Source organism: Flavobacterium sp. CECT 9288 (assembly GCF_918731615.1).
Lineage (GTDB): Bacteria > Bacteroidota > Bacteroidia > Flavobacteriales > Flavobacteriaceae > Flavobacterium.
In genome coordinates this window covers 3546957-3604627 of sequence record NZ_OU957226.1, presented here as the reverse complement: position 1 = coordinate 3604627, position 57671 = coordinate 3546957, and the positions used below count along the sequence as shown (strand labels likewise).

The following is a 57671-nucleotide window of genomic DNA, read 5'->3' as shown; positions in this document are numbered from 1 at the left end:
AGACCAATGTGTTTAATTTTCCCTTGTTTTATAAATCCGTCGAGGGTTTCTAGCACAGCTTGAATGTTATCTTCCCAAGCATCTTCTTGTGATTTAAAACCACGTTGCCCAAAAAAATTGGTTTTTCTCTCTGGCCAGTGCAATTGGTACAGATCTATATAATCGGTTTGTAATCTAGTAAGACTTGCCTCTAAGGCATGGGTTAAACTTGCAGGTGAAAAATCTAAGTTCTCTCGCATGTAACCAAAATTGACATTAGGACCTACTATTTTAGATGCCAAAATTACCTCGTCTCTCTTTCCCGTTTTTTTGAACCAAGAGCCAATAATTTTCTCGGTACTTCCATAAGTTTCCTCGCGTGCTGGAACAGAGTACATCTCGGCTGTATCAAAGAAATTAATACCGTTTTCATGTGCATAATCCATTTGGGCGTGACCCTCAGCCTCAGTATTTTGTTGACCAAAAGTCATTGTTCCCAGACATATTTTACTGACTTTTACATCAGAATTGGGTAAAGTAGTGTATTTCATAAAGTCATAACGTTATAAAGTCAAAAGTCATAAAGTCAGTTATTTAAATTGACGACTTTATGACTTTTGACTGTAGAAAAATTAATTAATCTCATTCAACATATCTGCAATAGCATCTAATCTTGGCGTTAAGATAATTTCGATTCTACGGTTTTTAGCTTTGCCCTCAGCAGTGGAATTACTTCCAAGAGGTGAAAACTCACCTCTTCCCGCCGCAGTTAAATTTTGTTTGTTGATTTTTTTATTCTCGCTCAAAATACCCACAATTGCTGTAGCTCTTTTTGTAGACAAATCCCAGTTATCTGCAATAGGGCCAGATGCTGTAAAGGCATCATCATCTGTGTGACCTTCAATCAGCACGGAAATATCTGGATTATCTCCCAGTACTTTTCCTAATTCAACAACTGCTTTTTTACCCTCAGATCCTACTGCCCAACTCCCAGAGTTAAAAAGAAGTTTATTCTCCATAGATACATATACTTTTCCGTTTTTTTGTTGAACAGTAAGACCCTTTCCTTCAAAACTATTCAAGGCCTTAGACAAAGTTTCTTTTAGTTTTTTCATGCTTGCTTCCTTAGCAGCAATCAAATCTTCAAGTTCTTTAAGTCTTTGTGCACTTTTACTCAAACGCTCTTGCTCTAGTGCTAGTGCTCTCCCTTTTTCATCTAGTTGATCCAGCAAATCCCTATTTTTCTTCATGTTGCTTTGTAGCGCATCACCACTATTTTTCTCTAGAGCGGTATAGGAATCTTGAAGCACTTTATACTTGTTTTTACTTGCTTCTAAATCTGCTGCTGCTTTGGCAAGAGCAACTGTAGATTTATCAAGATCAGCTTTTAAGGCGTCTCGGTCTATTTCAAGTTGGTTTTTAGCTTGCGATAACGCTGCGTTTTCATCAGCTAAAGTTCTATTTTCTTTTTTAAGATCTGTAAATTTACTTTCTAGATCATTGTATATTTTCTTGGAAACACAAGATGTTGATAATGCGAGTACCAACAATCCGATTGAAATTTTTTTTATCATTTATTTTAGTATTTATGTTGATTCAATTGTTTATTAGACCGAAATCATTAAGCTTTGAGTATTCTTGTAGCCCCGATAGCAGTAAAAATCCTTGTTGTTTTTCTTTAAAAACAATAAGAATACTTCATTCAACTTTTATTTACATCGGAGTTCAGTGAATTACATTTATAGCGAATAGCATGAACTAGCTTATGATCCTACTATTCTATTTCGACCAAAATAGGGCAATGATCTGAGTGAACAGCATCGGCTAAAATTACAGCTCTTTTTAATTTATGTTTTAAATTTTCACTTACAAGATTGTAATCAATCCTCCATCCTTTATTATTTCCTCTTGCTCCAGCACGGTAACTCCACCATGAATATTGATGCGGTTCACTGTTAAAATGTCTAAAACTATCTACAAATCCTGATTTCATAAACTGATCAAGCCAAGCTCTTTCTTGAGGAAGAAATCCAGAAACATTTTTATTCCGCACAGGATCGTGAATATCTATTGCTTCATGGCAGATGTTGTAATCTCCGCAAATAATAAGGTTTGGAATCTCTTTTTTGAGTTCGTTGATGTAGTTTTGAAAATCATCCATAAACATAAATTTATGATCCAATCTATCCATATTTGTTCCAGAAGGCAAGTACAAACTCATAATAGACACTGAATCAAAATCAGCTCGAAGATTACGTCCTTCAAAATCCATATGCTCAATTCCAGTACCATAAAAAACCGAATTAGGTTTTGTTTTAGACAAAATGGCTACACCACTGTACCCTTTTTTTGTAGCTGGATAATAATATTGATACGGATAACCTGCTTGCGTAATGGCATCAACTGGAATTTGATCTTCAGTAGCTTTAATTTCTTGTAGGCAAATAACATCAGGATTTGCGTGCTGTAACCATTCTAGAAAACCTTTTGTAATGGCTGCTCTTATACCATTTACATTGTATGAAATAATTCTCATCAGGAAAAAAAATTGAAATTAACATTTAAAATCATCAGGCTTAATTTAGAACCATAATACCCAATTTTATGTATCAGTTTTAAAATCTTGTTTAAAAATATACGTTTCAAATGTAACAAAAAAGTAGAAGTTTGATGTAGAAAAATAGAGAAAATGGAGTTTTTTGCTATCTTTGTTTCTTGCACTAAAATAAAGAAAAAAAATACATGGGTCTAGTTACCGCAAAAGAAGTTGCAAAAGCTATTAATGCAGACAAGTACGGCGTTTTGGGTACGTTTTCTGGCTGGATATTAATGAAGGTGCTAAAAATCTCTACCTTGAATAAAGTATACAATAGAAACAAACACCTAGAAGATGTCGCTTTTTTGAATGGAGTTCTTGATGATTTAAAAATAAAATTCGAAATCCCAGAAGAAGACTTAAAAAGATTACCAAAAGAAGGCGCTTATATAACCATCTCAAACCACCCACTTGGCGGAATTGACGGGGTTTTGTTATTAAAATTAATGCTAGAACGCGAGCCAAATTTTAAAATTATCGCTAATTTTTTATTGCACCGCATAACTCCGTTAAAAAAATACATCATGCCTGTAAATCCTTTTGAAAATCATAAGGATGTAAAATCAAGTGTGGTAGGTATTAAAGAGACACTCCGTCATTTAAGTGATGGCAAACCATTAGGTATGTTTCCTGCAGGTGAAGTCTCTACTTATAAAGATGGTAAGTTAATGGTAGACAAACCTTGGGAAGAGGGCGCTATTAAAGTCATTAGAAAAGCACAAGTTCCAGTTATCCCTATCTATTTTCATGCTAAAAACAGTAGGTTGTTTTATTTACTTTCTAAGATTAGTGGGACTTTTAGAACCGCAAAATTACCCTCTGAAGTTTTTAGTCAAAAACGTAGAGTAATCAAAGTTCGTATAGGCAAACCAATCTCTGTAAATGAGCAAAATGAACATACTACTCTTGAGGAATACTCTGAGTTTTTAAGGAAGAAAACCTATATGCTGGCTAATCCTTTTGAAAAGGAAAGCCCATTTTTACCTACTCCTACCTTAAAAATTCCTAAAAGTCCAAAAACGATTGTCACGGCTGCAAGCCAAGACAAAATGATCAAGGAAGTAGAAGGATTGCGTACAACAGATTGCCGCTTACTGCAAAGCAAAAACTACGAAGTGTTTTTTGCAAGAGCTTCAAAAATTCCAAATATTCTTCATGAAATAGGTCGTCTTCGCGAAATTACTTTTAGAGAAGTAGGTGAAGGTACCAATGAATCTATAGATCTTGACAAGCACGATCAATATTACCACCACTTATTTTTATGGGATAACGAAGCTAACAAAATTGCAGGTGCATACCGCATGGGATTAGGAGCCGAAATTTACCCTAAATATGGTATAAATGGTTTTTACCTCAACGATTTATTTAGATTTGAACCTGAATTATATGATATGATGCACAAATCCATAGAAATGGGTCGCGCGTTTATCATTAAGGAATACCAACAAAAACCAATGCCACTTTTCTTGCTTTGGAAAGGAATTATGCACACTACATTACGTTATCCAGAGCATAAATTTTTATTGGGCGGGGTAAGTATCAGCAATCAATTTTCTGATTTTTCAAAATCACTGATGATTGAGTTTATGAAATCAAATTATTATGATCCTTATATTGCTCAATATATTCATCCTAAAAAAGCATATAAAGTCAAACTTAAAGATGCCGACAAAGATTTCATTTTCAACGAGACTGAAGCTGATTTGAATAAATTTGACAAAATAATTGACGAATTGGAACCTGGCAGTTTGCGCTTACCTGTTTTGATTAAAAAATACATCAAACAAAACGCCAAAGTTGTGGCCTTTAATGTAGATCCACTATTTAATAACGCGGTAGATGGCCTCATGTACATAAGAATAGCTGACATTCCCGAAAGCACTATGAAACCGGTAATGGAAGAATTTCAGGCCGAACTAGAACGAAAATTAGCCGAAAAAGAAGATTAATATCAGTAGCATTATATAAATCCCGTCTCGTCCTAAAAAGATAAGACGGGATTTTTATGTTTTAAAACCATGCCTTCTTACCTACTTGATACGTTTGATAAAACTCTTCATCTGATTTTGTCAAATAAATAATCCCTTCAATAAGTCCTAATAAAGTCGTTACGGTTCCACAGGTAAACAAACTAATCAATAACCAAATAATCCCTTCGGTGGTGTAACCCAAAAAAAACTTATGAATTGCTAAAGGTCCTAAAAGAATAGCGAGCAACCCTGCTGGAAGTTTCTTATTGTCTTGTCGGTTATGTTGTGGTTGATTCCAAGATTCGTATTTTTGATTTTCCATCGTTAGTTAATATTAGTTAATTAAGTAGTTTATATATTCTCATTTATAAAAAGGCAGCGTCAATTGGCTCCCAAAGTTCAATTTTATTTCCTTCGCAATCCAGTATCCAAGCAAATTTTCCGTACTCATAAGTCTGCATATCACCCACAATTGTTACACCTTCTTGTATTAATTTTTTCAATAATACCTCTAAATCAAGCACTCTAAAGTTTTGCATGAACTCTTTTTTGCTTGGTTCAAAATAAGTAGTATCTGCAGCAAAAGGCGACCATTGGGTAGAACAATCCGCGCCGTTCTTATCTTTCCACCAAAAAGTAGCTCCGTATTGATCTGTTTTTAAACCCAAATGCTTTTCGTACCAAGCCGTTAAACCTTTAGGGGCATTGGACTTAAAAAAGAAACCTCCAATTCCAGTTACGAGCTCTTCTGGCTCGATATCTTTGGCTTGACCAAAATACTTTGCTTTTATTTTATCTACAATAACTTGTGCTAATCGTTCCTTACTTTCCACAGTCCAACCCGCAATATGAGGCGTTAAAATTACATTTTTAGCTTGCAGTAAATATTGAAACGCTTCGGGAGTATTTTTGTCACTGAAAAGAGTTTCAAAAGAAAGTTTTTCATATTCCAAAACATCAAGACCCGCACCAAGAATTTTTCCTGCTTGTAAAGCTGCTACCAAATCTTGGGTGACTAGATTGTTCCCGCGTGAGGTGTTGATAATCCAAAATGGCTTTGCAAAGTTATTGATAAAGGATGCGTCGATCATTTTATCAGTTTCTGGAGTCCAAGGAACGTGTAAGCTCAGCACATCAACTTCTTGCTGAAATGTATCGAGTGTTACTTGTTTCGCATTGGCATCGCCTACGTTTTCTAGAATGTCGTAGCAAAGTACTTTTACATCAAAACCTCGAAGTTTTTTGGCAAAAGATTTTCCCATATTTCCGTAGCCAATAATACCTACTGTTTTGCCATCTAGCTCATGACCTCTATTACTTTCTCTATTCCACTGTCCTGCTCTAATTTCTTGATCCGCTTGATTCAAGTTATTGAACAATGACAGAATCATTCCTAACGAATGCTCTGCTACTGCATTCCTATTACCTTCGGGTGCGGCTATAAGCGCAATGCCCTTTTGCGTAGCATAATCACAATCAATACTTTCTAATCCAGCACCCACACGTGCTATAAACTGTAAATTTGTTGCCTTGTCTAAAAATATTTTGTCAATCTTAAAACGACTTCTAATCACGATTCCGTGATAATCCTCAATTTTAGATTCAATTTCCTCTTTTGAAGAAACATAATCACTGTGATTATGAAAACCAGCAGCTTGAAGTTGATCCCAGAGTACAGGATGATTGCTGTCTATGTGAAGGATATTGATAGCCATATGTTCTAAATTTTGATTACTCAAATAAACAAAAAAAATACGGTTTATGGAGTAAACGAATGCCATAAGCCTTTAAAATTGTAAATTTGTACTTTGTATTATCCGCTCTCCAACAAAGCAAACTCAAAATAAATAATGAAAGTAACTAAAACATTTAAAGCCTTTTTTGAAAGTGAAAAAGCAGGAGGTATCTTATTACTTTTTGTGACTTTACTATCCATTGCATTGGCTAACTCAGCAGTACAAAACAATTATATTGCATTTTGGGAAACTGAAATTGCACACCATTCTATTACCCACTGGATTAATGATGGTTTAATGACTATTTTCTTTTTATTGATAGGTTTAGAATTAGAACGAGAAATATATCAAGGAGAATTATCGAGTATTAAAGATGCGGCTTTACCCATTTTTGGGGCTTTGGGAGGAATGCTGGTACCGGCAGGGATTTTTTTATTGCTAAACTTTGGTACCATTACACAAAACGGAGCTGGAATTCCTATGGCTACAGACATTGCGTTTGCAATAGGAATTTTATCGCTTTTAGGCAAAAGAGTTCCTACTTCATTAAAAATTTTCTTAACCGCATTGGCAGTCATTGATGATTTAGGAGCTATAATAGTCATTGCTGTATTTTACACGGAAAGTATTGACTACATCAATCTAGGAATTGCATTTGCCATTATGGGGATTTTGTTCATTTTTAACAGACGCAACGTGCACCAACTCTATCCATACTTGATAGGAGGAGCAGCCATGTGGTACTTCATGCTAAATTCAGGAGTACATGCTACCATAACAGGAGTATTATTGGCCTTTGTGATCCCGTTTGGAGATGGAAGCAAAAAAACTTCTTCTTACCGTTTGCAACACTTTTTGCATTATCCGGTAGCGTTTTTTATCCTACCATTGTTTGCTATTGCCAATACAGGAATTGCAATTAGTGCTAACTGGCAAGAAGGTTTAAATCATGCCAACACGATAGGAATCATTTTAGGACTTGTTATAGGAAAGCCTTTGGGAATATGGTTATTCTCCTTTCTAGCGGTAAGTGTAGGTATTTGTACACTGCCCAAGGATTTAAAATGGAGTAGTATTCTGGGCGCAGGAATGCTTGGCGGCATAGGATTTACCATGTCTATCTTTATCACATTATTGGCTTTTAAAAACGATGGTGAAGAAGTAATTACTTACTCTAAAATTGCCATTTTAATAGCCTCTTTTATTGCAGGAACAATTGGGTTTTTATGGCTCAAGTTCAACCTCAAACCGCTTAAACTAAAAAAACAAAATAAGATGCTTTAAATTTCCTCAAAATACAAAACCTCATTTTTTGAATAAATGAGGTTTTTTTTGGAGTATTAAAAACATTTTTTAGAAAAAGATAAGCTAAAACTATTGCCAAAATTATACTGTGTAAACAAAAATAGTATTGCTACAAAAATGATAATTTGAGGTAAAAAAAATCTATCCAAAACAAAAAATTGATAGCATAAAAAAGCTCCAAAAGCCACTTGAATTCCTATCATAAGACCCAATCCTAATTGATACGTAACTCTTGCATTGATAGTAAAGGTTTGTATTTCGCCTGCTTTCACAGTAATTTCTTGAGCTTGTTGTGTTTTGCCGTCATTTATTAGCAAACTATATTTTCCCGGCGCAAGCATTACCTCTTTACGGTTATTTTTATAGTGCATTTCACAGTCTAACTCATTTGCAATTTGTACATTGTAGTGATAAGACTTATTGTAAATATCACCATTTTTTGACATTCTGATTATTAGAGTACATGCATTCATAATCAAGTGTTTTTTTTAGTTACAGTTGATACTTTTATCCTTTAATTTGTTTCAAAGAAGTTTTAATACCGCGAATTAAGGACGAACTAAAACCGTGCATCTCCATTTCATTCAACCCAGCAATGGTACAGCCTTTAGGCGTGGTAACTCTATCTATTAATTGTTCCGGATGTATTTTTTCTTCCAAAAGCATTTGCGCTGCACCTTTTACAGTTTGTGCCGATATTGCGAGGGCAGTTTGCCAATCAAAACCTATTTCGATTCCGGCTTGCATTGAGGCGCGAATGTAGCGCAGGGCAAAAGCTGTACCGCTAGCTGCTAGAACTGTTGCTGCATCCATTAATTTCTCGTCAATAATAGGAGCTGTACCCAAACTTTCAAATAGAGCAACCACCTCTTGGGCCTGTTCTTTATGGGCTTCGTGAAATGCAATACAAGTAGCCGATGCGCCAAACTGTGCCGCAATATTAGGCATGATACGCACTGCATAGTTATTGGCGCCAATTTTAGATTGTAAGTTCTCAATAGACAATCCACTTACTGCGGATGCAATTATTTTATTGGAGATTTGTGGTAGAATTTCGGCCAAAACGGTATCTACCTGATAGGGTTTGATGGTGAGTATAATTACGTCAGCTTCTTGAATTTCGAGAATATTATTCGTTGTTACCGTTGCTCCTAATTTTTCGAGATAAAGTATACTTGAAATGTTTCGTCGCGTAATGGTAACCTGATGGTGTGTAGCAAATTTAGCCAAACCGAGCGCGATAGAAACGCCTAGGTTTCCTCCGCCAATAATGTGTACTTTCATGCGTTGTAGTTTTTTGCTTTTTCAATTTTGTAGTTGATATAAAATCAATAAAGCTTGTAGTTAGTTTTAGTTTAGTTTGCTCAAAAATAGCTAAAACAGCAACACAAACCACAAACTACATAAATGAAAAAGCCAAAAATGAAATCATTTTGAACCAAACTAGTGGCATAAATAGATTTCATTTTGGGCTGAGTGTTCTATTCGAATCTATTTTAAGAGGCTAAAACCCTAAAATCAATCGTGCTATAGAAAAGTAAATTAGAATACCACAAATGTCGTTGCTAGTGGTAATGAAAGGTCCAGTAGCTAAAGCAGGATCTATCCCGAATTTGTCCAGCAACAATGGTATAGCAGTACCTATTAATGATGCAATAATGATTACTGCAATCAAAGCGGTAGTGACAATAATCCCGATAATCATCTCTACATTCAGTAAAAAATGACTTCCTACAAATAAAATACTGGCTAGTATCACACCGTTTAACAAACTTAAAGAAACCTCTTTGATGAGTCGGTTAAAAACGGAACCGCTTAAAGTATTGTTAGCCAAACCTTGTACAATAATTGCCGAAGATTGCACCCCCACATTTCCTGCCATGGCCGCAATAAGTGGGGTAAAAAAGAATAAGTTTCCGTGTTGTAGCATGGCACCTTCAAAAAGTCCCAATACTTTTACAGAAACAAAACCACCTAATAATGCCAGAACCAACCAAGGCAAACGCGCCTTTGTGTGTTCAAATATACTATCATCGGCTTCTACGTCTTGTGAGATACCCGCTGCTAACTGGTAATCCTCGTCTGCTTCGTCCTTAATTACATCTACAATGTCATCAATGGTAATTCTACCTACTAACCTTCCTAATTCGTCCACAACAGGAATGGCTTCTAAATCGTACTTTTGCATGATACGAGCTACCTCAACATCCTCTGTATCTACTTTTACCGAGTTTAATTTTCGGATATAAACATCATTAATAGGTGTTCTTGACGAAGTAGTTAACAAATCCTTAAGTGACAAACGCCCTTTTAAACGATCTTCATCATCTACCACGTAAATGGAGTGTACTCTGGAGATATTTTCGGCCTGAATACGCATTTCTTTCACGCACGTAAGTACATTCCAGTTTTCATTGACTTTAACCAACTCCTTGTGCATGATTCCACCAGCGGTGTCCTCGTCATAGCGCAATAAGTCAACAATATCTTTGGCATGCTCCACATCCTGAAGCTCTGAAATTACTTCGGCTTTTAAGTCTTGCGAAAGCTCTGCAATAATATCCGCAGCATCATTGGTTTCTAGTTCATCTAATTCCTCCGCAATTTCCTTTGGCGAAAGCCTGCTTAATATGTTTTCACGCAAATCATCTTCTAATTCCAGAAGAATTTCGGCGGTTTTTTCACTGTCTAAAACTTTAAAAATGTAAGTAGCCTCGTTAAAGTCCAGCTCGTCTAGAATTTCGGCAATATCAGCATGGTGCATGTCATTCAATAATACTTCCAGTTGCTGGTCGTTCTTGTTTTGAATGAGTTGCTCTAATTCTTGTATTAGTACTTTGCTGATTTTAAACTCCATCGGCTTCTATTTTTTGAGTAAGGGAAATAAATTGTGCTACATCTAATTGTTCTGGACGAAGGTTGAAAATTTCATCCTCACGTAAAGCATCTGATAAATTTAAGGTCTTTAAGCTGTTACGTAACGTTTTTCGCCTTTGCTGAAAAGCGGTTTTAACTACTGTGAAAAATAATTTTTCGCCGCAAGGCAAACTATAATCTTTTTTACGGCGTAACCTTAAAACCCCTGATTTTACTTTGGGTGGCGGATTAAAAACATTTTCGTCTACGGTAAACAAATACTCCGCATCATAAAAAGCTTGTACCAGTACCGAGAGAATTCCATACGCCTTTGTTCCTTTCTTTTCACAAATACGTTCTGCTACTTCTTTTTGAAACATACCTGCAAACTCGGGTATTTGTTCTTTGTATTCTAATGTTCTAAAAACAATTTGTGTTGAAATATTATACGGGAAGTTCCCAATTATAGCAAACTGCTTCCCTTCAAAAATTTCATTGATGTTGTATTTCAAGAAATCTTTAGAGATAATTTTATCTTTCAATTTTGGATAATTAGCATCCAAATACGTGACTGATTCAGTATCAATTTCAATAACGTAAGTGTTTACAGGTTTATCCAATAAATATTTTGTCAAAACTCCCATTCCCGGACCTATTTCTAAGACATCATCATACCCTTCTAGGTTTAGCGTGTCAGCAATATCCTTAGCTATACTTTCATCTTTTAGAAAGTGTTGTCCTAAGTGTTTTTTGGCGGTTACTTTTTCCATTTTTTTGCTGAACTTATTTCAGTATGTATTTGTTTTGCCACTTAGGCATAAAGTTTATATTGTATTTGCGATCCATTTTTAGTCTGGATACTAGTTGTTTATAAGATTACGCTACTTATTTATAATCTCCAATCAACTCAAGTTCAGTTCTAAAAGCTAGCATTTTATCTCCAAATAATCGTGCTCCTTCTTCACGAAAACTAGGTGCATGTTCTTGATAATACCGCTGCAAGGTCTCCTTACTTTCTGTTTCATATTGTACAGAGTAGGTTACTCCTCCCATTTCTTCTTCAACCAATACGCGAACCAATCGGGCTGATGAAAACAATCCAGTTGCCAAGATTTCAGGAATGTGTTTGTGTTGCATCCAGATCATCCATTGATCGTGTACGCTTTCATGTATGTTTGTAGTGACGTTGTATATAATCATAAACTGACCCTGACCCTAAAAAAAGGGAAAACCTACCAGGGATAGTAGGGTTAAAAAAATTAATATTCTAAAACAACGGTTGCCATCATATAAAGCCTAGTTTTGTAACCATCATTTACTGTATTACAGTGTCTCCTCTTAACATGCGATATTCTTTGCGGGCCGGTACAAAATGGATACTGTCTTGATGGTTAAAAATTATTTTCTCATACAGCGGTTTAGCAATTTCAGGTTGTTGTAGTTTTTTATTGTTTATTTCGGCCGCATAAAATAAGGCTTCGTCAATGTAAATGCTTTCTTTATGTGTTTCTATTATTTTTTGGTATTGGCTTAAAGCCAAAACAAAATCGGATTTTTTTTCATAAATTTTACCCAATCTCAACAAAGTAACCGCTTCAATTTCATTAGCTTGCTCACCTGCCTTTTTTTGTAACAGTGATTGAAATTGAACAATGGCTTCCTCATCTCTATTTTGATACAAGAGGTAATCTCCTTTTGCAAATTGTTTTAAGGCTGTTTGAGTTGAATCAGCAACCTTATTGTCATTTATCAGCAAGTAATACTCTAAGGCATCATTTGCAATCAACTGTGCATTAGCTGCTTTTAACTCTTTAAATTGTTTCAAGGCCCATTCAAAATCAGTTTTAAAATAGCTCGTTTTGGCTGCTTTCAAACTGGCTTCATGAGCTACAACATCATTTTTTAAATCCAATTCAATTTGAGAATAGTACAATAATGCTTGGTTGAATTTTTCTTCATAAAGTAAGATGTCGGCCAATTCCATTTTTGTTTGTGCTATTTCATATTCATTAAGTTGCATTTCAAGGGCAGACTTAATAATTTTTTTAGCCTCTTCTGGTTTTTTTAAATTGAATGCTGTGAAATGAGCTTGAATAAGCTGCAAAGATAGCGTAAAAGGACTTATTCCAAATTGTTTTAGCAAATCCTCTAGTGCCAGATTGATTGCTGGGAAATCAGTAGCTGTTGCTTTTTCAATTTTCATTCGAATTAAGAACGTATTGGCTTGGACCAATAACTCCTTGTCCTGTGAGTTTTGCAACACAAAATTTAGAATCTCAATAGCGGCATCGGTTTTGTCCTCTTGAATAGCTTGTTGTCCTAGACTTACAATATTAGCAAGCGTTTCGGGATTGCGTTTGTAAATGGCTTTTTCTTGTATAAATGCCTTATCAAATTCTTTTTGCTGTACATAAAACCAACTTAAAAAACGATTCCAGAAAATATCTTGTGTTTTTTGAGTTCTTACTATCAGGGCTTTGCGTAAAATATCATTGAAATTAGCATCTCCTTCATCAACCATAAAGCGTACTAATTGGTTTTCAATCCTAATGGAGTTTTCTGGATTTGCATAGGCTTCGTCTAGAAAAGTAGCCACCATGAGCTCCATATTTGCCATTTGACCGTAGAGCAATCCTATTTGGTAATTGAAATTATAATTTTCATTTGTTCCAGAGACCGTTTTATATGCTTTCAATGCATATTCAAGAAGTACTTTACGTTCAAAAGCATTTGCAACTCCATATACATCATTTGGGTTTTTCTTTATGGATTCCAAAGCTCTTTCGTAGTATGGTGTTGCCTTAGTTTCGTTTTTTTGCAACTGATAATTATAGCCAAGTTCTACTAAAATTGTTGGCTGCTGGTACTTATCATACCTAAGTTGAAGTGCATTTTGAGCGTTTTCGAACTGCTGCAATTGTTGCAAACAATCTATTGACCTTAAAAAATAAAGTGAATTTTGAGGGGTCTCTTTTAAAAGTTCTTCATAACTGATTTTTGCTTTTTCAAAATCGCCTTTGTCATAATAATACTGTGCTAATTGCTCGTTTTGGGCAAAAGCAAATAGCGAGAATGACAAAGTGATATATAGAAAGAGCTTTTTCATTATCAATATTCGTATTTTAGTTGCAGTCACAGTTTTCAGTCACAGCATTGTCAACTGTGACTGATAACCGCAAACTAATTAATTTATAATATCAAATCCGCAGTAAGGACGCAATACCTCTGGAATTACAATTCCCTCAGGAGTTTGGTAATTTTCTAATATTCCAGCCATAACTCTTGGCAAGGCCAGCGCACTTCCGTTTAAGGTGTGTGCCAATTGGTTTTTTCCGTCCTTGTCCTTGAAACGCAATTTCAAACGATTCGATTGAAAAGTCTCAAAATTAGAAACCGAACTAATCTCTAACCAACGGTCTTGTGCCGTAGAAAAAACTTCAAAATCATACGTCAATGCTGAAGTGAAACCCATATCGCCTCCGCAAAGACGTAATACACGGTACGGTAATTTCAAATCTCTCAAGATATCTTTGACATGTTCTACCATTCCATCAAGTGCTTCGTATGACTTATCAGGATGCTCTACACGTACAATTTCGACTTTGTCAAACTGGTGCAAACGGTTTAATCCGCGTACATGTGCACCATAAGAACCTGCTTCACGACGGAAACATGGCGTATAAGCCGTAGTCAATACTGGCAATTCATTTTCGTTGAGGATTACATCACGAAACAAATTAGTAACAGGAACCTCAGCCGTTGGAATCAAGTACAAATCATCGGTTTTGTCATGGTACATTTGCCCTTCTTTGTCTGGCAATTGACCAGTTCCATAAGCAGATGCTTCATTGACCATGTGCGGAACCTGAACTTCATTATAACCTGCTGCCGTATTTTTATCTAAGAAATAATTGATCAAGGCACGTTGTAAACGAGCGCCTTTACCTTTATACACTGGAAATCCTGCTCCAGTGATTTTTACTCCCAATTCAAAATCAATGATGTCGTATTTTTTTACCAAATCCCAATGTGGTTGTGCCCCTTCATGCAAAACTGGAACGGCACCTTCTTCAAAAACGTTTAAGTTTTCCTCTGGTGTTTTCCCCTCAGGAACAATATCAGCTGGAAGATTAGGCAGTGTGTATAATTTTTCTAAAAGTTCAGCGGCTAGTGCCTCAGCGGTTTCGGCTAGCGCTTTGCTTTTCTCTTTGTTTAAAACTGTTTTTTCTTTAAGAATTGCGGCTTTTGCTTTCTCACCCGCTTTCATCAATTCGCCAATATCTTTGGATAATTTATTAGATTCAGATAAAATAGTGTCAAGCTCTACCTGCGCAGCGCGACGTTTTTCATCTAGTTGTACCACTTCTTCAACAACACTCTTGGCATCCAAATTTCTTTTGGCCAAAGCATTGATTACTTTTTCTTGATTCTCTCTAATAAATGCAATTTGTAACATAGCTTGATTTTTTTGCGCTAACTTATATGATTATGGAAGCAAATTTAAGGAAATGTTTGGTAAGATTGGGACAAAGTTTTTTAGGAAAATTTATTTCACGAAGATTCAATAAAGAGCCACAAAGATTCTCGAAGTTTTTTATCGAAATCTTTGCGTTGCTCTGTGATATTCTTGGTGTGTCTTTGCGAAATAAATCAACTCTTTTTTAACAGGAAAGGCTATTTCACGAAGATTCGCAAAAGAGCTACAAAGATTTACGAAGTTTTATGCAGAAATCTTTGCGTTACTTTGTGTTTTTCTTTGTGTGTCTTTGCGAAATAACGCTACTCTCTTTTAATCTCGTGACCTACAAAAGCTTCAAGAGTTGCAAACATATCGTCTATAGAAAGCACTTCAAGATCAGGGTGCGACATTAAAAAAGCAGCATTAAGTTCTACTATATTTTCTTCTATTTCGAAAAAAGTATCGGTGTTGAGTGCGTCTCTAGTGGGATTTACCCCTTCTAATTTTCCTTGTAAAAATTTATTGAGCTTTACACTGCTCATTAAACGTACTTTTTTAGATTGTTGCTGGAATAATTCTAGATGTTTTGGTGCTTCAATCAAGGCCAAACCTTCTTCAATAAGTTCATTTAATTCCTTATTCCATCCAGAGCGGTGAACAAATTGTGCAAAATTGCCATCAACATGTTGCGCCACGTAAAAATCTAAATAATAACTCATCAATGCATCTTCGTGAATCAAATCGTCATCAATTTTTTCTTCACGCATTAAGTTGATCACCGAAATATTTGAGTTAATTATGTCTTGTGGGTTTTCACTTTGAGCAGCGTTTTCTGAGATGATGATTTTTCCGAATTCCATTTGAGTTTTGTGTTAGGATGTATGCTGCAAATTTCGGGTAAAATACTGAGGAATCGAAATATTTGTTTTAACCACAGATTGCAAAGATTAGCACAGATTTATTTACGCTTTAAATTAAATGACATCCGATTCATTATTGTTCTTTTTCTGATTCATTTTGTTTACCAATGCCTTTAAGCGTGCTGCTTTTGCTGCTTTCTCTTCTTGCAATTTTGTCTTTTTCCTATTGAGGAGTTTGGTGTGCAACGCTTTGTTTTTAGTGTTTTTTTCGGGTCCTTTGGGCATGGTTTTATATTGTTTTGATTTAGCTAAAAACCTGATGTATTAAAATCTTCATGTATGGCATCGAAAATAAAAAAACTCTAATTTTTAATCTTACCGTCAAGTTTTAATTCTAATTCTGGTTTTATTCGCTTCTTTAAAAATAATATTTGACCTAAATGACTAGATTGATGCTCCATAACATGAAACCAACAATATTGATTACTAATTCCATATTTTTTTTGTACCTCAGCAAACCAAGCATCGTCTTTCTTTTTTAATTCACTAATAGTCTTTGCTCTTACCTCATTATAAATATCAAGATAATATTGAATATCATTCCCTTTGAAATCATCTCTACCCCCTTGATCCAAAGCTAATGCTGCGCCCCACTTTTTCTCTTCTTCTGCATTAAACTCCCTATTTTCAAATGTAAAAACCTGATAATAGGCCTCAGCTGCAGCCAAATGCATTACTAAAGCTCCTATTCTATTTGCATCCTTATCTAGTAAATAATCTACTTCATATTTACTCATATTTTTTACTGTATTTTCTACTCGGTTTTTTAAATCTTCCAACATGGATATCATAGCCCCAATTTGAGGAGAAGCACCCTCAACCCCACCTATTTTTCCAGATTCTATAAATTTAATACCGCTACCTTCAATTAGTAAACTGGCAACACCATCTTTCTTATCTGGTTCAGAACTGATTTTATACTCTTTAACCTTAATATTTTGATTGTTTTTAGTACCTAAATTCCATTTTGGAATTTCATTATTCTTTGTTTGCATCTCAAAACTAGCATTAGGAATTTGCACCGCTGTTAAAACTCCTTTATCATTCTCGATGAACAATTCAAACTTGTCAAAATAGAATTTTCCGTTATACGAACACAAGCCGCCAAAACTTAGCGATTTTGAGTTGGAATCAATTGTCCCCTCTACGGAATAGGATTGCCATTGATTAAGTTTTACTGGTCTGTCTCGCATGTTATCAAAAAAACCCGTTTTGTCCTCTTTTGTATCTACTCTAGCCCATACACCAGCCCAAGCATGTGAATCTTGAGTATCTACTTTTACATAAGCTATTACCTTGAATTTTTTTGGAGTAGCTGTTTGAACATCTATTGTTTGATTAAAAGAGGTCCAATCTCTTGAAATTTCTCTATTGGTTTGCGAATAAAGTGATACTATCGTTAACAAAAAAACGGTGGTTATTAAACTTTTCATACTTCGATTCATTGAGTCGTTATGGTGATTCATCTATTTAAAATTTTGGTGGTTTTTTTCAAATTTCAAATATACTCTTTTCTTACAAAAAAAAACAAACTTGTCTGTTATTCTGAAAACCAATATAGTATTTACAAAACCACATCAAACAATTAACAATTTAGAAATTCCATGTCACTTCATTAGCACAAATAGGCTTGAAGCACCTACTTCCCTAGCCCCATTAGCAGTGAAAATCCTTTCCATTTTTAAAGAAAAAATGGAAAGATTGCAACGGATAGTGGGACATCGCAGATTCAGCAAAGCTAAATAGCTTCAAATAAAATTCTATTGCTTATTTTTGCACCTCCATAAAATGGAATCATGAAATGAGCGTAGTATAAAATGGGTCATTCAGCCCTTCATGCTATGCGAATTACATGTGACAAATAAAAAAATAATATTAGCAACACATGATACAGAATCCAAAAAGATATACGATTACAGCGGCATTGCCTTATACAAACGGACCCATCCACATTGGCCATTTGGCGGGTGTTTACGTACCGTCAGACATATATTCAAGATATTTAAGATTGCAAGGAAGAGACGTTTTGTTTGTTTGCGGAAGCGATGAACACGGTGTGGCTATCTCTATGAAAGCCAAAAAAGAAGGCATTACGCCTCAGCAAGTAATTGATAAATACGATGGTATTATCCGTAAATCGTTCTCTGATTTTGGAATTTCATTTGATAATTATTCAAGAACTTCGGCTAAAATTCATCATGACACGGCTTCGGAATTTTTCAAAAAACTGTATGAACAAGGCGATTTTATTGAAGAAGTAACCGAACAATTGTATGATGCTAAAGCAGATCAGTTTTTAGCAGATCGTTTTGTAATGGGAACTTGCCCAAAATGTGGCAACGAAGAAGCATACGGCGACCAATGCGAAAAATGTGGATCTACGCTGAATGCTACCGATTTGATTAATCCAAAATCAACCATTACGGGAGAGACTCCCATCATGAAATCTACAAAACACTGGTTTTTACCTCTAGACCGTTACGAAGATTTCTTGAAAGAATGGATTCTGGTAGGACATAAAAGTGACTGGAAACCGAATGTTTACGGACAAGTAAAGTCATGGATTGACGGTGGATTAGAGCCTCGTGCCGTAACGCGTGACCTAGATTGGGGAATTGATGTTCCTGTTGAAGGTGCCGAAGGCAAAAAATTATACGTATGGTTTGATGCTCCTATTGGATACATATCAGCTACCAAAGAATGGGCTTTGCGCGAAGGAAAAGATTGGGAACCGTACTGGAAAGATCAAGACACAAAACTGGTTCACTTTATTGGGAAAGACAATATTGTATTTCATTGCGTGATTTTCCCGGCAATGCTAAAAGCCGAGGGAAGTTATATCTTACCGGACAATGTTCCTGCAAATGAGTTCTTGAACTTAGAGGGCAATAAATTATCTACGTCAAAAAATTGGGCGGTTTGGTTGCACGAATATTTAGAAGAATTCCCAAATCAGCAAGATGTATTGCGTTATGCCTTAACATCAAATGCTCCAGAAACGAAGGATAATGATTTTACTTGGAAAGACTTTCAAGCTAGAAACAACAATGAACTGGTAGCGATTTTTGGAAATTTCATCAATCGTGTGGTGGTTTTAACCAATAAATATTACGACGGAATTGTCCCTACTCCTAACGAATTTTCTGAGTTAGACGAACAAACTTTGGCTGAATTGAAAGCCTATCCATCAGTAATTTCAAGTTCTATCGAAAGATATAGATTTAGAGAAGCACTTGGTGAAATGATGAATGTAGCAAGACTCGGAAATAAATATTTGGCCGATGAAGAGCCTTGGAAGATGATTAAAACTGATGAAGAACGTACAAAAACTCAAATGTATGTTGCTTTGCAAATTGCTGCAGTTTTGAGTTCGCTTTGTGAGCCGTTCTTGCCTTTTACTTCTGTAAAATTGTCAAGAATGTTGAATATCAACATCAACAATTGGAATTTGGAATTTGAAGATTGGAATTTATTACCCGCTGGTCACCAAATTGGTCAAGCCGAATTACTTTTCTCTAAAATTGAAGACGAAGAAATCCAAAAACAAATCGATAAATTAGAAGCAACCAAAACCGCTAACAAAGCCGAGAATAAAGTAGCTGAACCACAAAAAGAGCTTATTCAATTTGAGGATTTCGCCAAAATGGATATCCGTACAGGAACCATTTTAGAGGCTGAAAAAATGCCAAAAGCCAACAAACTTTTAATTTTAAAGGTAGATACTGGAATTGATATTCGAACGATAGTTTCGGGAATTGCCGAAAGTTTCAAACCAGAGGATATCATTGGGAAACGCGTAACTGTTTTAGTGAATTTGGCACCAAGAAACTTACGTGGCGTAGAAAGTCAAGGTATGATTTTAATGACTACAAATACCGAAGGAAAACTAGTGTTTGTAAATCCAGATACGGATGGTGTGGCGAATGGGGAAGGGATAAATTAGAAATTGCAATATGACAAAATCATTTAATATTGGTATAACATGTATTGGCACTGGAGTGGGACAATCAGTAATCAATTCATGTAAACTATCATATTTGCCAATAAAAACATTTGGTTTTGGGAATAACACATTAGCTTATGGCTTATTTGATTGCGACTTTTTTATTCAAACTCTTGATGTTAATGATGATGGATATATTGATCAACTGATTAAATTGTGTAAAAATCATTTTATAGATTTAATAATACCAGGAGCAGATGATGAAATTTTGATATTTTCAAAAAACATAACTAAGTTTCATAATGCAAATATAAAAGTAATTGTAGCAGAATACAATCTAATTAAATTTTGTCAAGACAAATATAAAATGACCGAGGAATTAAATGAAATTGCTCCAATATTTGTAAAAAGTTTTTCAAAAGAAACTTTTATAAAATCTTATAACGACAAGAAAATCAATTTCCCTGTTATTGCTAAGCCAAGATTTGGTTCAGGTTCAAGAGGCGTTCAAATCATAAATAATCTAGCGGAAATTGAAGATCTCAATGATACTTCTGTAATTCAGGAAATAGCTTTGCCACATAATGATGATCTTGAAAGAAAAAGATACGCATTAAAATTAAAGCAAAATTGTAATGAACAAGTTTCGGAAATTTCTATTCAAATTGTAACAGACTATCAAGGCGATTTTATAGGCAGTATGATTTCGCAGAACAAGCTCAAAAATGGAATTCCAATTGAAATATTGCCTTTAAAAAATGAATATATAGAATGTGAAATATCTAAATTATTACCTTTTTTAAAATCTATGGGGTTAAAAGGACCTATAAATTTTCAAGGGCGTTTGACTGACAATGGGTTGAAATTATTTGAAATTAACACCCGATTTACAGGCATTACTGGAGTAAGAGCTTCTATGGGATTTAATGAAGTTGAAATATGCATTAAAGAATGGTTAAAAATTGATTTCTGTAGAAATAGTTTGTTTGTGAATTTAAATAAATTCGGACTTAGGCAAGTTGCTGACAAAGCAGTTAATAGAGACAAATTACTTAAAAACAATCAAAATGACAATTCACTTAAAAAAAATAAAATTGTTTTACTTACAGGTGCCACAGGTTATTTAGGACGGAATTTAATCGCTAAATTAATTGAAAATAATGATACTTTCGAAATATGGGTGTTGGTCAGGGACAAAAAAAAGGCAAAAGAAATATTGCCTGAAAACGTAGTTTGTTTTGACAACTTAGATTTAAACAACGGAAAGTTTAATATGGGTAATGTTGACATACTTGTTCATGCAGGTTTTGCAAGACCCCATTTATCACCTTCAGAAATCGCTGAAAGCTTAGCTTTTACTTCCGATTTATTTAAAAAAGCAGTTGAAAATCAAATCCCAAATATTATTAATATTTCTTCTCAAAGTGTTTATGGGCAAATCGAATTACCGCCTTGGTCCGAAACTTCAAAAACAGGTCCAAATACCACGTATGGTATGGCAAAATATGCCTCTGAATTATTACTCTCAGAAATAGCAAATCAATATAAACATATTAATCACACTTCTATTAGGCTGGGCACACTGACTGGGGGAGCTAAAGGTTTATTAAATATTGGAGTCAGCGTGAATTTAGTTTTAAAAGCTTTAAAATCGGACAAAATTGTAATAAACTGTGGGGGCAAACAAATTGTTGAAATATTAGATATAAGAGATGCTATTGACGGAATCATTACAATATTAAACGCTTCAAGTCAAAATTGGAAACCCGTTTATAATTTAGGCTCATCTTCTCCAATAAAATTACTTGATTTAACAAATTTAATTGTTGATTTTGTTTCCGAGAAAAAAGGTTTAACCAAGTCAAAAATTGAAATAAACGACGAAGGGAATGCAGTAAATTTTGGAATGAATTGTCAAGAATTTTATAAAAATTTTAATTGGATTCCAAAATATTCTGTGAAAGATTCCATAAGTTCATTAGTCGAGCATTATGTTTAAATGTATTACAAACTGTTTAAATTCTATTTTCCTTGTAGAGACGCCACATAGTAGCGTCTCTACAAGGAAAATTCATAATAAATCATAACAAAATCAAATAAATTCAATGGCTCTAAAAGTAATTGCCTTCGACGCTGATGACACCTTATTCATCAACGAAACCTATTTTCTAGAAACCGAAGAGAAATTTTGTGCACTCATGAGTGATTATTTGTCACATCAAGGATTGTCGCAGGAATTATTTAAGGTAGAAATTGCCAATTTAAAATTATACGGCTACGGAATAAAAGGGTACATATTATCCATGATTGAGGCTGCAATGACAATTTCGAACAACACGATTCCTATTGAAATTATTGAAAAAATCATTCAGTACGGCAAAGAACTTTTAGAAAAACCTATTGTTTTACTAGATGGTGTTCAAGAAACCCTACAAGCGTTACACGGAAAATACAAACTGGTGGTGGCCACCAAAGGTGATTTATTAGACCAGCGTAGAAAATTACACAATTCAGGTTTAGGTCATTATTTTCATCATATTGAAGTGATGTCAGACAAGCAGGAGATTGATTATACAGACTTGATTAAACGATTAGAAATTCAACCCTCTGAATTTTTCATGATAGGCAATTCATTGAAATCCGATGTTCTTCCTGTTTTAGCCATAGGCGGATACGCCGTTCATATCCCATTTCACACCACTTGGGCACATGAAAAAATTGATCACAAAGTAGAGCATGAAAACTTTAAAACCATTGAAAAACTTACCGACATCTTAGAATTCATAGCTTTGTAAGTGTTAAAATATCCATATTTTAAATTAACATCCCTTTGTTTTAGCTTATTGATTCCTTTTTTTGGAGTTAAATAAAAAAACATGCTAAATTTTTAAAGCTAAATTTTTGCTGATTTCTCAATATACTCCGCAATTTATAGAATTAAAAGTAAATATTGTATAATTAACTGATTGAAATTTCTCATTTAAATATATGTTGTAAATTTGCAAAGAATTTAAAAATCATAAAATAATGAAAAATTTAATGTTTGCATTAGTTTTTGCAGGTGCAGTTTCTTCTGTAAATGCTCAAACTGAAACTAAAGAAGTAAAAAATACAGATTACAACAAATGGTCTATTGAATTAGCTGGTGGTGTTAACAAACCACAAAGACCATTAGGATCAGGTTACTTTACTTCAACTCCAAGCCCTTATGTTGCAGATCTAGGTGTACGTTACATGTTTAACAATAAATTTGGTTTGAAAGCTGATTTTGGATACAACAGTTTTGAAGGAAAAAGCAACTCTGCTAATTTTGATACAAAATATTACAGAGCAAACCTTCAAGCAGTAGCAAACTTAGGTAGAATTATGAGCTTTGAAACTTGGACTAATACAATAGGTTTATTAGGTCATGCTGGTTTTGGTTTAGCTCAATTAGAAGATCAAAATTCTGCTTTAAAAGACAGAATGGGTAATTTTATGGCAGGTATTACAGGTCAAATTAAATTATCTAACAGAATTGCTCTTACAGGTGATTTCACAACGATCCTTAATGCTGCACAAGATGCAACTTTTGATGCTTCTTCAACTTCAAACGCAAGAGGATTCTCTGGATTGATGTTTAACGGTACTGTAGGTTTAACAGTTTACTTAGGTAAAAATGAAAAACATGCTGACTGGGTACTTGATAACAACAGCGAAATTGACAAATTAAAGCAAAAAATTGCTGATATCGAAACTTCTATGTTAGATACAGATAAAGATGGTGTTGCTGATTATTTAGATCAAGAGCCTAACACTATTGGTGGTGTAATGGTTGATACTAAAGGTAAATCTATTGACTTGAACAACAACAACGTTCCTGACGAATTAGAAAGCTATTTATTGAAAACTTACGGAAACAACACTGATAAATCAGCTATCGTAAACAACAGTACATTAATCAAAAACTTAATCAACGAAGGTTACGTAAGTACTTATTTTGATTATAACAAATCTACTCCAACAAACGTTTCTACTGAAGGAATTGATTTTATCTTAACTTACTTAAGAAACAACCCATCTGCATCAGTTGACATTATTGGTCATGCTGACGAGTTAGGAAGATCTGAGTACAATGATAAATTATCTACAGCAAGAGCTAACAGCGTAAAAGACGTTTTAGTTAAAGCTAATGTTGATGCTTCAAGATTGAACGTTGTTGCAGCTGGTGAAGATGCTTCAGTAGCAAAAGATTCAGATGCAGCTAGAAAATTAGTAAGAAGAGTTACTTTCAGAGTAAAATAATTCTCCACTTATAATTGCTTAAAAGCCCTAAAGGAAATTCTTTTAGGGCTTTTTTTATATTTAACAATCAAAGAAATTAGAAGTGCATGGCTGAATTAAAAATTAGCAATACTTTTGAAAAAAAATTAATTCCATCCCCTTTGAAACAACTATTAGATATCGATAATTGGTCGCGTAAAGAACATTTTCAATTCTTTAAACAATTTGAAGAGCCTTTTTTTGGAGCAACTGTACAAATTGATTGTTCACTGGCTTACGCCAAAGCTAAAACGCTAAACACTTCCTTTTTTAGCTACTACCTTCACAAAACACTTTTGGCTGTAAATGCCATAGAACCTTTCAGATATCGCATTGACGGGGAAACCGTTGTAATACACAATCACATCAATGCATCAGCAACGATAGGAAGAGAAGACGGGACTTTTGGCTTTTCTTTGATTGAATTCGACCCAAATTATGCTGTTTTTGAAACCAATACCGCCACAGAAACTGAACGTATACAAACCACCACAGGACTTTTTACCCGAACTTTTAATGATGATAATGTCATCCATTTCTCGGCGATTCCTTGGTTGGATTTTACTTCTTTATCACATGCAAGAAGTTTTAGTTTTCCTGACAGTTGTCCAAAAATCTCTTTTGGAAAAATGACAATTGATAGCAGTGGAAAAAAAACCATGCCCATGTCCATACACGTTCACCACGGATTAATCGACGGCTTACACCTAGGCCAATTTGTGGATTACTTTCAAGAATTGATGAACCAATAACTAAGCATCGCTTGAGTTTAATACATGTAACTAAAAGTCATTTTCCGCCATGTTCCCAATAGCATTTCATCCTATTTACCAGCATCTATTGCCAGAAGGGCATCGGTTTCCCATGCTTAAATACGAACTGCTTCCGCAACAATTGTTGCATGAAGGAACCGCTTTGCCAACTGACTTCTATAAACCCGAAATTTGCGATTTAGCTCCGGTTTTAGCAATTCATCAAAAAGAATATGTCACAGATTTACTAGATCTTACATTAGATGCAAAAGCAGTGCGTAAAATTGGCTTTCCACTTTCAAAAGAACTTGTAGAACGCGAACTTATCATTGCACAAGGAACTATTTTTGGAGCACAAAAATCATTTGACACGAAAGTCTCATTCAATATTGCAGGAGGTACGCACCACGCTTACACAGATCATGGCGAAGCATTTTGTTTATTAAACGACCAAGCCATTGCTGCACAGTTTTTATTGGACACTAAACTCGCAAAAAAGATTTTAATCATTGATTTAGATGTACATCAGGGAAACGGAACTGCTGAGATTTTTCAAAACAATTCAAAAGTATTTACGTTTTCTACACATGGCAAGACAAATTATCCGTTCAAGAAAGAAACGTCAGATTTAGACATTGCATTTGACGATGATACAACCGATGCGGAGTTCTTGCAAACCCTAGCAACTGTAATTCCGCAATTGATAGAAACGCAAAAACCTGATTTCATATTTTATTTGTCGGGTGTAGATATTTTGGCGACAGATAAACTAGGAAAATTAGGCTGTACCCTTAATGGTTGTAAAAAACGAGATGAATTGGTTTTTGAATTGTGTTCCAAATACCAAATTCCGGTGCAAGTTTCTATGGGTGGCGGCTACTCTCCCGATATAAAAACTATTATTGAAGCCCACGCCAATACCTATCGAGTGGCAAAAGATATTTTTTAAACGTTTTCCAATAATTCAAAACAATAAGAACTGATTCATGATTTATTAATTACAAAAAAAACACGGACCTCAATTAAGAAATCCGTGCCTTTTAAAAAGTTAGGAATACTATTTCCCTAAAAGCAATACTTCACTAGCCACTATTTCGGTAATATAGCGCTTTTCACCGTTTTTATCCTCGTAAGTTCTATGAGATAACTTAGCCTCTACGCCTATTTCTCTTCCCTTTGTTACATATTTTTCAATAATATCAGCTGTTTTACCCCAAGCTGTAACTCGGTGCCATTCTGTTTGCTCTACCTTGTCTCCGTTTTCTTTGTAATATACATCATTTGTAGCGATACTCACGGTGGCTAATTTTTTTCCTCCTTCAAGTGTTTTAACTTCTGGATCTTGACCTACTCTTCCGATTAATTGTACTCTGTTTTTCATGGCGTGTAAATTTAATAATTGGTGTATATGTTTATTTGTCAAAACGTTCATTCGAATCAACAGGGCAAAGATGCGACAGTTTCAAAACAAGAATCGGTTGCTAACTATTTACTTTCGGTTGTAACTATTTGTAACCGTTTGTAAATGTTAAAAAAAAAGCTATATTTGTTGTAAATCAATTTATTATGCAAGCCAAAATTAACAAAGTAGAATTACGAAATCTGAAATTTGACGACTACAAAGAACTTAAAAAATCTATGGTAGAGTCCTATCCAGAAATGACGGGTTCTTACTGGCGAGAACATCACATTGAGAAATTATTGAGTATTTTCCCAGAAGGTCAGCTCGTGATTTTAGTAGATGGTAAAGTTGTTGGCTCTGCATTGTCCCTTATCGTTGATGAAAATTTAGTCGATAAAAATCATAACTACTCAGACATTACCGGAAAATATACCTTTTCTACCCACAATCAAAAAGGCGATATTTTATACGGAATAGACGTTTTTATTCACCCCAATTACAGAGGTCTGAGACTGGGAAGAAGACTTTATGACGCCAGAAAAGAGCTTTGCGAACAATTGAACTTAAAAGCTATTGTTTTTGCAGGGCGAATACCTAATTACGGCAAACACGCCGACACACTAAGCCCAAAAGATTATATTGATAAAGTGAAAAGAAAAGAAATGCACGATTCAGTACTTTCTTTTCAATTAAGCAATGATTTTCACGTAATTCGGGTCATGAAAAATTATCTCGAAGGCGATACAGATAGCAAAGAATTTGCTGTATTACTGGAGTGGAACAACATTTATTATGACGAAAGCCCTAAGCTAATCAACCTTGCAAAAAGCGTTATCCGTTTAGGACTTGTACAATGGCAAATGCGCCAATTGAATAATCTTGAAGCCTTATTTGAACAATGTGAGTTTTTTGTAGATGTTGTATCCGGTTACGGTAGTGATTTTGCGCTATTTCCAGAACTTTTTACGGCTCCTTTAATGGCCGATTACAATCATTTATCTGAGGCCGAAGCCATAAGAGAACTAGCCAAACATACAGATCCCATTCACAAACGATTTCAAGAATTAGCCATTTCATACAACATCAATATCATTACGGGTAGTATGCCGTACCTGGACAATGGCACTCTATACAATGTTGGTTTCTTGTGTAAAAGAGACGGAACCTCTGAAATGTATGCCAAAATCCACGTTACACCTAATGAAGTACAACATTGGGGAATGACGGGTGGCTCTACCATCAAGACTTTTGATACAGATTGTGGCAAAATAGGAATCATGATTTGCTATGATGTGGAATTTCCAGAGCTCTCCCGCTTGATGGCTGATGAAGGTATGAACATCTTATTTGTTCCTTTCTTAACCGATACACAAAACGCTTACACACGCGTAAAGCATTGCGCACAGGCACGAGCCATAGAAAACGAATGTTATGTTGCCATTGCTGGTTGTGTAGGGAATTTGCCTAAAGTGAACAATATGGATATTCAATACGCACAATCGGCCGTTTTTACGCCTTCGGACTTTGCTTTTCCTAGTAATGGAATCAAAGCCGAAGCAACACCAAATACCGAAATGACCCTTATTGTAGATGTAGACTTAGATTTGCTAAAAGAATTGCATGAGCACGGCAGTGTTCGCATCCTTAAAGACCGTAGAACTGACTTATACGACATCAAAAAAATAAATCCATGAATAAAACCTGTTTAGAATGCGGAGAAAAAATTGTGGGACGCGAGGACAAGAAATTTTGTAGTGATGGTTGTCGCAATGCTTACAATAATAAAATAAACAAGGATAGCACCAATTACATGCGCAACATCAATAACAGGTTGCGCAAAAACTATCGCATTTTATCTGAACTGAATACAGAGGGGAAATCTAAAACTACCCGTTCAAAACTCGTAAGTAAAGGTTTTGATTTTGAATACTTTACCAATATTCTTAATACAAAAACGGGCAACACTTATTATTTTTTATATGACCAAGGATACATGGTCTTAGACAATGATTTTTATATGCTAGTCAAAAAAGACATCTAAATACCACAACCCCAAACCTAACCAAAAATGAAAAAAGATTTTTCCTCAATTTATATGAGTGCTTTTATTCTTATTGTACTTGCAGCACTATACTACACAATGATGCCGCAATTTACTTCAAACAAGGACACATCATTAGTTGATTTTTCTGCAACACGGGCTTTTGAACAAGTAAAAGCAATAGCACAAAAACCGCATTATGTAGGATCCAAAAACCATGAAATAGTTGCCAATTATTTGCAACAAGAGCTTGAAAGTTTGGGTCTAGAAACCACCATTCATGAGGGTTACACGCTAAGTGACTGGGGAAATCTGGTATATTCTAAAAATGTTTTAGCACGAATAAAAGGCTCTTCAAACTCTAAAGCGCTCTTGTTGCTTTCTCATTATGATAGTGCACCACATTCTTACTCACCTGGCGCTAGTGATGCTGGCTCTGGTGTAGCAACTATTATTGAAGGAATAAGAGCTTTTTTGTATACCAAAACACCTCATAAAAATGACATCATCATCATGTTTTCAGATGGAGAAGAATTAGGGCTTAACGGCGCTGCACTTTTTGTAAACCAACACAAATGGGCCAAAGATATAGGAATCGTTTTAAACTTTGAAGCAAGAGGTACATCAGGACCAAGTTATATGCTCATGGAAACCAATGCTGGCAATGCTTCATTAGTAAAAGAATTTGCCGAGGCCAAAACCACATTTCCAGTATCAAACTCTTTGATGTACAGCATTTATAAAATGCTACCTAACGATACTGATTTGACTGTATTTAGAGAACAAGGAAACATACAAGGGTACAATTTTGCCTTTATAGACGATCATTACAATTACCACACCACTCAAGATGATACTGCCCATCTTGATATAAACACGCTTGCCCATCAAGGTACGTATTTGATGCCTTTGCTAAAACATTTTTCCAATACAAATTTAAACAAACCAGTATCTCAAGAGGATTTTGTTTATTTTAGTTTGCCTTACACTTTTGTTTATTACCCATTTAGCTGGACTATACCGGTGGTCATAGGTTGTTTTGTAATGCTGGTATTTTTTATATTCATAGGAAGAGCTAAACATCTATTAACATTTCAAGATATTAGCAAAGGATTTATTCCTCTTTTTGGATCGCTGCTTACAGCAGGACTTGTTACCTTTTTAGGTTGGAAACTTCTCCTAATACTTTATCCTCAATACAACGATTTGCTTAACGGATTTACCTATAACGGTCATGAATACATTGCTGCATTTGTTTGCCTATCAATGGCTATAACTATGGCGTTTTATGCTCGGTTTTCAAGTACAAAGATTACCATGAGTCATTATGTGGCACCACTTACACTATGGATTATTATCAATGGTTTACTAGCGGTGTACTTACCAGGCGCAGGATTTTTGATAGTTCCTGTTTGTTTTGGACTGCTCGTTTTTGGGATATTTGTTCTTACTCAAAAATCTAATAAAACAGTCAACTTACTATTGAGTATTCCAGCTTTATTGATCATTACTCCTTTTATCCAAATGTTACCGGTGGGATTGGGATTAAAAGTACTTTTTGGAAGTGCAGTGTTAACGGCGTTAGCAGTGGGTATTCTCTATTTTGTTTTTGGAACTTACGCCAAAAAAGGAATTTGGGCTGCAGGATTTCTGATGGTATCAGTTGGTTTTTTTGCCAAAGCACATTATGAGTCTGGTTATGAATTTGGCAAAGCCAAATCAAACAGTTTGCTTTATGTATATGATTCTGATAAAAAGATGGCAAAATGGGCCACGTATGACAGCAATCTTGACTCGTGGACCAAAACGTACTTGGGCAATAATCCCGAAACAGCTTCAACTCTAAATGAGCTTCCCTTATTTAGTAAATACAACTCCGGTTTCACCTACACTACTCCTGCTCCAGTAAAAAAAATTGCTCCGCCTACAGTTACTTTTATTTATGATAGAACTATTGGTGCCAAAAGGTATTTAAAAATCCAAATAGCTCCAAATAGAAATGTAAACCGCTACGATGTGTTTGCCAATGAAGGTATGAAAATCAAGAACTTTATAGCTAACGGAGCAACAGCACTTGAACACAAAAAAGGAAATTACGAACGAAAAGGCAAAAAAATTGTTAGCTATTATGTAGTAAACAATGCTCCGCTAGTACTGCAATTTGAGATAGAATCTGGAAATAAATTTGATATGGAATTGCTAGAAAGCTCTTTTGATTTAACCACAAACCCATTATTTGAACTAGCAAAAAGAGAAAACTGGATGATGCCTACACCTTTTGTATTGAATGATGCAGTTGTCATTAGACAAAAAATAAAACCTAGTCCTGTTGTTGTAGTTACGCCGGTGAAACTCAAAACACCTATTGGCCACAGCCGATACAAAAAACAATCCTTACAAGACAGCTTAACAATAAAGTAAGCACAAAATCATGACAAAAATTAGCATTTTAGGTTGCGGATGGCTCGGTTTACCTTTGGCGAAAGCCTTATTGAAAAAAAACTATGAGATAAATGGATCAACAACATCCGCAGAGAAATTACAAATTCTGGCAGATGCTGGAATAAATCCTTTTTTAATATCGCTCCATGAGGAATCTATATCTGGTAACATTGCTGGTTTACTGCAAGATTGTTCTACTTTAATACTAGATATTCCTCCTAAGCTTAGAGGAGCTGGAACTGAAAGTTTTGTTTCTAAAATTATAAATCTAATTCCTTATATTGAAAAAGCTGGTGTAGAAAACGTTCTTTTTATTAGTTCTACCTCGGTTTACGGGGACCAAAACACACTGGTTACTGAAGAAACTATTCCTATGCCAGATACCGAAAGTGGCAAGCAATTGCTGGCAACCGAACAACTTTTACAAAGCGCTATTGATTTTAAAACTACCATAGTTCGTTTTGGAGGTCTCATTGGTGCCGATCGTCATCCCATAAAATTCTTAGCCGGCAGAGAAAATTTGGAAAACCCAGATGCTCCCATAAACTTAATTCATCAAGAGGATTGCATAGGAATTATCAACGCTATTTTGTCACAACAGGTTTGGGACGAAACCTTTAATGCAGTTACACCATATCATCCTAGCAGAAAGGAATATTACACTCAAAAAGCGGTAGACTATGATTTGGATTTGCCAAAATTTGAACAACAAGGTCTAATTTTTGGAAAAACTATTTCAAGTACTAAAACCGAATCGGTTTTAAAGTATACTTTTGCACAACCAAATTTATAATGTGAAAACTAAAATTAAAAACGCTTTTTCGTCAAGAGTAAACGCTATTGGATTGCCCATTTTGGCCTTATGTTGGATCAGTTTTTTTTGGGGAACCACCTGGATCGCCTCAAAAGAAGGCGTAAAACACATGCCAGCCCTACAACTAGTAGCCATTAGGCAGTTTTTGGGAGGATTCCTTTATATTTCTTATTTCTTATTTAAAAAAACGCCATGGCCTAAGGGAAAACAATGGAAGACCATCATTATACTGAGCTTTTTAAACTTTGTTTTGAGCAATGCATTAAGTACATGGGGAGTAAAGTACATCAGTAGTGGTCTTGGTGCCATTATTGGGGCTTGTGTCCCGTTATGGATTGTCATTATTTCTTTCTTTCAAGGAGAACGCTTGTCTAAGTTTTCTATTCTAGGTTTAATAATTAGTTTTAGTGGCGTATGCGTCATTTTTTATGATCACTTAGCAGATTTTTTAATTCCCGATTTTAAATTTGGTATCATAATCTCCATCATTTCTACTTTAACATGGGCTTTTGGAACCTTATATACAAAGCAGAAAGCAGCTAGTTTCAATCCGTACTTTAGTTTAGGAATCCAAATGTTCTTGTCTAGTATTTTAGTGTTTGCTTATACAGGTGCCGCAGGAATATCGGTTCCATTGCATGAGATACCAGCAATTTCATGGTGGTCTATTGCGTATTTGGTTATTTTTGGATCGGTACTTACTTTTATTGCCTTTATTTATGCGCTACAACATTTACCGGCATCTATCAGTAGTGTTTACTCGTACATCAACCCTATTATTGCCGTGTTGCTTGGCGCTATAATCTTTGGGGAAACCCTAAATGCCGCCATTGCCATCGGTGGAAGCGTAACTTTATTTGGGTTGTATTTAGTAAATTACTCCTTGCGTAAAGCACGCGCAAAAGAATAAAACCACCAATAATTTACAACAATTATTCTTGATTTTAGGAGCAGGCGGGCATCTTTTCCAGTCGTTTTTTCCTGCTGTACGCTACAATCTCCTGTGCCATCCCGAAGTTTCGGGACTGGCACAAGAGGATTTCCGCTGCCATCAGGGCTATGAAGATCGTATCGCTTTTCAGTAGGAAAATAAAACCAAGCGCCCCACTATGGCACGATACAATATACGACGAAGGGCCATGCTTAGGTACGAAAGCTAAGACACCTAACAGGTTTATAAAACCGCTTGGTTATTTACAAATTCCATTTGCTGATTTTGTAATGAAAAAAAACGAACTATCGTAGCCCCGATGGAAGCGGCATCCTTTATGGTAATGCGTGTAATAGAGCCGCGTTGCAAACGCTTTGTTTTCGTTAATAAAGTAAGTAAGTACTCGTTGCAAACGAGCACCTGATGGGGGCTGTCAAGCTAGACAATGAACTTATTAATTATTTCATTTGATAGCTCTCGAACAACTTAAAAAAAAATTATACTAGAGACCAAAATTGTAGTACCATTAGTTTAATTTTAACATAAAACCGTAAAATTTTAACATAAAAACCGTAGAATTATATTAAACCAATAGTCTAGATTTACCAATCAAATCAAAAATTATGAGAATACAAACTATAATCCACTAACTATTAATTAAATTAAAAAAGTAAGATTGAAAAAAACACTATTACTACTGATGTTTTTATAATTAATGTTGGGTTGCCAAGCTAAAGAACAAATAATTCAGAAATAAGAAACAAAAATTAATTTAAAAAAACTATCATTTGATGAAGCTAATAAACTTAGTCCATCATCAATAAAAAAATCAGATAATATTGTCTCGGATTTTGATAATTATAGCAATTTATCAACATTTTTGATAAATAACTACTATTTTAGTTCATAGTACTTCAAAATAATATTACACTGATGGACAAATAACTTATAAACTCCAATATCTATATTTATGCAACAGCTATTAAAAAAAACATTTAAAACAATTGTCGTACTCCTTACCGCTTTACCACTATTTAATTGCAGCGACGATACCTATCCTTTAGAAAGGCATAGCAAAATCAACACTTCAAAAAAAGATGTTTCTTTCAGTCAGTTTAAAAAAGAGACACAACAAGATAATTTTGCTTTATTCAAGTCAATAACACTAGACAAACAACTCAAAAAGAGGTCTATTAAGAATGACTTTATAATTGACACAACAAAGATTTTAAAACATGTTGCACAAAATAATAAAGCAACTTATAGTTTCAGAATTTATCCTATTGATAAAAATGCATTAAAGCCACACGAATATTATAACCTCGTTTATCATAAAAATGGCGGGCAATGGGAAGAATTATTGTTCAAAAACAAAGAAGCACTAAATACCCAGAGTGGTGACTACCGATTAAAAAGTTCAGAAGTTATTTATATGAGTACCCCACAATTACAAAGTAGGACGATAATTTCTGTGGGTGCAGGTACTATGTGCGAAACACCAACTACTACGTTTAATTGTACTAAAACTGGTAGTTGTTCAAGTGGAGTTTGTGATCTTTGTAGTTTATGTGTTTCCACATCAGTTGCTTACGAATATTGTGGATCAGGTGGTGGAGGCTCAAGTAGTGAGGGAGATTATGGTAATGAAGGTGGTGAAAGCGGCGGTGGCGGTGGCGGTTTAGAGGGTGTATACATACCTATTCCCTATGAAGGTGAACAAGATATTAATAATCCTGATTTTCTTTTTGCTATAGAAGTAGCTGGTTTTATTAATACGTTGCCACAGCATTTAAATAATGTAGTACTGGCTAACAACTGGATGCACAATACGATCATTAATTTTATGAAAAATAATGGTGGGTTAAACATCGACAATCAAAATAAAGTAGCTTTTGCACTTGCCAATTATGATAGTGTTGCCAGTATACCTATGAGTAATTTGCCTTTTACCACAATTAACCAACTTCATTATTGGGCATTTAATTATTTATTAGAAAAACCAAATGGTGGCTTATCTACTCAAAATCAAATCGCGCTAAAGTATGCGTTTAGTAATATGCCAATATTATTCAACCAATATAATGGGACTTCTTATGAACTTAACGCAATTAATAATTTTAATTTCAGTTCATTTCAATTTTTACTCTTACATGGAGAATTTTTGTCAAAACTTGATCCTTTGACACAAAAAAGTATTTTAGAGAACATTACTAGTTTGGAAAAAATTGAATTTTTCAATGAAATGATTAATTTAGCACAGAATGATTCAAATCAGGCTGATACAAACAATTTAATTAATCTATCAATTCGATTAAATAATTCTCAAACAAATTTATTGACAGATGAATTCGGATTAAGTCTTGATCAATACGTAGATTTGGATTTAGCATCTCTCCCGCCCGATTTTGGTAATATGTTCGCACTAAAACTATACTTTAACTATAGAAGCATAAGACAATTAAATCCTGAATACAGTAGAGCAAAATGTTTGTATTACGCTAGTAAAGATATTATTCATATTGGTCTTGACGCATTTGGTTTGATACCAGTGCTAGGTGAAGTAGCAGATTTGACAAACGGTGTTCTTTACACCATAGAAGGAGATGGCGTAAATGCTACGTTGAGTTATGTCAGCGCAGTGCCTGTTGCTGGTTGGGCTTCAGTTGGAGTAAAATATAGTTTAAAAGTTGTAAATACTGCGGTTGACATAAATACAAAAGTAAAACTAGTATGGAAAGTTTTACCTAATGGTAATTTGTTCTTTGGCACAAATGATTATTGTAGAAAACAATTAAGAAAAGTTTTAGGAATGACAGTTGGCAATGGATTACAAGCACATCACATTATTCCTTTGAATAAACAAACAAAATCTATTGTGCAAAAAGCTTCAAAAAGTGGTAGTGCTTTTCATCTAAACGAAGCTTTAAATGGTATTCCTCTGAGTAAAGCTGTTCATAATGGAAGTCATGCTCACTACGACGATCTTATTCAAGAAAGATTTGATTTTTTTAATCAAGCAAATCCAAATGCAACTCCTAATCAATGTTATGACTTTCTTGTAGATTTAATACAAGATATAAGAACTGCCATACAAAATAATCCTAATACACCTATAAATCAATTAAATTTTTAATTATGAAATTTTATTATATCAGAAACTCATTAAAAAAAAAAGTAATAGGTCATTATCCTCAAGTAAAGGAAGTAAAATATAACTGTCATGTATGGAATGACACCCTTTTTATTGACCGATTTCATTTTGTAAAAATAACTGTACAACCAATTGTGGCTAATGCTATTTTACACGCTAAATCAAAACTAACTGATTTAATTGATAGTTCTAGCATGGGATTTACATCAAAATTGCTAATCAGTGATAAGTTAAAATCAATATTAGAAAGTAAACGAGCAACTGGAATGCAATTTTTTAAAAGTTCCGTCTTGAGGGACGGTAATGAATTTGAGGAATTTTGGGTATTGCACACCTACGAATTCAATATGGAATACATTAACTTCTCTAAGAGTAAAATTATTGTAAGAATAAAAAAAAAGCAGGGAGGTACAGAACCGAAAACAGTAGTAGTTAGTTCAATGGATGAATTTTTAAAGTTAACTGAATTCCATAAACAAAAAATGGAAATAGTTTCCATAGAAAATATTTGTTTAAATTCAGATGTAAAGGAAGATTTTTTCTTTATAAAAACTGCTGGACAATACATAGTATCTGAAAAACTAAAACAAGAAATTGAAGATGCTGGCTGTACGGGAATTGAGTTTCAACCCATAGAGTTATCTATTAATGAATGGCTTCATGGAGGCGAAAGAGAAAAAATATATGGAAAAGCATAGTAATAATGAACACAATCCATTGCAGGAATGGATTGATACCGATGCAAAACTATCTAAAATATTAAAAGAAATTGAAAGTCAAACAAAATCTTATAAGGAGCAAGCTACTATTGCTTTTCATAGATTGTGTGAAGAATATCAACTGCCAAAGTATCCTGATGATATAGAAAGTCGTGAAATGATTCAAGTAGCTGACTATCATTTTTATGATCCAATTTCAGTTTATGAACAACTTGGCCTAATCAAATTTACTGATCAAGAAGAAGAAGATATTAGAAGCCAGGTCTTAATGGCAATATATCTTGTACAAAACAAGCTTGAACTCATATTTGATGATAAATTAGACGAATTTATAGGAGACGATGATTTACAAGGCTTTGGGTACAAAGGAGAAGATATAGAAGTTGAAATGACACCTATAAAGATTGGACAAAGTTGGTTTGAATTAGGATGCACTTATTTTACTAAAAATGTAGATTAGTAAATAGTTTACTTAACAATATAAAAAATCTGATAATCTGTTCGAATTTTTGATTCATCTGTACACGTTTTGATCTCAAGCCTAAGTTGAGACCTAACAGGTTTTAAAATACCTATTCGATTATTATAAAATTTAGAAACGATATAAAAATAAAAAACAAACAAAATTACTATGTTAGAAACCTTATTGCACTGATTCCAGCTGTCTTAGTAGTTATTGCATTGCTCTTAATCCTAGACTTATACCTATTAGTTCGAAAATACTTAAAGTTAAAAATTGAAGAACTGAAGAGAAATAAATAACTACTGACACATTATGTTATCTCAAAGTTGCTTATAAATCAATTCTTATTGCAATTAAAAAAGACTTAAAAAAAGACAATAAAACCTGTTAGGTCTGTACAAATTCCATTTGCTGATTTTCTAATAAAAATAAAACGAACTATCGTAGCCCCGATAGAAGCGGCATCATTACCGTGTAAGTCCCAAAACCCCGGGGCTGTCAAGCTAGACAATGAACTTATTAATGATTTCATTTGTTAGCTCTCTTAAAACTTAAAAAAAATTAAACTAGAGACCAAAATTGTAGTTACCATTAGTGTAATTTTAACATAAAACCGTAAAATTTTAACATAAAAACCGTAAAATTATATTAAACCAATAGTCTAGATTTACCAATCAAATCAAAAATTATGAGAATACAAACTAGAATCTACAAACTATTAATTAAATTAAAAAAGTAAGATTGAAAAAAACACTATTACTACTGATGTTTTTATAATTAATGTTGGGTTGCCAAGCTAAAGAACAAATAATTCAGAAATAAGAAACAAAAATTAATTTAAAAAAACTATCATTTGATGAAGCTAATAAACTTAGTCCATCATCAATAAAAAAATCAGATAATATTGTCTCGGATTTTGATAATTATAGCAATTTATCAACATTTTTGATAAATAACTACTATTTTAGTTCATAGTACTTCAAAATAATATTACACTGATGGACAAATAACTTATAAACTCCAATATCTATATTTATGCAACAGCTATTAAAAAAAACATTTAAAACAATTGTCGTACTCCTTACCGCGTTACCACTATTTAATTGCAGCGACGATACCTATCCTTTAGAAAGGCACAGCAAAATCAACACTTCAAAAAAAGATGTTTCTTTCAGTCAGTTTAAAAAAGAGACACAACAAGATAATTTTGCTTTATTCAAGTCAATAACACTAGACAAACAACTCAAAAAGAGGTATATTAAGAATGACTTTATAATTGACACAACAAAGATTTTAAAACATGTTGCACAAAATAATAAAGCAACTTATAGTTTCAGAATTTATCCTATTGATAAAAATGCATTAAAGCCACACGAATATTATAACCTCGTTTATCATAAAAATGGCGGGCAATGGGCCGAATTATTGTTCAAAAACAAAGAAGCACTAAATACCCAGAGTGGTGACTACCGATTAAAAAGTTCAGAAGTTATTTATATGAGTACCCCACAATTACAAAGTAGGACGATAATTTCTGTGGGTGCAGGTACTATGTGCGAAACACCAACTACTACGTTTAATTGTACTAAAACTGGTAGTTGTTCAAGTGGAGTTTGTGATCTTTGTAGTTTATGTGTTTCCACATCAGTTGCTTACGAATATTGTGGATCAGGTGGTGGAGGCTCAAGTAGTGAGGGAGATTATGGTAATGAAGGTGGTGAAAGCGGCGGTGGCGGTGGCGGTTTAGAGGGTGTATACATACCTATTCCCTATGAAGGTGAACAAGATATTAATAATCCTGATTTTCTTTTTGCTATAGAAGTAGCTGGTTTTATTAATACGTTGCCACAGCATTTAAATAATGTAGTACTGGCTAACAACTGGATGCACAATACGATCATTAATTTTATGAAAAATAATGGTGGGTTAAACATCGACAATCAAAATAAAGTAGCTTTTGCACTTGCCAATTATGATAGTGTTGCCAGTATACCTATGAGTAATTTGCCTTTTACCACAATTAACCAACTTCATTATTGGGCATTTAATTATTTATTAGAAAAACCAAATGTGGAAGCTGCAGATTTTACAAAGCAAGTTATTAATTATTGTTCGATAAATTATTCAGAAAGCGATCGTGAAACTACTGAATTATTTTTTAAAGCTTTAAAGGATACAAATAATTTCCAAGATAATTTAACCGAATCATTTGTTCAAGATAATATTAGTTACTTCAGCGAAGATGTTCAAAATCAATTTTTAATTGATCCTACATTAGTTGCTCGAATTGCTCAAGAATATTTAATACAACGAGCAGCAAAAAAATATCTACATCGTGATTGGAATGAAGTACAAATTTATTATAGCATTTTATGGGATTTTAGGCACATGTCATTAGATGCTTTTGGACTAATTCCAGTCTTTGGAGAAGTAGCCGATTTAGCGAATGGTGTTCTTTACACCATAGAAGGAGATGGCGTAAATGCTACGTTGAGTTATGCCAGCGCAGTGCCAATAGTAGGTTGGGCTTCGTTATCTACAAAATATGCCATAAAAGTAAAAAATGCTACTAGTTCTGTCTCTACAATTACACATAAAGTATTGTTGGTATGGAAAATGGAAGGTAATATTCTAAAATTCGGCCATAGATCTGAACTACGCAAAGTGATAGGACTTGCTGTGAGTGATGCTCGACAAGCACATCATATTATCCCATGGGCTAAGAGTATTCATCCAGCTATCCAAAAGGCAGCTAAATCCGCAGATGCTTTTCACATGAACGAAGCATTAAATGGGATACCATTGGGTAGAGCAATTCATAATGGTAGTCACTTTGAGTATGATAGATTAATTCAAAGATATCTAGACGCTATACCTACAAATGTAACTCCAAATCAAGCATACAATGAAGTGGTCAAAATTATAGATAAAGTAAAAACAGCTATTAAAAATAATCCCAACACACCAATTAACCAATTAATTTTTTAGATTATGAAATATTATTGTATTACAAATTCGGGAAATAAAAAGATAGTTGGAACTCACTCTCAAGTGCAACAAGCGATTTACCATTGTGACATATGGGATGATGATAAATTTATAGACAGGGTAGATTTTGTTAAGACCGATTTTGAACCGATTACTGCAAATGCTATTTTAATGAAGAAAGCAAAATTGACAGATTTGTTATCTGCGGATATTATAGGTTTCTCATCAAAATTATTAATGAGTGGCAAACTTAAATCAATTCTTGAAAATAATAGAAAAACAGGATTACAGTTTTGTAAATCCCCTGTTGTTTACAAAAACGAAATGATTGAGGATTACTGGACATTAAACCTCTATGAGGTAAACTCAGAATTTATAGATTTTAATAAGTCAGAGATTTTTTTAATGGATGGGTTATTTGACAAAATAAAAAAATTGCCAATCACAAATATAGAAGAATATGAAAAAGAAAAAATGCAAATTGATAAAATAGGATATCCTAGTAATATTTATATTGAGAGATTTGTGCTAAATGACAATTTACCAGAAGATTTTTTTGTACTAAGACAAGTTGAAGGCGGAGTTAAATACATGGTCTCTGAGAAATTAAAGCAAAAAATAGAAGAAGCAGGTTGTACTGGAATTGAGTTTATGCCAAGTGAGTTAAAATTGACCGAATGGCTTCATGGAGGTGAGAGAGAAAAGATCTATGGGAAAGCGTAATTTACAAAATGTCAAGATCTTACTAGTGCTGCTCATTAGTTGTAATGCACTTTATTCGCAAAATAAAACAATTGTTCCCACAAAGGGAGCAATTGTTTTTGTGAAAAAAGAAATAATTACAGATACTGTATTGTATAAAAAGTCTATGGAAAAAGTTTTTGATAAATTGACCTTAGAGGTAAAAAAGCATGCTCTATTAGAAAAGGGTAAGGTACTAGACACAATAAATCAAAGAGATGAGCAGTTATATCCAATGTTCGACATGATTAAATCTGTTGCATTGCAACAAGTTTTTTCAAAGGAGCCAAAAAGCATAATTAAATTTCATCACTCCTATAACAATGATGAAATTGAAGAATTTATTTCGTCAAACGGCCAATACGTAGAGAAAAAAAAGTTTATTAATAGTAGTGATTTAAAAGATGATGACTTATTGATTATAACAAAAGTTGAAGAATTCAAAAATGAAACAAAAATCATTAAACAATTTAAATGTTATAAAGTTGTTATGGATTATTTCGATTTAGAACAACCTCCAGGTTTAAATACAATTGTAAATGTTATGGAATTATGGGTTACCGAAGATATTAAGTCCAATTTTCATCCATTTATAACAAGTATTGATATACTAGAAAAATATTTCCCGCTAGAAGCCAAACATAGTATTAAAGATGTTGAGGGAATGTACACCACTTATGACCTTGTAGATTTTAGTTTAAAATAAAACGAACTATCGTAGCCCCGATGGCAGCGGCATCTCCCGATTTAGAAAAACAAGGCTTTTTTGCCGTAGTTTTTATTTATCGGGAATATAGCGTACAGCGGGACGAGTAGTGTACGGAGCAAAAAAGTACTGCTCCAAAAAAACAACAGCTTTCCATTCCTTAAAATTTGACTTTTAGGCATAAAAAAACCCATTCGCCTTAACGAATGGGTTTTGCATTTATAAGATACTGAATTACCAGATTCTTACACGTTTTTCAGGTGCAATGTACATACCATCATTTTCTTTGATATCAAAAGCTTGATAAAAAGTATCAATGTTTTGCAAAGGCACATACGCACGGTACATTCCTGGAGAGTGCGGATCGGTTTTTACTTGGTTTTTCAAAGCCTCATCACGCATTTTAGAACGCCAGATCGTTGACCAAGAAATAAAGAAACGCTGCTCAGGAGTGTATCCATCAATCAAGCCTGGATTTCCATTTTCTTTCAAGTACAATTGTAAACCGTCATAAGCTGCGTTTACACCACCTAAATCACCAATGTTTTCACCCAATGTAAATTTACCATCTACAAAAGTTCCTGGCAATGGCTCCAATGCGCTGTACTGTGCAGCCAAAGCTCCTGTTAAAGCTGAGAATTGTTTTAAATCATCTGCAGTCCACCAGTCAACTAGGTTTCCGTCAGCGTTGTAACGCGATCCTGAATCGTCAAAACCATGTGAAATTTCGTGACCAATAACGCCACCAATTCCGCCATAATTCACAGCCTCATCAGCTTGGTAGTTGTAAAACGGTGGTTGTAAGATAGCTGCTGGGAAAACAATCTCATTATTTGATGGATTGTAATATGCATTTACGGTTTGTGGTGACATGCCCCAACGCTCTTTATCTACTGGTTTGTTCAACTCAGCAATGTTTTCTTGAAAACGCCATTTAGCCATGCTCAAAGCATTTGAAAAAAAGCTTCCTCCTTCTTCTGGACTCTTGATTGTTAAAGCAGAATAGTCTTTCCACTTGTCAGGATATCCAATTTTGATTCTGGATTTGTTCAATTTAGCTAAGGCGCTTACCTTAGTTTCAGCAGACATCCAAGATAAGTTGTTAATTCTATTTTCGAAAGCACGGAAGATGTTTTTGATCATTTTTTCTGCTTTGGCTTTGGCCTCAGCCGGAAATTTTTTCTCTACGTATAATTTTCCTAAAGCTTCACCAACCGTTCCATTGATTGTTTGAAGTGCTCTTTCATCACGTGGTCTTTGGCTTACCGCACCCGTTAAGGTTTTTCCGTAAAACTCAAAGTTGGCGTTTTCAATATCGGTAGATAGTTGGCTTGAAGCTCTGTTTAATAAACTCCAACGCATATATGCTTTCCACTCGTCAACTTTATTTTCTTTCAACATCGTTTCAAGCGCTACCATGTATTTAGGTTGTGATACAATTACGGTATCAACTTTCGCCAAACCAATTTTAGTGAAATAATTATTCCAGTTTATCGATGGCGTTAATTTACTCAACTCTGCTAAAGTCATTGGGTTGTATGACTTACGACGGTCTCTGCGCTCTACTCTGTCTAATCTTGGTTTAGACATGGCAATTTCAAGCGCTAAAATTTTCTCTGCATTTGCCTGAGCTACGGCTGGCTTATCACCAAGAAATTGCAACATTTTAGCAACGTGAAGTACGTATTTTGCACGTTTTTCTTTAGAGTCGGCATCTTCAGATACGTAATAATCTCTGTCTGGCAAACCTACTCCACCTGGACCTACATTGATTACATTTCGGCTACTGTTTTTAGCATCGGTACCTACACCTGCTCCCATAAAACCAATACCACCTATTGGCTCCATTTCGATTAATAATGCTTCAAGATCTTTAGCATTTTTAACCGCATCAATTTTTTTAAGGAAAGGTTTTAATGGCGCAATTCCCATTTTGTTACGACCAACGGTGTCCAAAATAGACTTGTACAAATTAATCGCTTTACCTTGATCGGTATTTGATTTGTAAGTTGGGTTCGTGGCTGCTTCTTTTAAAATAGCTAACGCATCCGCATCTGTTCTTTGACGCAACTCATCAAAACTTCCCCAACGGGTTCTATCCGCAGGAATTGCAGTGTTGTCTAACCAAGTTCCGTTTACGTAACGAAAGAAATCGTTACTTGGCTTCACTTTTTTGTCCATGTAATTCACATTAATCCCTGGCTCCTTAGCCGCAGGATTACTTTGGGCTTGACCCACTGCAAAAGCCATCATTGCAGGAATCACAAAAAGCAATTGCTTATTGTTGGTTTTTTTCATTTTAATTAGTTTTTTAGTTAAGTAAACAAAGCTATTAATAAATTTACTGACAATTAAAGTTTCCTCAGATTATCACAAAACATTTTGGTTTGACAAAAAAATTTGAAAAAGGTTTAAACTCTAAACCTCTTTTTTTAGTCTAAGAACAAGTTTCAACTAAAAATAAAACTCTGTTAATTACAATACAAAACAATTTGCATTTGTGTATTTTTGTACCAAAATAGAACTATGTTAGAAATCTTAAAAAAATACCGTTTGTTTCTAGGAATTTTCGGTTTGCTTTCGGTCATTATTTTATCCCTTTTCTACTCGGCATTAAAGCCTGCAAAATCACTACCTATTTACAATCCAGCTGATGTTAATCCAGAACTAGTAGACAGCACAGTCCAATACAAAAGTAAATACCATACTATTGCTGATTTTTCATTTGTGAACCAAAACGGCGACACAATTACTCAAAAAGATTATGAAGGAAAAATTTATGTAGCCGATTTCTTTTTTACTACTTGTGGTTCAATTTGTCCGAAAATGTCAGTGAATCTAGAAGAAGTTCAAAAAGCTTTTGCCACAAATCCTAAAGTTAAATTACTCTCACATACCGTATTTCCTGAAACGGATAGTGTTCCTGTACTTAAGGCTTACGCCAAAAAACACAATGTAATCGATGCCAAATGGAATTTAGTTACCGGCGATAAAAAAGAAATCTATGCCATGGCTAGAAAATCGTACTTAGCTGTGAAACTAGGCAAGCCAAGTGAATTGTATGATATGGTTCACACCGAAAACTTTGTTTTGGTAGATACTAAAAGACGAGTTCGTGGTTTTTATGACGGTACCAACAAAGAAGACATAAAACGCTTAATTGAAGATATCCGTTTTTTAACAGAAGAATAGCCTAACACACTTAAAAATACGCACACAACCTATTTAGGACAACGATTTTATCGGCATTTGTATAATTTAATAATTGTTATCTCAATGAATTGTGTTTGTTATAAAATGTGTATTTTTGCAATCTTAATTCAATCTAAATAAGGTTTGCAAACAACGATACATTCTCTCAAAAAAGGCGAAAAAGCCATAATCAAAGACTTTGATATTGATACCGTTCCGTTAAAATTACTGGAAATGGGTTGCTTGCCTGGCAATATGGTCGAGCTCTTACAAGTTGCCCCTTTTGGTGATCCTTTGTTTTTAAATATCAATGGTTCGCATGTGGCTATTAGAATTGAAACCGCTAAAGAAATTGCAGTTGACCTATTAAAAACCGACCTATGGTAAGCAAACAAAACATCAATGTAGCCTTAATTGGCAACCCTAATGTGGGTAAAACTTCGGTTTTTAATCAGCTTACAGGATTGAATCAACAAGTGGGTAATTACCCAGGAATTACTGTTGAAAAAAAGATTGGTTTCTGCAAACTATCCAATAACATCAAAGCCAACATTCTGGATTTACCAGGAACGTATAGCTTGAACGCAAGTTCTATTGATGAAAATGTTGTTATTGAATTATTGCTCAATAAAAATGACAAGTTATATCCTGACGTAGCACTTGTGGTTACAGATGTGGAGAATTTAAAACGAAACTTACTACTTTTTACACAAATAAAAGATCTTGAAATTCCGACGATTCTTGTCATCAACATGGCTGACAGAATGAAGTTCAAAGGAATTTCACTGGACATTCCTTATCTAGAGGAACATTTAAACACTAAAATTGCCTTGATCAGTTCGCGTAAAGGATACGGAATTGAAGAATTGAAGCAGTTAATTGTAAGTTTCAAAACCATTTCGAGCGAACCATGCTTGAATGCTTCGGTTATCGATCCGGATTATTTCAATAGTTTACGCAAAGCATTTCCCAATCAGCTTTTATACAAATTATGGTTGGTAATTACGCAAGATGTGAACTTTTTGAACTTAGATCGAAATGAAATTCGCAGTTCATTTACCAAATCACACTCTGATTTAAAACGCTTGCAACAAAAGGAAACCATCAAACGCTATCAATTTATTAACGATGTTTTGAAGGTAGGTTTAAAAGTAGATAGCAGCGTTGCCAAAGATTACCGCAGCCAGCTTGATCGCGTGCTTACACACAAAGTTTGGGGTTATGCGATTTTCTTTTTGATTTTGTTTGTCATCTTTCAATCTATTTTTGAATGGTCAAAAATTCCGATGGATTTCATAGATACCTCTTTTGCCTCATTGAGTTCGCTCGCGGCAGAGCAGTTGCCAGCCGGTGTTCTAACCGATTTGATTTCGCAAGGAATTATTCCTGGTATTGGAGGAATTTTAATTTTTATACCTCAAATTGCCTTCTTGTTTATGTTTATTTCCATTCTTGAAGAAAGCGGTTACATGAGCCGTGTGGTGTTTTTGATGGATAAAATCATGCGCAAATTTGGACTTTCTGGTAAAAGTGTGGTACCGCTTATTTCAGGAACTGCCTGCGCTATTCCTGCAATTATGGCTACGCGAAATATCGAAAACTGGAAAGAGCGATTAATTACTATATTGGTTACACCGTTTACCACTTGTTCGGCTAGACTGCCCGTTTACGCCATTATTATTGCACTTGTTATTCCTGACGAACGCTTGTTTGGTTTCTTGAACATGCAAGGAATGACCTTGATGTTGTTGTATTTGTTGGGATTTGGGATGGCCATTTTCTCGGCTTATATCTTGAACAAAATCCTGGAAATTCAAAGCAAAACGTATTTTGTGGTTGAAATGCCGAATTACAAATTGCCTTTGTTTAAAAATGTAGGTATCAACGTAATCGAAAAAACAAAAGCATTTATATTTGGCGCGGGTAAAATTATACTTGCCATTTCGATAGTGCTTTGGTTTTTGGCCTCTTACGGACCTGGAGAAAAATTCAACAAAGCGGAAGAAATTGTTACTCAAAATACCATTAACAAACCATTATCTCCTGCTGATTTTGAAAATGCAGTTGCCTCACAAAAACTAGAGAACTCCTATATTGGGATCATGGGAAAAGCAATTGAACCTGTTATCTCTCCATTGGGTTACGACTGGAAAATTGGTATTGCCATTATCAGTTCGTTTGCGGCCCGAGAAGTGTTTGTAGGAACGCTGGCAACCATTTACAGCGTTGGCGGTAGCGAAAACGAAGTCACTATCAAAAACAAAATGGCAGCCGAAATCAATCCTGCTACAGGCGAGAAAGTGTTTAACTTTGCCTCTGGTATCTCATTGCTTTTGTTTTATGCTTTTGCCATGCAATGTGCTAGTACTTTGGCAGTAACAAAAAAGGAAACTAACTCTTGGAAATGGCCTGCTGGTCAGCTTTTATTCATGTCGGCATTTGCTTATGCCGTTGCCTTGATTGCTTTTCAAATCTTGAAATAATTCAAAATATCCCTTTACTAATTGAACAATCGTTAAATCGTAAATTTAATTATTTTTAATTTGTCTAAATAAGTTTCTCGTTTTATCTTTGCAGCATAGAATTAATCTAAATAAAAATGAGAAACAGTTTAGTAACAGCTGCAATACTTACCTCGGTATTTGCTTTTGCTCAGGAAAAAGAACTTACACAAGCACAAAAAGACAGTATTACAAGAGCTAACTCTTTAATAATTGATTTACAAGAAGTAACCGTTACCCCATTTAAACAAAGCCCAGAAAGACAACCAGAAGTAAAAGGAACCGTACTTTTTTCAGGAAAAAAGAACGAAGTTTTAAAATTATCTGCCTTTACCTCTAACTTAACTACCAACAATGCGCGCGAAGTTTTCTCTCGTGTTCCTGGTGTTACTGTTTGGGAAAACGAAGGATCTGGTATTCAAATTAATATTGGAGTTCGTGGTTTAAGCCCTAACCGTAGCTGGGAATTAAACACTAGACAAAATGGTTACGATATCTCATCAGATGTTTTTGGTTACCCAGAAGCGTATTACAACCCACCTTTAGAAGCAGTAGAAAACATTGAACTAGTTCGTGGTGGTGCTTCATTACAATTTGGCCCTCAGTTTGGTGGAATGGTGAACTACGTTTTAAAACGCGAGCAAAACAAAAAATTCAGCTTTGAAACTCAAAACACAGCCGGAAGCTATAACTTAATGAGTAGTTACAATGCAATTGGTGGTAAAATAAATAAGTTTTCATATTACGCCTACAACCACTCTCGTAGCGCCGATGGATGGAGAGAAAACAGCCAATATAAAGTACGTAACTCACATGTATTTTTAGAATATGCCTTTACAGAAAAAACCAAATTAGCAGCAGAATACACCAATATGGATTACCAAATGCAACAAGCAGGCGGTTTAACAGACGCTCAATTTGCTGCAAATTCTAGACAATCTTTTAGAGAAAGAAACTGGTTTGGAACGCCTTGGAATTTGTTTGCATTAACACTAGACACGCAATTGTCTCCTTCTATAAAATCGAATACTAAACTTTTTGGATTAATTGGAGAAAGAAATAGTGTTGGAAATACAGCAACACCAAACAATCCAGACTCTAACGGCAATAGAAGAGTTGACCGCGATTTTTACAAGAACTTCGGAATCGAAAACAGAAACACCTATACGTACACCTTAGGAAAAAATAAAAACACTTTGGCATTTGGAGTTCGTGCTTACCAAGCACAAACGCAAAGACAACAAGAAGGAGCAGGAACTGCAGGGTCTGATTTCGACTTAAGTACGTCAGCAAAATACCCAAGAGACTTGCAGTTTAAAACACAAAACATTGCTTTTTTTGCCGAAAACCAATTTAAAGTGACTGATAAATGGAGTGTTGTTCCTGGAGTTCGTTTTGAGCACATCACTGCTGAGGGAGAAGGTCGTTTTGGAATCACATCTGGCAATGACGATCCGTTTGAAAGCAAACAATTGGTAAGAAACAAACCTTTGTTTGGATTAGGAATGGAGTACAAATTAGGAGCAACAAACTTTTACGGAAACATCACACAAGCATATAGACCTGTTTTATTCTCAGATATTACACCACCTACTATAAATGATGTGATTGACCAAAACTTAAAAGATGCTTCAGGATACAATGCTGATTTAGGATACCGTGGTGTTGTGAAAGGCTTTTTGAACTTCGATTTTAGTGTGTTTTACCTGAGTTACAACAACCGTATTGGTCTCGTAAGACAATTTAGAAATAATAATGATACAACACAAGGTACGTTCTTATTCAGAACCAACTTAGGAGAAACCGTAAACAAGGGAATTGAAGGTTTTGTAAACGTAAATATCACTAAATATTTTGGTGTTGAAAAAACTTTCGGAAACGTAGATCTTTTTGTAACAACTAGTTTTATTGATTCTCGTTATACTGATTTTGAAATATTTACTGCATCAGGATCAGTGATTACAACCACTAACTTGAAAGGTAATCGAGTTGAAAACGCGCCTCGTTACATTCACAATGTGGGTTTGAGCTATAGTACTGACCACTTTTCGTCTACTTTGCAATACAAAACTTCAGGTAAAGTTTTTACAGATGCTAATAACACAGTAGCGCCTTCAGCAAATGGTGTAACAGGATTACTAAATGGTTATGAAGTAATGGATTTATCAGCTGAATACAAGTTTTTAAAACGCTACAATGTTCGTTCTGGAATTAATAACTTATTGAACAAAGATTACGCTACCCGCAGAGCAAGTGGATATCCTGGACCAGGTATTTTACCGGGTGAAGGAAGAACATTCTTTGTATCTTTAGGAGCTCGTTTTTAACAACAAACAACAATAATACACACTCTTTAATTAGAAAGTGATTACAAACAAGAAAGCAACCTCAACAGGTTGCTTTTTCTTATCTTTACAATATGGATATTCAAGAAATAGTAGCATTTGCTACTTTAATTATTGCAGTGGCTTTCTTAATCAAAAAGTTCTTTTTCAAGAAGAAATCAAAGGATAAAAATTGTGGAAGTTCTGACTGTGGCTGCAATTAGACTATTTTATGTAGCCTATTTGTATGGCGTAATCCGCAGGTTTTATTGACGAACCTTCAACGGGATATGGCCTCACCAGCAAGCTTTCAATTTTTCGCTTTTCAAATGGTAAATACTTTGCGAACCATTTTATATTAGCTTCCTTATTTTTTTCGTTAAAAACCAAAGTTGTTTCTTCAACTTGTTTTTGTCCATCAAAGACTTGCAGAACAGCACTTACCTCACCTGCCCAAATACAAGTAGTTCCTTTAGGGCAACGCGAGTCGTTTTCAATCGTTTTTAAAACAAATTGAAACCCTTTTTGACTACGACATACTTTTTGCTTGACAGTGATTATTTTTACTTTAGCAGGCTTTTGGCTTTGAGCCAAAACTAAACTGCTAATCATCATAAAAAGGAATAGAATTGACTTTTTCATCTGCGACTATAAATTTTAATTGATTCTTTTCAAAAAACTTATTTCCTAACCTAAGGCCACATCCAGCACCATCATAACTATAAAACCTCCAATAAAACCTAAAGTGGCAATATCAGTATTTTTATCTTGTTGAGTTTCTGGAATTACCTCTTCAACAACTACAAAAATCATAGCACCTGCGGCAAAAGCCAAAGCATAAGGTAAAATAGGGGTGAAAAAAGTAACCGCAAAAGCACCTAAAACAGCAGCAACAGGCTCTACTAATGCTGAAGACTGTCCGTACATAAAACTTTTCCAGCGGCTCATTCCCATTCGTCGTAATGGCATAGCAACAGCAATTCCCTCAGGGAAATTTTGAATCCCGATACCAATTGCAAGGGTTAAGGCTGCTCCTATTGACGCCTCAGGAATTCCGGCAGCAACACCACCAAACAAAACACCAACCGCCAAACCTTCGGGGATATTGTGTAACGTAATTGCCGAAACCAATAATGTGGTACGTTGCCACGGCGACTTCACCCCTTCGGAAACTTTAAAATTAATGTGTAAATGAGGCAATACTTTGTCTATTCCAAAAATGAAAAGTGCACCAAGCGAAAAACCAAAAGCAGCAGGAATCACCTTTGCAAAACCTTCTCCACCTGTCATTTCTATTGCTGGAGCTAACAAACTCCAAAAACTGGCTGCAACCATTACACCGCCAGTAAAACCAAGCATACCATCAAGGACAGTTCGGTTCATGGTTTTGAATAAAAAAACAAACGAAGCACCTAATGCAGTTAAAAACCACGTAAATAAACTGGCATAGAGCGCAGCCAAAATAGGGTCGATACTTGTGAAATAATCAACTAACGATTGAAACATAATTATTGAATATAAATATTACTAGCAATTTTTTGAGATATGGTAATTTCATTCGAGCCCACACGAATTCGTAAGGAGGCATCGAAACTTTCTTTTTCTACAATTTCCATTTGAGAACCCAAAGCAATTTCTTGCTTGTCGAGGTATTTTAAAAAATCAGACGAAGTATCTTTTACACCCACACAAATTCCAATTCTACCTTTCTCACATTCAGAAAGCAGTTGTTTTTCTATTTTAAGAATACGACCCTGAGCATCTGGAATTGGGTCACCATGAGGATCTTCGGTTGGATTTCCTAGAAAATCATCTAGTTTATTGATGAGCTTTTCGGATTTGATATGCTCTAATTGCTCTGCTAATTCATGTACCTCATCCCAAGCAAAATCGAGTTTTTCGACTAAAAAGGTTTCCCATAAGCGGTGCTTTCGAACAATCATCTTAGCTGCTAACTTTCCTGTATCAGTTAGAGAAACACCTTGATATTTGATATAATTGATGCAGTTCTTTTCGGCTAACTTCTTTAGCATATCCGTGACAGATGACGCTTTGGTATCCATCTTTTCAGCGATGGCATTCGTACTCACTGCAGTATTTGCAAGAGCAGAAAGATGGTAAATAGTTTTTAAATAATTCTCTTCGGATAAAGTCATAACAAACAATTAACGCATGGCAACAACTTTTTTGCTCAAATGCATAAAAAGCGCAAAACCTATGTAATGACAAACTTACACAAAAAAGTTAATATAAAAAATATTTTTAGACAAGTCTAAACTATAAAGAACAAGTTGGGCAAAGACCTGATAAGGTGAAATTAAAATCATGTACCAAATAATTATCAGGAAGACTAAATACGGGCTTCACCTCATCAAGGCAAGTCACTGCCAGACATTTGGTACAACTGAAATGTATGTGATTGTGCGTATGTGAGTGTTTAACATCATGATTGTGCTCATGCTCATGATGGCAACTTGCATACTTTATGGTACCGTCATGATTTACAATTTTATGAATCACATCCTCGGATACCAAACGATCCAAAACGCGGTAAATAGTAACCCGATCGCATACGTTTTGGCTTAACGCCTGAATTTCGGTATGTGATAAAGCCACGGATGCGTTTTTTATGATCTCTAAAATGGTTGTTTTTGCTGTGGTATTTCGGCTTGCTTTCATATTTTAAAATATATTAATGCAACATTGTTGCATTTAGATAAAAACCATACATTTGCAACTTTATTGCATTAATCAAAGATACAAGAAAATGAAAAAATTAACAGCCTTAGCTCCAGATTTTTTGGGTGTAACTAGCGCTATTTTTTGTTTAGTCCATTGTTTAGCATTGCCTATACTGAGTATGTTTCCAGTAATGGTCAATCACAATCCCTATTTTGATTTACTATTTGCCTGCATTGGCCTTTGCGCAGCCATACCCGCACTGCGCGACGGGAAGACGATTGTTGCAGTCCTTTTAACCAGCTCGCTCACCCTTCTATTCCTAAGTATTTTATTGGAAATCATTTTTAAAATCGAAACCCCACTAATTTACATTGGCGCTTCAGGAATCATAGCGGCACACTTACTCAATTTTATAAACCAAAAACACACATGAAAAAATTACCCGTAACTGTATTATCTGGTTTTCTCGGAGCCGGAAAAACAACCTTGTTGAATCACATTCTTCATAATAAAGAGGGCTTAAAAGTTGCTGTAATCGTAAACGATATGAGCGAAGTTAATATTGACGCCAATTTGGTCAAAGCCGAAAATACCTTATCCCGTACAGAGGAACGATTGGTCGAGATGAGTAATGGCTGTATTTGTTGCACCTTGCGAGAGGACCTCATGATCGAAGTAGAAAAACTGGCCAGGGAAGATCGCTTTGATTACCTATTGATAGAAAGTTCGGGTATTAGCGAACCCATTCCTGTAGCTCAAACTTTTTCTTTTATTAACGAGGAAGAAAATATTGATTTATCTCATTTCAGCTACATAGATACGATGGTTACCGTAGTGGATGCCTTCAATTTCTTTAAAGATTTTGGTTCTGACCAAACCTTACAAGCACAGAATTTATCTGATATTGAAAATGATAACAGAACCATCGTGAATTTACTAGTAGACCAAATTGAATTTGCAAATGTTATCATTCTAAACAAAACAGATTTGGTAAACGACAAAGAGCTCAAAACTCTAAAAGCAACCTTGCGTAAACTAAATGCAGGCGCTACATTGATAGAGTCACAGTTCGGACGAGTTCCTTTAAACGCAATTTTAAATACCCAATTGTTTAATTATGAAGAAGCTGAGACATCTGCAGGCTGGATTCGTGAACTAGAAGGATTTCATACTCCAGAAACAGAAGCATACGGCATCAATTCTTTCGTTTTTAGAGAAGAGAAGCCATTTCACCCAGACCGATTGTGGGAATTTCTTTTGGAACAATTTCCCCAATCTGTTATCAGAAGTAAGGGGCTTTTTTGGATTGCATCACGAGCAGACCAAGCCATCAATTGGAGTCAGGCAGGTGGATCTAGAAAGGCCGAAGAAGCTGGAGTTTGGTATGCAAGTATGCCTCTTGGCGAAAGATTGACCTTCGGAAATTTTGTAGAATTTCAAGATGTAATCGAAGAACGATGGACAGCAACGTTTGGCGATCGACTCAATGAACTCGTTTTTATTGGAATTGAAATGGACAAAGAGGCGCTACATACCCTCTTGCAAAACTGTATTTGTACTGATGAAGAAATACAATCCCTAAAGCAAGGCACTTTTTTAGCTGCAGATTCCTTTCCATTGGCAAGAACAACAACGCCTACAGCAACTTATGCAACTATGACTTAGCAATATTATTTCTTGAAAAAAGGAGGGCTTTTGTTTACCATTTCACTTAAAAAAACTGTTTAGAAAATATTTATTGCAACTTTGTTGCGTTATTAAAAATAATAAATATATTTGCAACACAATTGCATTAACGAAATGAAAAATTAAACACCTTACTTCATGAACAATCGAAAGCAGCACTTTTTCAAATTTTTTGCCCTCGTTTTTTCGGCCTTAGTACTTAACTCCTGCTCCAATACTGACGATGTGGTTGCACCCGCGAATGAAGGAGAGTTCATCACAACTGTTAGGTTACAATTTGTACCAACCACTGCTGGAAAAACCATTGTACTTGAGTACAAAGACCTTGATGGCGAAGGAGCTAATGCACCACAAATTAGTATTAGCAGTCCTTTTGAGCGATCTAAAACCTATAATGGTAGCATAACATTTAGAGACGATTTGGCTATACCGGCAATAGATATCACACCCGAGATAATAGCTGAAGCTACAGAACACCAAATGTTTTTTCAAACGACTGGTGTGCTTCAACCCATTACGTATTCTAAAAGTCCAAGTAATTTTGATAAAAATGGCAAGCCACTGGGGCTCGAGTTTACATTTACCACGACCACTGCAGCAAGTGGCACTTTGAGAGCCAGCTTAAGACACGGACCGAACAAAAATGCCTCAAATGTAGCGCTTGGCGACATTACCAATGCCGGTGGCGCAACAGATATTGAAGTTGATTTTCCAATCACAGTAGAATAGTAATTTTCAAAACCAAATAATACAACAATGAAAAACTCTTTAGCCTTATTGGTAACCCTTGCAACCCTTGCTCTAGTCACACAATCTTGCTCAAATGACGATAATACCGATACAGTAGTTGACGACAGTTCAGCTGAATTCAAACACTTGCGCATTTTAGTTTCGGATGAAACCACCACAGCAATGACCTTGGTAAATCCATTGCAAGGAAACAGCGTTTCATTTGAAGCCAAACACCCGAAATCAGCTTTATACACGAGCGCTTCTGGGCGTTTTGCAGGCGTCATTCACCGCGAAAACAATTTAACAGAAACTTTCGATACTGGGCTAGAGTATCATGGTGATCATGTTGACATAAAAGGAACACCAAAATTTGGTGTTTTAACAGGTATGTCATCTAAGCCAACACATTTTAAAAGTAATTTTGGAGAAATCCTAACCTTCAATGATGGAGATGGTACATTAACAGTGGGTCTTGAGTCGGAAATCCACAAAAATGGTGCTATAATGAAAACCATCACCACCGGATTAAGAGCGCATCATGGTGCTATGGCTGTTTTTGCGAATGGTACATATGCTATTACTGAAAAAGACAATTCTATTCCTGGGACACTTCCTGAGCGAGTAAAAATAATTGACAAAACCGGCAAAGAACTTTTTGCCTCTACTATTGCAACCAAGGGAATTCATGGTAATGCAGCAGATGGTGACCAAGCTGTTTTTGGTTCTGCTAGTGGCGTTCTGGTGGTAAAAAATAATGGAGAACAAAGTTTAATTCCACATCCCGAAGGTTTTGGAACGGCATGGTTTGGAACAATACTTGAAACCAACAGCAAAGGTAAATTTGTTGGGTATACAGCTGCAAAAGGTGCGTATTTAATTGATGTTATTGCTAAAACAGTTAAACCAATAATTGAAAATACCGATATCATGCAATGTAAAGTAAGCTACGACAACAGCAAACTTGGCATCTTATTGCATTCAGGAAATTTTATTTCATACGACTTAAATACACTCACTGTAGCTGCAGCTGAAAGAAATATCATTGCGCCAACTTTAAAAACAGCAACGCAAAAACCACAAATGGAATTCACGCAGCGATTCATTTACATCACTGCACCAGCAACAGGCGAATTATGGATGGCCAACATTAAAAATAATAATGACATTAAAAAAATAAAAGTATCTAATACACCATTTCGTCTCACTTTAATGGGATTTGAGAACAGTGGTGATCACTAAAAACTCTTTTAAATCCTGATCGTTTTGGTTAATAATTGGGGGTTTAAGCGGTTTGTTGTCATGACAAACCGCTTTTTTAAAAATTTATTTTTAGATTTGTCTAAAATTTAATTTATTTATCATGAAAAATACTATTACCGTATGCCTGCTGTTGCTATTTTTTCTTGGCTACAGCCAAAACAAAAAAAGCATCTCGGGTAGGGTAACTTCTAACAATCAACCGATACCTGGCGCAACAGTTTCCTTGCTAAAAACTACTTTCGTTGCTCAAACTGATAGTTTAGGACACTATTTTTTTTCAAAAATTCCAAATGGTAATTACACCATACAAGTAATGGCAAACGGTTTTCAAACAAAAAACAAAAACATCAATATAAAAGACCCGCAAGAAATAGTACTTCATTTTGAACTTACTATTACTGAAAATCAACTAGATGAAGTGGTAGTTTCAGGAACACTTAAACCCGTAAAAAGATTAGAAAATCCTGTTCCTGTTGAGATTATTTCGGCGACTTTTTTAAAACAAAACCCAACTAGCAATGTCTTGGATGCCTTGCAAAACGTAAACGGTTTACGACCTCAAAACAATTGCAATGTGTGTAATACCGGCGACATTCGCATTAACGGACTTGACGGTCCGTACACTATGGTCACTATCGACGGGATGCCTATTGTGAGCGCTCTCGGCACGGTTTACGGGCTTTCAGGTATTCCAAATGCTATGATTGATAAAATAGAAGTAGTAAAAGGCGCGGCATCTACGCTGTATGGCAGTGAGGCAGTAGGCGGTTTAATTAACATTATTACTAAAAAACCGTTCGCAGTACCTTTATTTACAGCCGATGTTTTTACTACATCTTGGCTCGAAACGAATGTTGACCTTGGTTATAAAGCCAATATTGGCTCCAAGGCTACTGCCCTATTTGGTGTAAATTACTTCACTTACAACAATCCCATTGACAACAACAAAGACAATTTTACCGATGTTTCTTTGCAAAACAGAGCTTCTTTTTTCTCCAAAATAAACATCAACAGAGCTTCTAAAAAAGAGTTTAGCCTTGTGTCTCGATACCTTTATGAAGACCGCTGGGGCGGAGAAATGCAATGGAACAAGAGCTTTAGAGGCGGAGACCAAGTGTACGGCGAAAGCATTTATACTTCGCGCTATGAATTCCTAGGTAAATACGAGCTACCTGTAACCGAAAAAATGTTCTTTCAATTTTCGGTTATTGGTCACGACCAAAACTCCGTTTATGGCAATTCTACTTTTTTGGCCAATCAGAAAATAGCATTTGGCCAATTCATTTGGGACAAAAACTGGAATAACCACTCCGTACTTTTTGGTACGGCACTTCGATATCAATTCTATAATGACAACACGCCCGCAACGGCAACCGCGAATCATTCTAAAATTTACAGTGCTTTTGCTCAAGATGAAATCACCCAAAACGAAAAAACCAGCACGCTAATTGGCTTACGTTATGATTACAATGACAATCACGGCTCCATTTTTACACCTCGTTTTGCATTTAAATTCAAACCAACGCCAACAGATATCTTACGATTCAATTTTGGAACGGGTTTTAGAATTATCAACCTTTTTACCGAAGATCATCAAGCCTTGTCTGGCGCTCGAGAAGTCGTGATTCAATCTAACCTCAAACCAGAAACCTCATACAACCTGAACTTAAATTACCTAAAAAAATTCAAATTGACCAATGCGGGCGTACTTAATCTTGAATTGGCGTCTTGGTACACTTATTTCACCAACCGAATTTTTGCAAATTACGACATCAACCCGAATCAAATAATTTATGATAATTTAAACGGCAACTCCACTATTTTCGGACTCAGTGCCAATGCCGATTGGGTTAGCCCGTTTGGGCTCAAAGCCAACCTTGGGACCAGTTATTATGATGCCATGACCACACAAGACGGTGTTAGTTTGAGACCATTATTTACCGAAAGATACAGTATAAGTTGGGGCTTTAGTTATGATATTCCGAACTGGTTTTTATCTTTTGATTTTACAGGCAACCTTACTGGACCCATGCGTTTGCCGTTACTAAGTGAACTAGACCCGCGTCGTGAAATTTCTA

Annotated in this window: 48 protein-coding genes and 1 pseudogene (2 of these 49 cut by a window edge); 28 read left to right on the top strand and 21 right to left on the bottom strand. The window is 35.1% G+C overall.

The window, feature by feature from the left end; translation table 11 throughout:
• The 3 genes from LQ189_RS15865 to LQ189_RS15855 form a co-directional block, all read right to left on the bottom strand.
• A protein-coding gene (locus tag LQ189_RS15865) for an aldo/keto reductase (protein ID WP_230158513.1) crosses the window boundary here: on the bottom strand, positions 1-530 show its 5' portion. 508 nt of this gene lie to the left of the window's left edge; only the first 530 of its 1038 coding nucleotides appear in the window; it begins with the start codon at positions 528-530; its stop codon lies off the left edge, out of view.
• 81 nt (positions 531-611) lie between these two features.
• On the bottom strand, positions 612-1553 hold the full coding sequence (locus LQ189_RS15860; protein WP_230158511.1) for an OmpA family protein: 942 nt from the start codon (positions 1551-1553) through the stop codon (positions 612-614).
• Positions 1554-1753: 200 nt separating this feature from the next.
• A complete protein-coding gene (locus LQ189_RS15855; protein WP_230158509.1) occupies positions 1754-2515 on the bottom strand; it encodes an exodeoxyribonuclease III in 762 nt (253 codons plus the stop codon).
• A 206-nt stretch (positions 2516-2721) separates the two neighbouring features.
• On the opposite strand from LQ189_RS15855, the gene LQ189_RS15850 reads away from it, so the two are divergent.
• On the top strand, positions 2722-4524 hold the full coding sequence (locus LQ189_RS15850; protein ID WP_230158507.1) for a lysophospholipid acyltransferase family protein: 1803 nt from the start codon (positions 2722-2724) through the stop codon (positions 4522-4524).
• Between the two features lie 61 nt (positions 4525-4585).
• Here LQ189_RS15850 and LQ189_RS15845 read toward each other — a convergent pair whose 3' ends face one another.
• Complete coding sequence (locus LQ189_RS15845) at positions 4586-4867, bottom strand: TM2 domain-containing protein (protein WP_086453084.1); 282 nt, start codon at positions 4865-4867, stop codon at positions 4586-4588.
• A 454-nt stretch (positions 4868-5321) separates the two neighbouring features.
• A pseudogene (locus LQ189_RS15840) lies at positions 5322-6260 on the bottom strand (2-hydroxyacid dehydrogenase); the annotation flags it as partial.
• A 135-nt stretch (positions 6261-6395) separates the two neighbouring features.
• Here LQ189_RS15840 and nhaA point away from each other — a divergent pair.
• Positions 6396-7565: a Na+/H+ antiporter NhaA gene (gene nhaA, locus LQ189_RS15835; protein WP_230158505.1), complete on the top strand. Its 1170-nt coding sequence runs from the start codon at positions 6396-6398 to the stop codon at positions 7563-7565.
• 56 nt (positions 7566-7621) lie between these two features.
• On the opposite strand, the gene LQ189_RS15830 is transcribed toward nhaA, so the two are convergent.
• From LQ189_RS15830 to LQ189_RS15785, 10 genes are all read right to left on the bottom strand, one after another.
• Complete coding sequence (locus LQ189_RS15830; RefSeq protein ID WP_230158504.1) at positions 7622-8059, bottom strand: hypothetical protein; 438 nt, start codon at positions 8057-8059, stop codon at positions 7622-7624.
• Between the two features lie 34 nt (positions 8060-8093).
• Entirely contained in the window at positions 8094-8870 is a 777-nt protein-coding gene (gene proC, locus LQ189_RS15825; RefSeq protein ID WP_086453081.1) for a pyrroline-5-carboxylate reductase, read from the bottom strand.
• Between the two features lie 220 nt (positions 8871-9090).
• The gene (gene mgtE / locus LQ189_RS15820) at positions 9091-10443 is read right to left on the bottom strand and encodes a magnesium transporter (RefSeq protein WP_086453080.1); all 1353 of its coding nucleotides are present in this window, start codon (positions 10441-10443) and stop codon (positions 9091-9093) included.
• Positions 10433-11212 carry a 16S rRNA (adenine(1518)-N(6)/adenine(1519)-N(6))-dimethyltransferase RsmA gene (rsmA, locus tag LQ189_RS15815; protein ID WP_158730098.1) on the bottom strand — a complete coding sequence of 260 codons (780 nt, stop codon included), beginning with the start codon at positions 11210-11212 and terminating at the stop codon, positions 10433-10435. The genes mgtE and rsmA overlap by 11 nt, the downstream gene beginning before the upstream one ends.
• A gap of 115 nt (positions 11213-11327) precedes the next feature.
• On the bottom strand, positions 11328-11642 hold the full coding sequence (locus LQ189_RS15810) for a DUF4286 family protein (protein ID WP_230158502.1): 315 nt from the start codon (positions 11640-11642) through the stop codon (positions 11328-11330).
• A 115-nt stretch (positions 11643-11757) separates the two neighbouring features.
• A complete protein-coding gene (locus LQ189_RS15805) occupies positions 11758-13548 on the bottom strand; it encodes a hypothetical protein (RefSeq protein ID WP_230158500.1) in 1791 nt (596 codons plus the stop codon).
• Between the two features lie 78 nt (positions 13549-13626).
• Complete coding sequence (gene serS, locus LQ189_RS15800) at positions 13627-14898, bottom strand: serine--tRNA ligase (protein WP_086453076.1); 1272 nt, start codon at positions 14896-14898, stop codon at positions 13627-13629.
• 323 nt (positions 14899-15221) lie between these two features.
• Entirely contained in the window at positions 15222-15761 is a 540-nt protein-coding gene (locus LQ189_RS15795; protein WP_230158498.1) for a hypothetical protein, read from the bottom strand.
• A 114-nt stretch (positions 15762-15875) separates the two neighbouring features.
• Positions 15876-16046: a hypothetical protein gene (locus LQ189_RS15790; protein WP_230158496.1), complete on the bottom strand. Its 171-nt coding sequence runs from the start codon at positions 16044-16046 to the stop codon at positions 15876-15878.
• Between the two features lie 77 nt (positions 16047-16123).
• A complete protein-coding gene (locus LQ189_RS15785) occupies positions 16124-17254 on the bottom strand; it encodes a DUF664 domain-containing protein (RefSeq protein WP_230158495.1) in 1131 nt (376 codons plus the stop codon).
• A gap of 452 nt (positions 17255-17706) precedes the next feature.
• Here LQ189_RS15785 and metG point away from each other — a divergent pair, with 452 nt between their 5' ends.
• From metG to LQ189_RS15755, 6 genes are all read left to right on the top strand, one after another.
• Positions 17707-19764, top strand: a complete 2058-nt coding sequence (metG, locus tag LQ189_RS15780) for a methionine--tRNA ligase (protein ID WP_230158494.1) — start codon at positions 17707-17709, stop codon at positions 19762-19764.
• Between the two features lie 10 nt (positions 19765-19774).
• Positions 19775-21763, top strand: coding sequence for an NAD-dependent epimerase/dehydratase family protein (locus LQ189_RS15775; RefSeq protein WP_230158493.1), 1989 nt, complete (start codon positions 19775-19777; stop codon positions 21761-21763).
• Positions 21764-21869: 106 nt separating this feature from the next.
• Positions 21870-22559, top strand: coding sequence for an HAD family hydrolase (locus LQ189_RS15770; RefSeq protein WP_230158492.1), 690 nt, complete (start codon positions 21870-21872; stop codon positions 22557-22559).
• A 232-nt stretch (positions 22560-22791) separates the two neighbouring features.
• Positions 22792-24048: an OmpA family protein gene (locus tag LQ189_RS15765; RefSeq protein ID WP_230158491.1), complete on the top strand. Its 1257-nt coding sequence runs from the start codon at positions 22792-22794 to the stop codon at positions 24046-24048.
• 140 nt (positions 24049-24188) lie between these two features.
• On the top strand, positions 24189-24818 hold the full coding sequence (locus LQ189_RS15760) for a chloramphenicol acetyltransferase (protein ID WP_230158696.1): 630 nt from the start codon (positions 24189-24191) through the stop codon (positions 24816-24818).
• A 49-nt stretch (positions 24819-24867) separates the two neighbouring features.
• On the top strand, positions 24868-25767 hold the full coding sequence (locus tag LQ189_RS15755; RefSeq protein WP_230158490.1) for a histone deacetylase: 900 nt from the start codon (positions 24868-24870) through the stop codon (positions 25765-25767).
• A 108-nt stretch (positions 25768-25875) separates the two neighbouring features.
• Here the strand turns inward: LQ189_RS15755 and LQ189_RS15750 are convergent, their stop codons facing one another.
• Entirely contained in the window at positions 25876-26199 is a 324-nt protein-coding gene (locus LQ189_RS15750; protein ID WP_230158488.1) for a single-stranded DNA-binding protein, read from the bottom strand.
• A 185-nt stretch (positions 26200-26384) separates the two neighbouring features.
• Between LQ189_RS15750 and LQ189_RS15745 the strand changes: the two genes are divergently transcribed.
• The 11 genes from LQ189_RS15745 (at position 26385) to LQ189_RS15695 (ending at position 41216) form a co-directional block, all read left to right on the top strand.
• Positions 26385-27914: a bifunctional GNAT family N-acetyltransferase/carbon-nitrogen hydrolase family protein gene (locus LQ189_RS15745; protein WP_086453391.1), complete on the top strand. Its 1530-nt coding sequence runs from the start codon at positions 26385-26387 to the stop codon at positions 27912-27914.
• A complete protein-coding gene (locus LQ189_RS15740) occupies positions 27911-28261 on the top strand; it encodes a hypothetical protein (RefSeq protein ID WP_182649794.1) in 351 nt (116 codons plus the stop codon). Before LQ189_RS15745 ends, LQ189_RS15740 begins: the two co-directional genes overlap by 4 nt.
• Before the next feature lie 27 nt (positions 28262-28288).
• Positions 28289-30682 carry a M28 family peptidase gene (locus LQ189_RS15735; protein WP_230158486.1) on the top strand — a complete coding sequence of 798 codons (2394 nt, stop codon included), beginning with the start codon at positions 28289-28291 and terminating at the stop codon, positions 30680-30682.
• A gap of 10 nt (positions 30683-30692) precedes the next feature.
• Positions 30693-31496 (top strand): SDR family oxidoreductase, encoded by an 804-nt coding sequence (locus LQ189_RS15730; RefSeq protein WP_230158484.1) that lies wholly within the window; start codon positions 30693-30695, stop codon positions 31494-31496.
• A 1-nt stretch (position 31497) separates the two neighbouring features.
• The gene (locus tag LQ189_RS15725; RefSeq protein ID WP_230158483.1) at positions 31498-32427 is read left to right on the top strand and encodes a DMT family transporter; all 930 of its coding nucleotides are present in this window, start codon (positions 31498-31500) and stop codon (positions 32425-32427) included.
• A 991-nt stretch (positions 32428-33418) separates the two neighbouring features.
• Complete coding sequence (locus LQ189_RS15720; protein WP_230158482.1) at positions 33419-35581, top strand: AHH domain-containing protein; 2163 nt, start codon at positions 33419-33421, stop codon at positions 35579-35581.
• Positions 35582-35583: 2 nt separating this feature from the next.
• Entirely contained in the window at positions 35584-36297 is a 714-nt protein-coding gene (locus tag LQ189_RS15715) for an imm11 family protein (RefSeq protein WP_230158481.1), read from the top strand.
• Positions 36260-36778 carry a hypothetical protein gene (locus tag LQ189_RS15710; protein WP_230158480.1) on the top strand — a complete coding sequence of 173 codons (519 nt, stop codon included), beginning with the start codon at positions 36260-36262 and terminating at the stop codon, positions 36776-36778. Before LQ189_RS15715 ends, LQ189_RS15710 begins: the two co-directional genes overlap by 38 nt.
• Before the next feature lie 1038 nt (positions 36779-37816).
• Entirely contained in the window at positions 37817-39769 is a 1953-nt protein-coding gene (locus LQ189_RS15705) for an AHH domain-containing protein (protein WP_230158479.1), read from the top strand.
• 3 nt (positions 39770-39772) lie between these two features.
• Entirely contained in the window at positions 39773-40492 is a 720-nt protein-coding gene (locus LQ189_RS15700; RefSeq protein WP_230158478.1) for an imm11 family protein, read from the top strand.
• A complete protein-coding gene (locus tag LQ189_RS15695; RefSeq protein ID WP_230158477.1) occupies positions 40479-41216 on the top strand; it encodes a hypothetical protein in 738 nt (245 codons plus the stop codon). Before LQ189_RS15700 ends, LQ189_RS15695 begins: the two co-directional genes overlap by 14 nt.
• Before the next feature lie 234 nt (positions 41217-41450).
• Here the strand turns inward: LQ189_RS15695 and LQ189_RS15690 are convergent, their stop codons facing one another.
• Positions 41451-43514: a M13 family metallopeptidase gene (locus LQ189_RS15690; RefSeq protein ID WP_230158475.1), complete on the bottom strand. Its 2064-nt coding sequence runs from the start codon at positions 43512-43514 to the stop codon at positions 41451-41453.
• Positions 43515-43742: 228 nt separating this feature from the next.
• Between LQ189_RS15690 and LQ189_RS15685 the strand changes: the two genes are divergently transcribed.
• The 4 genes from LQ189_RS15685 to LQ189_RS15670 all read left to right on the top strand — a co-directional run bounded on the left by LQ189_RS15685 (position 43743) and on the right by LQ189_RS15670 (position 49236).
• Positions 43743-44408, top strand: coding sequence for an SCO family protein (locus tag LQ189_RS15685; RefSeq protein ID WP_086453396.1), 666 nt, complete (start codon positions 43743-43745; stop codon positions 44406-44408).
• A 144-nt stretch (positions 44409-44552) separates the two neighbouring features.
• Complete coding sequence (locus LQ189_RS15680) at positions 44553-44795, top strand: FeoA family protein (RefSeq protein WP_086453397.1); 243 nt, start codon at positions 44553-44555, stop codon at positions 44793-44795.
• Positions 44789-46891, top strand: a complete 2103-nt coding sequence (gene feoB / locus LQ189_RS15675; protein WP_230158473.1) for a ferrous iron transport protein B — start codon at positions 44789-44791, stop codon at positions 46889-46891. Before LQ189_RS15680 ends, feoB begins: the two co-directional genes overlap by 7 nt.
• Positions 46892-47007: 116 nt before the next feature.
• Entirely contained in the window at positions 47008-49236 is a 2229-nt protein-coding gene (locus LQ189_RS15670; protein WP_230158471.1) for a TonB-dependent receptor, read from the top strand.
• A 222-nt stretch (positions 49237-49458) separates the two neighbouring features.
• On the opposite strand, the gene LQ189_RS15660 is transcribed toward LQ189_RS15670, so the two are convergent.
• The 4 genes from LQ189_RS15660 to LQ189_RS15645 form a co-directional block, all read right to left on the bottom strand.
• Entirely contained in the window at positions 49459-49875 is a 417-nt protein-coding gene (locus tag LQ189_RS15660) for a hypothetical protein (RefSeq protein WP_230158467.1), read from the bottom strand.
• A gap of 45 nt (positions 49876-49920) precedes the next feature.
• Positions 49921-50739: a ZIP family metal transporter gene (locus LQ189_RS15655; protein WP_230158466.1), complete on the bottom strand. Its 819-nt coding sequence runs from the start codon at positions 50737-50739 to the stop codon at positions 49921-49923.
• Positions 50740-50741: 2 nt separating this feature from the next.
• Positions 50742-51389 (bottom strand): metal-dependent transcriptional regulator, encoded by a 648-nt coding sequence (locus tag LQ189_RS15650; protein ID WP_230158464.1) that lies wholly within the window; start codon positions 51387-51389, stop codon positions 50742-50744.
• A gap of 121 nt (positions 51390-51510) precedes the next feature.
• Positions 51511-51912 carry a Fur family transcriptional regulator gene (locus tag LQ189_RS15645; RefSeq protein ID WP_230158463.1) on the bottom strand — a complete coding sequence of 134 codons (402 nt, stop codon included), beginning with the start codon at positions 51910-51912 and terminating at the stop codon, positions 51511-51513.
• Between the two features lie 88 nt (positions 51913-52000).
• On the opposite strand from LQ189_RS15645, the gene LQ189_RS15640 reads away from it, so the two are divergent.
• The 5 genes from LQ189_RS15640 to LQ189_RS15620 all read left to right on the top strand — a co-directional run.
• Positions 52001-52348 (top strand): MerC family mercury resistance protein, encoded by a 348-nt coding sequence (locus LQ189_RS15640; RefSeq protein WP_230158462.1) that lies wholly within the window; start codon positions 52001-52003, stop codon positions 52346-52348.
• Entirely contained in the window at positions 52345-53580 is a 1236-nt protein-coding gene (locus LQ189_RS15635) for a GTP-binding protein (protein WP_230158461.1), read from the top strand. Before LQ189_RS15640 ends, LQ189_RS15635 begins: the two co-directional genes overlap by 4 nt.
• A gap of 159 nt (positions 53581-53739) precedes the next feature.
• Positions 53740-54330, top strand: a complete 591-nt coding sequence (locus LQ189_RS15630) for a type 1 periplasmic binding fold superfamily protein (RefSeq protein ID WP_230158460.1) — start codon at positions 53740-53742, stop codon at positions 54328-54330.
• A 27-nt stretch (positions 54331-54357) separates the two neighbouring features.
• Entirely contained in the window at positions 54358-55572 is a 1215-nt protein-coding gene (locus LQ189_RS15625; protein WP_230158459.1) for a hypothetical protein, read from the top strand.
• Positions 55573-55693: 121 nt separating this feature from the next.
• Positions 55694-57671, top strand: partial view of a TonB-dependent receptor gene (locus tag LQ189_RS15620; RefSeq protein ID WP_230158457.1) — the 5' portion only. The gene runs 284 nt beyond the window's last position; the window shows 1978 of its 2262 coding nt (coding positions 1-1978); it begins with the start codon at positions 55694-55696; its stop codon lies off the right edge, out of view.

Bases quoted from the DNA above. Each gene is read 5' to 3' on its own strand.
- LQ189_RS15860 (WP_230158511.1), bottom strand. From the start codon at position 1,553: ATGATAAAAAAAATTTCAATCGGATTGTTGGTACTCGCATTATCAACA.
- LQ189_RS15855 (WP_230158509.1), bottom strand. From the start codon at position 2,515: ATGAGAATTATTTCATACAATGTAAATGGTATAAGAGCAGCCATTACA.
- LQ189_RS15850 (WP_230158507.1), top strand. From the start codon at position 2,722: ATGGGTCTAGTTACCGCAAAAGAAGTTGCAAAAGCTATTAATGCAGAC.
- LQ189_RS15845 (WP_086453084.1), bottom strand. From the start codon at position 4,867: ATGGAAAATCAAAAATACGAATCTTGGAATCAACCACAACATAACCGA.
- nhaA (WP_230158505.1), top strand. From the start codon at position 6,396: ATGAAAGTAACTAAAACATTTAAAGCCTTTTTTGAAAGTGAAAAAGCA.
- LQ189_RS15830 (WP_230158504.1), bottom strand. From the start codon at position 8,059: ATGAATGCATGTACTCTAATAATCAGAATGTCAAAAAATGGTGATATT.
- proC (WP_086453081.1), bottom strand. From the start codon at position 8,870: ATGAAAGTACACATTATTGGCGGAGGAAACCTAGGCGTTTCTATCGCG.
- mgtE (WP_086453080.1), bottom strand. From the start codon at position 10,443: ATGGAGTTTAAAATCAGCAAAGTACTAATACAAGAATTAGAGCAACTC.
- rsmA (WP_158730098.1), bottom strand. From the start codon at position 11,212: ATGGAAAAAGTAACCGCCAAAAAACACTTAGGACAACACTTTCTAAAA.
- LQ189_RS15810 (WP_230158502.1), bottom strand. From the start codon at position 11,642: ATGATTATATACAACGTCACTACAAACATACATGAAAGCGTACACGAT.
- LQ189_RS15805 (WP_230158500.1), bottom strand. From the start codon at position 13,548: ATGAAAAAGCTCTTTCTATATATCACTTTGTCATTCTCGCTATTTGCT.
- serS (WP_086453076.1), bottom strand. From the start codon at position 14,898: ATGTTACAAATTGCATTTATTAGAGAGAATCAAGAAAAAGTAATCAAT.
- LQ189_RS15795 (WP_230158498.1), bottom strand. From the start codon at position 15,761: ATGGAATTCGGAAAAATCATCATCTCAGAAAACGCTGCTCAAAGTGAA.
- LQ189_RS15790 (WP_230158496.1), bottom strand. From the start codon at position 16,046: ATGCCCAAAGGACCCGAAAAAAACACTAAAAACAAAGCGTTGCACACC.
- LQ189_RS15785 (WP_230158495.1), bottom strand. From the start codon at position 17,254: ATGAAAAGTTTAATAACCACCGTTTTTTTGTTAACGATAGTATCACTT.
- metG (WP_230158494.1), top strand. From the start codon at position 17,707: ATGATACAGAATCCAAAAAGATATACGATTACAGCGGCATTGCCTTAT.
- LQ189_RS15775 (WP_230158493.1), top strand. From the start codon at position 19,775: ATGACAAAATCATTTAATATTGGTATAACATGTATTGGCACTGGAGTG.
- LQ189_RS15770 (WP_230158492.1), top strand. From the start codon at position 21,870: ATGGCTCTAAAAGTAATTGCCTTCGACGCTGATGACACCTTATTCATC.
- LQ189_RS15765 (WP_230158491.1), top strand. From the start codon at position 22,792: ATGAAAAATTTAATGTTTGCATTAGTTTTTGCAGGTGCAGTTTCTTCT.
- LQ189_RS15755 (WP_230158490.1), top strand. From the start codon at position 24,868: ATGTTCCCAATAGCATTTCATCCTATTTACCAGCATCTATTGCCAGAA.
- LQ189_RS15750 (WP_230158488.1), bottom strand. From the start codon at position 26,199: ATGAAAAACAGAGTACAATTAATCGGAAGAGTAGGTCAAGATCCAGAA.
- LQ189_RS15745 (WP_086453391.1), top strand. From the start codon at position 26,385: ATGCAAGCCAAAATTAACAAAGTAGAATTACGAAATCTGAAATTTGAC.
- LQ189_RS15740 (WP_182649794.1), top strand. From the start codon at position 27,911: ATGAATAAAACCTGTTTAGAATGCGGAGAAAAAATTGTGGGACGCGAG.
- LQ189_RS15735 (WP_230158486.1), top strand. From the start codon at position 28,289: ATGAAAAAAGATTTTTCCTCAATTTATATGAGTGCTTTTATTCTTATT.
- LQ189_RS15730 (WP_230158484.1), top strand. From the start codon at position 30,693: ATGACAAAAATTAGCATTTTAGGTTGCGGATGGCTCGGTTTACCTTTG.
- LQ189_RS15720 (WP_230158482.1), top strand. From the start codon at position 33,419: ATGCAACAGCTATTAAAAAAAACATTTAAAACAATTGTCGTACTCCTT.
- LQ189_RS15715 (WP_230158481.1), top strand. From the start codon at position 35,584: ATGAAATTTTATTATATCAGAAACTCATTAAAAAAAAAAGTAATAGGT.
- LQ189_RS15710 (WP_230158480.1), top strand. From the start codon at position 36,260: ATGGAGGCGAAAGAGAAAAAATATATGGAAAAGCATAGTAATAATGAA.
- LQ189_RS15705 (WP_230158479.1), top strand. From the start codon at position 37,817: ATGCAACAGCTATTAAAAAAAACATTTAAAACAATTGTCGTACTCCTT.
- LQ189_RS15700 (WP_230158478.1), top strand. From the start codon at position 39,773: ATGAAATATTATTGTATTACAAATTCGGGAAATAAAAAGATAGTTGGA.
- LQ189_RS15695 (WP_230158477.1), top strand. From the start codon at position 40,479: ATGGGAAAGCGTAATTTACAAAATGTCAAGATCTTACTAGTGCTGCTC.
- LQ189_RS15690 (WP_230158475.1), bottom strand. From the start codon at position 43,514: ATGAAAAAAACCAACAATAAGCAATTGCTTTTTGTGATTCCTGCAATG.
- LQ189_RS15685 (WP_086453396.1), top strand. From the start codon at position 43,743: ATGTTAGAAATCTTAAAAAAATACCGTTTGTTTCTAGGAATTTTCGGT.
- feoB (WP_230158473.1), top strand. From the start codon at position 44,789: ATGGTAAGCAAACAAAACATCAATGTAGCCTTAATTGGCAACCCTAAT.
- LQ189_RS15670 (WP_230158471.1), top strand. From the start codon at position 47,008: ATGAGAAACAGTTTAGTAACAGCTGCAATACTTACCTCGGTATTTGCT.
- LQ189_RS15660 (WP_230158467.1), bottom strand. From the start codon at position 49,875: ATGAAAAAGTCAATTCTATTCCTTTTTATGATGATTAGCAGTTTAGTT.
- LQ189_RS15655 (WP_230158466.1), bottom strand. From the start codon at position 50,739: ATGTTTCAATCGTTAGTTGATTATTTCACAAGTATCGACCCTATTTTG.
- LQ189_RS15650 (WP_230158464.1), bottom strand. From the start codon at position 51,389: ATGACTTTATCCGAAGAGAATTATTTAAAAACTATTTACCATCTTTCT.
- LQ189_RS15645 (WP_230158463.1), bottom strand. From the start codon at position 51,912: ATGAAAGCAAGCCGAAATACCACAGCAAAAACAACCATTTTAGAGATC.
- LQ189_RS15640 (WP_230158462.1), top strand. From the start codon at position 52,001: ATGAAAAAATTAACAGCCTTAGCTCCAGATTTTTTGGGTGTAACTAGC.
- LQ189_RS15635 (WP_230158461.1), top strand. From the start codon at position 52,345: ATGAAAAAATTACCCGTAACTGTATTATCTGGTTTTCTCGGAGCCGGA.
- LQ189_RS15630 (WP_230158460.1), top strand. From the start codon at position 53,740: ATGAACAATCGAAAGCAGCACTTTTTCAAATTTTTTGCCCTCGTTTTT.
- LQ189_RS15625 (WP_230158459.1), top strand. From the start codon at position 54,358: ATGAAAAACTCTTTAGCCTTATTGGTAACCCTTGCAACCCTTGCTCTA.